Source organism: Helicobacter sp. WB40, assembly GCF_027859275.1.
Taxonomy (GTDB): Bacteria; Campylobacterota; Campylobacteria; order Campylobacterales; family Helicobacteraceae; genus Helicobacter_D; species Helicobacter_D ibis.
The window spans coordinates 114,304-171,974 of sequence record NZ_JAQHXS010000002.1 but is presented as its reverse complement, the minus strand read 5'-3'; the positions used below and the strand labels follow the sequence as shown (position 1 = coordinate 171,974).

Below are 57,671 nucleotides of genomic sequence, written 5' to 3'. Positions count from 1 at the left end.
ATGTATCCAAGTGTAATGCAATGGGTATTATCTCTTGTGTTGGGACTGGGTATTATAAAAATAGAGAATTTATACAAAAATCAATCAAGAATCGTCCATTTGATACTATGAATTTTTACTCTAAAGATTCTTTGTTTGAAATATTTAAAAATGCTAGAAAAATATGTGGTGATAAGCCACTTGGAGCAAATATTTTATATGCAATAAATGAATATGGTAGAGTAGTAAGAGATGCGTGTGAGGCTGGTGCAAATATGATAATAACTGGTGCTGGATTGCCTACTAATATGCCTGAATTTACAAGCAACTTTCCAAATGTAGCATTAATTCCCATAGTATCATCTGCAAAGGCATTGAGAATATTATGCAAAAGATGGGAGGGAAGATATAAGAAAATCCCTGATGCAGTCATTGTTGAAGGACCTCTAAGTGGAGGACATCAAGGTGTTAGTTATGAAGACTGCTTCAAAGCAGAACATCAGCTTGAATCTATATTACCACAAGTAGTAGAGGAGAGTAAGAATTGGGGGGAGATTCCAATTATTGCAGCAGGTGGCATTTGGGATAGGGGTGATATTGATAGAATGATTTCTCTTGGTGCTAGTGGTGTGCAAATGGGGACTAGATTCTTAGGTGCAAAAGAATGTGATGCAAAATATTACAATGAGCTTATGTTAAAAGTAAAAAAAGAAGATATAGAGCTCATAAAATCTCCTGTTGGATATCCTGCTAGAGCGATTGTTACTGGTATAATTAAGGCACTAAGGGAAGGAAAAGCACCAAAGATAGCTTGTATAAGTAATTGTGTCTCACCATGCAATAGAGGAGAAGAGGCAAAAAGGGTTGGATACTGCATTGCTGATGGATTAGGAGATGGGTATCGTGGAGATATAGAAAATGGTTTATTCTTTACTGGTGCTAATGGATATAGGATTGATAAGATTCAAAGTGTCCAAGAAATTATAGATGAACTAACCAAATGATTAGAATAATTTTTTGTATCTTTATTTATTGTGCTTTTATTAATGCTAGTGATTTAAAGATAACTTCTATTACACAAACAAATAATGGCGTATCTTTATCTTTTAATAAAGCTATAAAGGCTAGTGCTTTTAAAGCATTTACGCTAAAAAATAATGATGAGATTCGATATGTATATGATATAAGTGCAGACTTATTGGGTAATGCTAGGGTGTTTGAGTTTGAAGGTGATGTTATAGTTAAGATTGCACAAAATGCACCAAACAAGGTAAGGCTTGTGCTAAGCACAAAAAAAGAACTAAGAGCAAAATGGAAATATGCACAAAAAAAGGCAATCTTAGAAATACCAAATGCAAAAAGTGTAAATCAAGTTTCAATCGCTTCATTGTTTGACACTCACAAAAAAGAAAATAAAAGCACAATAAATACAAAAGCAGAATCTACAAAGCAAAAAATAATCGTAATAGATCCCGGTCATGGTGGCAAGGATTGTGGTGCTGTTGGGATTGATAAAGTATGCGAAAAAACAATTGTATTAAATATAGGAAAGTATCTAAGCGAAGAGCTAAAAAAGCGTGGATATAAAGTATATATGACTAGAAGCAAAGATGTGTTTATAAGCCTAAGAGATAGAACTAAATTTGCAAACAATAAAAATGCTGATTTGTTTATATCAATACACGCAAATGCGGTTTCTGAAAACAAAACAAAGCTTCAAGGAATTGAGAGTTATTTCTTGTCTACTGCTAGGAGTGAGAGGGCTAAGAAGGTTGCTGCATTAGAAAATAAAGACGATACTGAAGTTATGAATTATTTCTCTAAACAATCATTCTTAAATACTCTAAACACACAAAGAATCGTAGCTTCAAATAGGCTTGCCATTGATATTCAATATGGTATGTTGCAGTCTGTAAAGAAAAACTATAGCGTAGTAGATGGCGGTGTTAGGGAGGGACCATTTTGGGTGCTAGTTGGTGCTATTATGCCATCTGTATTAATTGAGAGTGGATATCTAACTCACCCAACAGAGGGTAAGAGATTGACTAAATCATCATTTCAAAAGGCATTAAGCATTGGTATTGCTAATGGTGTTGATGGATATTTCTTAAAAAATCCATAGGATAAGATATGAAAAAACTAACATTCCCTCAATTATTGTTTTCATCTATATTTTTTGTAATAGCAATTTTTAATATATTGTTATTGCTATTATCAGGTAGTGTTAGTGAATTATCACAGATGTTTAGACTTATGACAGAGCCACATGGAGTTTATTTTTTTGTAGAAATTACTTTTTTAGTATGTGGATTTATATTTAGTATCTTTAGTATGTTTAGGGTTTATAATCTTCCTAAATTATACATGTTGTTTATATTTTATATGGCTTGTTTATTTTTGTATCTTTTGTATTATGAGATTTTTGTAGTTGTTAGGAGTGATTTGGATTTATTTTCTTTAGAAGATACTTTAGCATTTAATAGAGATACTATGTTTGTCAAACCATATAGACAAATGTTTGTTGATTATATTATGTATATATTTTTTGTTATTTTGCCTAGCATTATTTATATTTTTTCTCTAAACTTTAGCAAACAAACAAAAATAGGCAGAATCTTACATCTAACAAAACCAAATTTAAATGTTGTAATAAGCACACTTTTTGCATTTTCTATTGCACCATTTTTTAGTGGTGATATATTTGGATATATTGATATGGTAATGTTGGTATTTGGTGTGTGTTTGGTGATATTTATATGGGTGAAGAAAAAGTTAATTTTAGATTCATATGAATATTTTAATTTATTTTTACTACTTATTATTTCTTGTGTTATGATTGTTTGTTCGCATAAGTTTGTGGATATTGAATCTTATTTTGAGATTCGCAAGTCCATTTATGCATTTGTATTATTTGGGTGGTGCAATATGTGGATGGTAAAGTTAAAGGCAAAATCGCTACAAAAGGATATAAAATGAAAAAACCATATCTAAAACAATTCCCAGATGAGAGTGGATTTTTTGGTAAGTTTGGCGGTAGCTTTGTTCCAGAGGAAGTAAAAAAAGCTATGCAAGAGATAAATGAGGCTTATGATTTAATAGCACAAAATTCTGATTTTATAGCAGAGTTACGCAAGATAAGAAAGCACTTTCAAGGTCGTCCAACTCCGATATATTTCGCACATAATCTAACAAAAAAATATGGTGGCGCTGGAATCTACCTTAAAAGAGAGGATTTAAATCATACAGGTGCTCATAAGCTAAATCACTGCATGGGCGAGGGATTACTAGCTAAGTTTATGGGCAAAAAGAAGCTAATAGCAGAAACTGGAGCAGGACAACATGGGGTTGCACTTGCTACTGCTGCGGCGTATTTTGGGCTTGAATGTGAAATACACATGGGTGAGATAGATATACAAAAAGAATATCCAAATGTAGTTAGAATGAAAATTCTAGGAGCTAAGGTTGTTCCAGTTAGCTTTGGTGCAAAGACATTAAAAGAGGCTGTGGATTCTGCATTTGAATCTTATATGAGCGATTTGGAAAATTCTATGTATGCAATAGGTTCTGTTGTAGGACCACATCCATTTCCAAGGATGGTTAGAGATTTTCAAGCTATTGTAGGTATCGAATCTAAAGAGCAGTTTTTAGAGATGACTGGGGAGTTGCCTGATATTGTTACTGCTTGTGTTGGTGGTGGAAGTAATGCACTTGGTATTTTTAGTGGATTTATAGATGATAGTGTTGAGCTAGTTGGGGTTGAGCCTCTTGGTCGGGGTAGTGAATATGGCAATCATGCTTCATCTCTTAGCTATGGAGAAGAGGGAATTATGCATGGGTTTAACTCTATTATGCTAAAAGATTCATCTGGCAATCCAGCTTCTGTATATAGTGTAGCAAGTGGTTTAGATTATCCAAGTGTTGGACCAGAACATGCATATTTGCATAGTATAGGTAGGACTAAGGTAGAGTGTATAAGTGATAATGAGGCTATCTCTGCGTTTTTTGAACTTAGCAAAGAAGAGGGGATAATACCAGCTATTGAATCAAGTCATGCAGTAGCATATGCACTAAAAATAGCAAAAGACTTGAAAGGCAAGAAGATTCTAGTAAATCTAAGTGGTAGGGGAGATAAGGATATAGATTTTATTGTAAATACCTATGGCTATTCTTTGTGAGCCATTTTTACTGCCATTTTTACTGCGTTGATATAGCTTTTTATATGTGCTTTATTTTTATAAGCTATATCAAATGCACAGCCATGATCTACTGAAGTGCGTATTATGGGTATATTTAGCGTTATATTTATACTTTCTTTAAAATATAGGGTTTTTAGCGGTATTAATCCTTGGTCATGATACATTGCTACATAGTATTTTAAATGTTTCCCGTTAAATGCTACATCAGGCACAAGTGGTCCTTGAAATACTTCTTTGTTTAGCTTGGTATTTGCTATTTTGATTGCTTTTATTATTTCTTCTTCTTCATTTCCTAGCACACCAAAATCACCAGCATGAGGGTTTAGCCCCAATACACCACATTTTTTATCCACAAAAGATGAAATATTTATTAAAAACTTACTTAGAGATTCAGAATTTATCGTGTTTGGAACATCTCTTAGAGGTATATGGTCGCTAAATAGGGCTACAAACATTCTAGGAGATCCTAGAATCATTATTGCCTCACTTTTAAAATAATCCCTTAAGGCATCTGTATGACCTTTGTATTTTATATTTGCTAATTCCCATGCTTTTTTGTGTATCGGCATTGTTATGATAGCTTTTACTTTTTTTGCCTTTGCTAATGCAACTGATTTTTTAAAGCTTTTATATGAATATAACCCACTATCTTTATCTATTGTAGAGGGAGATATTGTTGGGATATTTTTATCTATCTTTTGGCATTTTATATCTTTTGGCATTTTATATCTTATGAGTTTTGCAGCCTTTTTTAGAATCTCTTTATCGACACAATAAATTGGTGTGCATAGTTTGCTTATTTTTTTATGTGCTTTTAGGATTATTTCTGGTCCAATTCCATTTATATCGCCTATACTAATTGCTATTTTCAATAACACATTCCTTTACTCTCAAGTATATACTGCACTTGTGGGTTTGGAGATGGTATTACTGCTTTAAACTCTGTTGTTTGATTTTTCTCTAGTGGTGTTTTTAGGTGTTCATAGTGTATATAAGTTGGGAGTAATCTATACTTTATGTATCTGTATTTTTTTGTATTACTTGGTATGAAGTTTGTTGAAATCAAGCAACCTTTAAAATCAACATGGCTGATATTTGTGATGTTGCCTTCTACATAGTAGAATGAATCATATTGTAATTTTTCGTTTTTGCTTAAATTAAAGTCTATTTTTTTTATGTAGTTTTCCATTATATATTGATATGCAATTGGTGCAGAAAAGAACAAAACAACACTAATAAGGAGTAAAAAAAACGCAATAACCCTACTTAATCTAAAGACAACGCTAAGCAAGAAAAAAATCAAAATCACAAGAAAAATGCTAATTAATATCAAATAATCTGGTAGTGAGAAAAATTGCAACAATGTTGTTATTTTTGCAAAATATGCTTTTATTATAGAAGCATCCATGTTGTATCCTATTTTTTTCTAGAGTTTTTTTCGTCTATACCACTTGTGCCAACTCTTCTTAGTAGCTCTGTCCTTACTTCATCTAATGTTATATTGCTAAAACTTAATCCAACTAGAGCGTGATAGAACAAATCTGCTGCTTCATATATTATTTCTTTTTTGTCTTTATCTTTGATTGCAAAGGCTAGTTCTGAAGATTCTTCTACTATTTTTTTGCCTATTTGATTTTCGCCTTTAGCAAATAGTGATGCTGTATATGACTTTTCTGTGCTGTCAAACTTTTTATCTTGTATTGTATTAAATAGATTATCAAATATATCATAGATTTGTGTTGTATCTATGGAGTTAGATTGTGTTTTTACAATGCTATTTTGGTCTATTTTGTTAAAAAAACATGTAAGATTTCCGGTGTGGCATGCTATGCCATTTTGTTCTACTTTTAATAATAGACAATCATAATCGCAATCAAGCATTAATTCTACTATCTTTTGTGAATGTCCGCTACTTTCGCCCTTTTTCCATATTCTTTGTTTGTTTCTAGAAAAATAGTGTGCATATCCTGTTTGTATGGTTAGCTGTAGAGATTCTTTGTTCATAAAAGCACACATAAGAACTTCATTTGTTTTGCTATCTTGTGCTATTGCTGGGATTAGCCCATTTAGCTTATCCCATTGTATGCTACTTAGAATATCCATTTATTGACCTATTGAAGATGCCCTTTGATTATCTTTTGAATCTAGCCATATATTTGGAGTTGCTCCACCCGGTGTTAAGAAAATTTTAGCATCTTTGTTTGTTTTTAATGCTTCGTTAAATTGTCCTTGAACTTCAATTTGGCGAAGTTGCAATAGTGGGCTATTTAAGCTTTGACTTATTAGCTTGTTTGCTTTTGCTTGTGCGTCTGCTTCAATTATTGTTGCATCAGCTACACCCTTTGCAAGTGCTGCTTTTTTCTCTGCTTCCTGTTTTGCTCTTTCTACTTCATATCTGGCTCTCTCTGCTTCTTGTCTTGCTACTTGCACTCTTTCTATTTGTTCTTTTATTGCAACTGGTAAGACTATCTCTGTTAATTGTATTGATACAAGCTCAACAGGTCTATTTTCTAAGCTATTAATATTTTCTCTAAATTTTTGGTCAATTAGTGTTGCAATTTCATTTCTCTTTACAGGTAATTCTTCAGCTGGGAAGCTACCAACAACATTTCTTACTATTTCTCTAATTACTGGAGTTATTATTCTTTCTTCCCAGTTTTGTCCCCAAGTTGCTATTGTTTGTGGCACACTTAGTGGATCTAGTCTATATTGCACTGCTAATTCTACAAATACTGATAATCCCCTTGAATCTAGCACACTAATGGCTTGATTTTTCACACTACCTTCATCTCTAGAGCGGATATTTCCCTCTACGCTTGTAAATTCAGCGATTCTAACCTTTGTATTTACAGGGATTATTTTTTGAATCCCGGGGATAAAGAAGTGGATTCCCGGTTGTAGCGGAGTTTGGCTAAATTCACCAGTTGTGATTTTTACACCAACTTCACCACTATTTATTATTGTAAATGGTTTTAGTAAAAAAATAATTGCTATTAAAGCAACAATTAAGTAGATTACACCCATTTTCTTGCCGCTAGGCATATTAAAAGCTGGCATTTTTGGTTGGAATCCACCACCTCTATTACCTCCGCCAAATCCACCATTACCACGCTTATCATTATTTGTGTTGGCATTTTCTTCCGTGTTGTTTTGTCTGTTGTTTCTGTTTTTGTTCTTTAAATGTTCATTTAAGTCAATAGGCATAAAACCCCTTTTAGTTGATATAAGTTAGCCAATGGCTATATTTTGTATTTCTTCCATATACTACATCAAAGTACGCTTCTTGTAGTTTTGAAGTTATCTCTCCTCTTTTGCCATTTCCTATGATTCTATAGTCTAGCTCTTTTATTGGAGTGATTTCTGCTGCTGTGCCTGTAAAGAATGCTTCATCTGAAATATATACTTCATCTCTTGTAATATTTCGTCTAAGCACTTCTATACCCAAGTCTTTAGCAATTTGTATAACTGAATCTTGTGTGATAGATTCTAAAGATGAATCATTTGGAGGAGTGATTAACTTCCCATTTCTAACTATAAAAAAGCACTCTCCGCTTCCTTCTGCTACAACACCATTTTCATCAAGCAATAATGCTTCTTCAAAACCGCATTGAGTTGCTTCGTATTTTGCCATTTGAGAGTTTAGATAGTTTCCAACTGCTTTTGCTTTGCCAAATAGTGCTTTTGATGAGTTTCTAGTAAATGAAGAAGTTTTCACTCTAATTCCATTTTCTAATCCATCTTCTCCTAGATATGCACCCCACTGCCACGCTGCTATTGCTACATTTGTTGGAGAATTTCTATGATATACACCCATAGAGCCATATCCTAGATATATCAATGGGCGTATGTAAGCATTGCTGGTGAAGTTGTTTTCTTTTATTAATTCTATTTGTGCATTTTGTAATTCTTGTTGATTATAAGGTGAGTTTATAGCAACTATTTTTGCAGAATCAAGTAGTCTTTTTGTGTGAGATTCAAGTCTAAAGATAGCCATTCCCTTATCGGTTTTATAGGCTCTTGTGCCTTCAAATACGCCATTTCCATAATGTAGTGTGTGAGTTAAGATATGCACCTTAGCATCAGCCCAAGGCACTAGCTTACCATCCATCCATATTAATTTTGCTTCTACCATTACATAAACCTTAAAAATTTAGTGCAAAAATATATCAAAAAAATACTTAAAACAGAAAATTTATCGGTTCATCATCTATAAAGCTATATCCAAGTAGTTCTATTTTTTGTGCATGTAGCATGATTCTGCTTCCTTCTTGTCCGCCATAGAATGTATCGCCAATTATTGGGTGTTTTATGTGTGATAAATGAACTCTTATTTGATGTGTTCTACCTGTTGTTATTGTTACTTCTAGTTTTGTTTTTTTGCCTTGTATTTCTAATGGCTTAATGTGAGTATGTGCGTTAATTCCGCTTTTTGACACTGATACTTTTGCGAATCTATCTTTTTTAATTAATAATGGGAAGTTTAAGTCTTGTTCTTCATCTACTATTCCGCTTACTATTGCTAGATATTTTTTTGTTACTTTTTGTGCTTTAAATTCTTCTTTGGCTTTTTGGTGAAACTTACTATTTTCTTTAACCAAAAGCAAAATTCCGCTTGTCTCTTTATCAAGTCTATGTAAAAGAGACCATTCTTTATGCTTTTGTGCTATTTCTTCAGAGCTTAAAAAAGGTGGTTTAGATAGTGCTAAGATATTTTCATCTTTAAAGATTACTTTTATTTTTGGCTGTTTTTGTATTTTGAATTTCGTATTTATCGGTAGTTCGGCTCTTGCTATTTTAAGCCTTTTATTATTTATGCTAACTAGTCCTTTATCTATTAGGTTCTTTGCTTCATTGTTTGATATTTTTTCTTGTAATGCTAGTAGTTTATAGGCTTTTTGTAGATTTTTTGTATTTTCAATCATTATTGTCCTTGTATTTTTTGGGCTATTTTGTCTAGTTTAATTTTGTTTATTGTTTTAGAATCTTCTAATAAATTTCTATATTTTAACACTACGCTTAGGTCTTTTATATCACATATTACATAGTTTTGTAATAATGAAAATAGTGCTGTTTGGTTGAAAATATATGCTCCTGTTATTAGTTTGTTGTTAAAAAATGATGGTTCTATTGGGTTATGTCCTCCAACTTTATCAACAAAGCTACCACCTAGTATGACTAATGATGAAATAGCATATAGGTTATTTAATTCACCTAGGCAATCAATCAAGCCAAATTGTGCTTGTATCGTTTTTTGGATTCCTTCTTTTGATGCTATTTTTAATTCTAGGTTTTTTGCTTTTAGTATATTTTCTAAGGTTAGTTGAACTTTTGAAAACCTCTCTGGGTGTCGTGGGACAAATAGGATTCTAGGGCTAGAGTCTGATATTTCTAATATTTTTAGTATTTCTTGTAGGATTATTTCTTCTTCTAAGATTCCTTGTTTTTCGTGTGTGCTAGCTACTATCCATAACTCTTGTTTTGGTTTTTTGTAATCTTTAGTAATCTGTGGTTTTTGACTTGCTTTTATATTTCCACATATTTCGATATTTCTAGCACCAATGCTTTGTAATCTTTGTTTGTCTATATTTTGTTGTGCTAATACCAAATCTACATAGCTAAATAAAACTTTATAAAGAAATGAGAATTTTAAATATTTATCATAAGAGTTTGTTGAGATTCTAGCATTAAGGAGGATTGTTGTTGCTTGTTTTTGCTTGGCACATACAAGTGGCATGAGCCATAGTTCTGCTTCAAAGAGTGTTAGTGTTTTTATCTTTAAGTTTTTTGTAAATAATGGAATAAAAGATTCAAATGGAAGATAATAAACTTGTGCATTTTGAAAGATTTTATTTGCTTCGTTGTAGCCTGTTTGTGTTGTTGTGGTGATAATTATAGATTCATTATTGTTTAGATTTATTTTTTCTATTAGTGGTTTTATAGCTCTAATTTCACCAAATGAACAAGCATGAATCCAAATGATTTCATTTTGTGTTTTTGGGAAGCTTGGTAAAAGGAAGCGTTTTTTAAGGGATTGTCTATATTTTTGCTTGAAACTTAATAAAAATAGGAGCGGTAGTGCTATTATATTTAGCGCCACCATAATTACATAATAGAAGGCTACAAATAATCTCAAGCCTCTTTAGTCTCCTCGTTGTATAGGATTCTGCCACAATGTGGGCAAGTGATAATATCATCAGAGCGTATTACATCAGAATATGTCTTGTCATTAATTCTCATAAAGCAACCACCACATGCTTGTCTAGTTATTGATACTACGCCAGTGTTTTTAGCCCATTTTCTTATTTTTTCATAGAATGAAATTATTTTTTGGTCCATTTTGGCTACTAATTCTTCTTTTTGCTTGAAGATTTTTTCTTGCTCACCTTTTATTTCTTTTACTTCTTTTTCTACTTTTTGTTCGACTTCTTTTGCGTTTTTGTTTAGTTCGCTTATTTTATTTTTTAGTTCTTTTATATTGTCATTTTTTGAAGATATAAGTGTATTTAGTCTTGCTATTTCTTCATTTGCAAATGTGATTTGTTCTTTTGCTAATTCTTCTTCTAGGCTAAGAGCTTTGCTTTCTTTTTCTGTTTTTATTAGTTTAGTTTTCTTTGCTATGTCTTCTAGTTTGTTTGATAGCTCACTTAGGTGGTTTTCGTTTTTTTGTATTGCCAAAGATAGGTCTTTATTTGTTGCTTCTAGTTCATCTAGTTCTCTTTTTAGCACTTTTTCTTCATCTAGTATTACATCTAATTCTTTGTTTGCTTCTTTGATTCTAGGTTCAAAAGAATCGATTTCTTTATCTAGGTTTGATATATCAATTAGCTGTATTAGGTGTTTGTTCATGTTTGCTCCAAGATTTTATAGAAAATAAAAAGGATTTTTTGAATCAAAGATTATAGCTTTATAACCATAATTTGTCAAAATATCAGCTAGAATCTCCCCAAAATAGCACTCTAGCTCATAATGACCACAATCAATTAGATTTATATTTCTCTCCATAGCTTCCATTGCTTCATGATACTTTATATCGCCTGTAATTAGGCAATCTACATTGCTTAGGCTTCTTACAAAACTAGCTCCACTACCAGTAACAAGTGCAATGTTTTTGCAATTTTGACTACTTTTTGTTATTTTTAGAGTTTGTATTTTTAGGGATTCTTTAAGCTTATAACATAATGAATCTAAATTGCTATCCCATGAAAAATACACAACAAAACCATCTTGATTAAAAGAATCTATTTTTAGCAGTTTTCTAACTACATATTTTCCAAAATGTGTTTTATCAAAGTTTGTGTGCATTGCTATTAGTTTTATGTTTTTTTGTATGGCAATTTTTAATAATGATGAAGGATAGGATTCAAAGTCTATTTGTTTTAACGGGGAGAAGATAAGTGGGTGATGTGTTATAAGCACAGAATCTTTAGGAATGCTCTCTAAAATGTTTCTATCTACCTCTAATGATAGATAAATATTGCTAAATTCATCATTTCTGCTACCAAGTATAAGCCCAGAGTTATCCCATGATTCTTGCAAGTCAAATGGGCTTATAGTATTTAGAGTATCTAGTAAATTATTTATTTTTTGCATTTTGTAATCTTAGTTCCCTTTCTTCTTCTTGTTCTTTGTATAGCAATGCACAACTTTTTACTAACTCTCTTATTTTTAGTATGTAATTTTGTCTCTCTAATGCTGATATTGCCTTTCTTGCATCTAGAGTGTTAAAAAGATGAGAAGATAGCATAGCACAATCATATGCAGGTAGTGGAAGTCCTGCTTCAAGTGCTCTTTTGCCCTCATCTTGCATTTTGTGAAAAAACTCAAAAAGCATTGTAGTATCTGCTACTTCAAAGTTATATTTTGAAAATTCATACTCTCCTTGTAAATGCACATCAGCGTATTTGTAGTTTTCATTCCAAGCAATATCTAATATATTATCTACTCCTTGAAGATACATGGCTAATCTTTCTGTTCCATATGTTATCTCAACTGCCACAGGAGAGCAAGCAACCCCGCCTACTTGTTGAAAATAAGTAAATTGAGTAACCTCCATGCCATCTAGCCATACTTCCCAGCCAAGCCCCCATGCACCAAGCGTTGGAGATTCCCAGTTATCTTCTACGAATCTTACATCATGGTTTTTTAGGCCTAATCCTAGGTATTCTAGGCTTTTTAGGTATAGTTCTTGTATATTGCTAGGATTAGGCTTTATTAGCACTTGGAATTGATAATAGCTACCAAGTCTGTTTGGGTTTTCACCATAGCGTCCATCTGTCGGTCTTCTTGAGGGGGCTACATATGCTACGCTCCATGGTTTGCTATCTAGGCTTCTAAGCAGTGTTGCAGGGTGAAATGTCCCAGCCCCAGCAGGTATATCATAAGGCTGTATAATAAGGCAACCTTCTTTTTTCCAAAATTCTTGTAGTTTTAATAAAAGGTCAGAAAAATAAAGCATCTTAGCTCCTTATCCAAGATAAAATTTCATTCATAACTTCATTTGAATTTAGTGTTTTATTATTTACTTCTTCTTTTTGGAATAGCTCTACAATCTGTTTTGGGACATTTATGTTATAAGTTTTTGATATTTTTTCTAAAGATTCTTTATCATGTGTTGAATCTATATGTAATGCCTTTGCTAGTGTTGGGGCAAATTTCGTCCATTCTGCTGTTGAGCATAGTATGGTTGGGATTGCATTTGAATCTTGTTGTATTTTTTCATATGCTTTTATGCCACATGCTGTGTGTGGGTCTATTATAATTCCATTATCTGCGTATTTTTTGATTGTCTTAAGACAGAATTCATCATCACAAAAAGTTGCTTGAAAATACTTTTGAATCATCTTTAACTCATCGCTGTTTACTTGATACTTCTTATTTGTTTCTAGCTCTTGCATTAGCTCTTTTGTTCTTGTATCGCCAAATAGTGCAAATAGCATTCTCTCAACATTTGAGCTTTTTAATATATCCATAGCCGGAGAGAATGTTTTTTGTAGGCTTTTGTTGCTTATGTCGTAGATTCCTGTGTTTATGAATTCTGTTAGTATGTTGTTTTTATTTGATGCAATGTATATTGTATGTATAGGGAATCCCATAAGCTTTGCATAAAATGCTCCAAGTGCATTACCAAAATTACCACTAGGGACTATTATGTTTATTTGTTTATTGTATTTTTTATACATTTCTAAAGAAGAATAAGCATGATATATTATTTGAAATGCGATTCTGCCAAAATTAACAGAATTAGCAGCGCTTAAAGATATGCTATTTGCTTTTAATTCATTTTGAAAGTTAGAATCTTTTAATAGTGATTTTAAGAGACTTTGTGCATCATCGAAATTACCATTAATTCCTATGGTCTTTATATTTTTTGCAGCTATTGTTGTCATTTGTAATCTTTGCACATCGCTTGTGCCATTTTTGGGGTAAATACATACTACTTGTATATTTGACTTATTGGCAAATCCACTTAAAGTAGCAGGACCAGTATCGCCACTTGTTGCGACTAATATTAGGTATTTTTGGTTTGTGTTTTTTATAAAGCTACTAAACATTGTTGAAAATGGTTGCAATGCCATATCTTTAAATGCTCTAGTAGGTCCGCAGTATAATTTTTGTATATAAAAATTATTCTCTATTTTTTTAATGGGTGCTGGTATTTTTGTATCAAAACTATCGTATGTTAATAAAGATTCTTCTAAGATACTAGAATCTATATCTAAGCCTAGTTTGTCAAATATGCTCTTGCATAATTCTTTGTAATCCAAGTTGCTTAGTTTTGCGATGTCATCTTGTGTTAGCTTTGGTATGTGTGATAGTGTGTATAATCCACCATAAGGTGCATTTGGGTTTAAGATAGCATCTTTAAATGAAATTAAATCAATACCAGAATCTCTTGTAGAAGTAAATACCACGCAAATCCTTTGTGTTTAGATTTGCGTATTTTATCCTAAATAATCTTTAAAAAGGCCATACAGATTCGACAAGTTTCGTTCCCCAGCCTTTTTCTGTGCTTCTTTTTAACTCACCTTGAGTGTCATACATTATCTTTGCATCTGCTATGTATTGAGATTCGATGGTATTGTTTCTTGCTATATCATTTGGTCTTACTACGCCACTTATATGGATTATTTGTTTTTCACCATTTATTAGCACTTCTCTGCTACCTTCTATGAAGTAGTTTCCATTTTGCAATACTTTAATTATCCTTGCTGCTATTGTTGTTGAGAATGTTTCTTGTCTATTTTGTGAGCCAGCACCTGTGAATGTTGATGTGCTATTTCCCATATTTAGTCCTATGTTTGCTAGATTATTCCAGCTATTTATAATGCTTCCAACTCCCTCACTAGCACCACCATAATTTAGCGTTGGAGGCGTTAGAGTGCCATTTGAAGTTTTGTTTGTGTTTTTGTTTGCTGTTGAGCTTGTTTGTGCTGTTTGATTTATAATTACGGTTACTAAATCATTTAGCTGCATAGCTCTTCTATCTGAAAATAACAAATTATCCCCTCTACCAAATATGCTTCCCGGATTCCCAAAATTGTCTTCTTCTTCTCTTGGGGGTAATTCCTCTACATATGCTGGTGGTTTAAATGAAATTTTTGGCTCTGTATTTGCGCAACCACTTAGTAAAACAATGGCTAAACCAAGTAAAGCAGGCATTATTGCAAGTGTTGTAGAATTTCTTTTCATAATTGTCATTCCTTTGAACTTTGAGATATAATCCATATAAGCAAAGTGTATTCCATATTTGTAGATATTAGAAGTTTTGGTATTTAGGGGGTATTTAGTGGATATAAAAGATTTTTGGCATTACGAAAAGGCAATGCGTGTGAATAAAGACGATATACAAAGGTTTGGGGTTTTATTTGTATTTGTTTTGTTGATAATTACCATGGTTATATGGTATAGCAATGAAGTTAGCAATCCGATGCTACTTGGTTTTGCAGCTATTGTTGGTGGATATATGGCATTAAATATAGGTGCAAATGATGTAGCAAACAATGTAGGACCTGCAGTTGGCTCAAAAGCACTTAGCATGACAGGAGCAATAATCATAGCTGCTATATGTGAGATTGCAGGAGCGTTAATTGCAGGTGGCGAAGTGGTAGATACGGTTAGATCTGGGATAATATCAATAGAATCCATAGGAGATAGCAAGGTTTTTACTGGAATGATGTTAGCAGCCTTAATTTCTGGTGCTTTGTGGTTACATTTAGCAACCGCCATTGGCGCACCTGTATCTACAACTCATTCCATTGTTGGCGGAATCTTAGGCACAGGTATAGCAGCAGGTGGATTTGATGTGGTTAATTGGGAAGCACTAATTAGCATTGTTTCTAGTTGGGTTATTTCGCCAGTTGCAGGTGGAGTTATTGCTGCTTTGTTATTGTTTTTTATAAAAAATACAATTACTTATAAAGAAAATAAAAAAACCGCAGCACAAAAAAATGTCCCATACTTAATGTCCTTTATGGTATTTGCTTTTAGCTTGTATCTTATAAATAAGGGCTTAAAGAAGATTCTGCAATTAGAGCAAGTTACTGCCTTTGGAGTTAGTATTATATTGGGGATTGTTGCATTTTTTGTTGTAAGACCAATTATTGCTAAAGCATTGGAAAAACTAGAAAATAAAAAAGAACATATAAATAGCCTCTTTACCATACCGCTTATTTTTGCTGCTGCATTATTAAGCTTCGCACATGGTGCAAATGATGTAGCAAATGCAATAGGACCGCTAGCTGCTATAAATGATGCATTAAAAGAAGGCTTTGTAATTGGGAAGAGTGCAGGAGTGCCATTTTGGATCATGCTTATAGGTGGACTTGGAATCTCTATTGGACTTGCACTTTATGGTCCTAGATTAATAAGAACAGTTGGTAGTGAGATAACAGAATTAGATCAGATTCGTGCATTTTGTATTGCTATGAGTGCTGCTTTAACGGTGCTTGTAGCTTCAGAGCTTGGTATGCCGGTTAGTTCAACTCATATTGCAGTTGGTGCGGTTTTTGGTGTTGGATTTTTAAGGGAATACTTAAAAAAGCGTTATAAAGAAATGGAAAATAAGATATTAGAAGCACACAAAAATGATGATGCACAAGCATTAAGGGAGTTTTTAGACAAGTTTAGAAGGTCTTCTGTTAGAAAAAAGGCAGCAATGATAAAAATACTAGAAAGAAAAGAAGAAAAAGAATTTGGAATCCCAGAGATGAAGAAGAAGGGTAAAAAGCAACTAAAGAAGGTATATCAAGAAGAGCTAGTTAAGCGTTCAGCAATAAATAAAATAGTAGCAGCATGGCTAATTACCGTTCCGGTATCTGCTATTTTTGGTGCATTTTGTTTTTATGTGTTAAGGTTTTTTTATTAGGATATTTAGATGGTTTATATAATAGGAGATGTGCATGGTTGCTATGATACTTTATGTAGATTAATAGAGAGCCTTCCAGATTCTTATAATAGTGATATTATTTTTGTTGGAGATGTGATAGATAGGGGTGCGAAGTCTTGTGAGGTTATTGATTTAATAATAAAATATAATTATAGATGTCTGCTTGGAAATCATGAAGAGCTAATGCTTAGATATTATAAGAGACTTCAAGGTAGTGGAGTGCATTGGCTTGAGCATGGTGGATATGAGACTTTGCAAAGTTATGAAAGAAATGGTGGGTTTGAGAAAATAGTAGAGCATTTAAATTGGCTTATGGAGTTGCCTTATTACTTGGATTTGCCTATATATGATGAATCTAATAGGAGACTATTTGTTACTCATGGATTTGGACTGCAGTATTATTCTCTAAGAGATACAAGCAAAGATGAGATAATATGGAATAGACTGCATAAGAGTGATGAGGTTTGTAGTTTAGATTCGAGTGTTTTTAATGTGTTTGGTCATGATGTGCAAAAAGATGTGTATTTTGGCAAGAGTTTTGCTGCTATTGATACTGGCTGTGTATATTATGCAAAATTAGAGAGTGCATCTCTTAGTGCATTAGAGTATCCAAGCAAGAGAGTTTTTAAGGTTAGATATTGTGGATAGTCTTTAAGGATAGATTGTAAAGCTTGGTGATTTATTGCTTGAGTGATAAATTGTTGTGTTGTAGTTTTTTGAAAAATATTGCATAAGCAGTTTTTGTAGTGTAGGCTGTATGCTAGGGTAAAACCACGCATTATTGCTAATTGCAATTAGTAATTTTGGGTCATTTTTATAAAATTCATCTCTTGTTGCTTCATAACATATTGCTATATTAAAGTTTTTATTATTTATTGTTGTAGTATTGATTGTATTTGTGTTGTTTGAAGCAAAATCAACAGCACCATTAAAGAAATATTTATTAATCAAATCAACTAGAATCTTAGGTAGCGGTATTTGTTCTCCAAATGGCACTAGGATTATTTTGTTAAAAATTTTTACATCACCATTTTCAAATATATATGCACTATTATAGAAGTTATTATCTTCTTGGTTTATACCGCCACTTATAATTGTTATTTGTTTGCTTTTTTCTTTTAGTGTTTCAATTAGGTTTTCGTATCTATTTAGAGGCAGTGGAAATGCAGTCTCTGGGAGAATTACAATATTGTATTTTTCATTTATTGCTTGTGAGATTTCATTCATATTGCTAATTACTATTTGTTCTAGTTCATTTTTATCCCATCTTAAGTCTTGGTCTATGTTTGTTTGTATTGTTTTTATTTTTAATGTGTCATTTGTGTTTGTTTGTTTTTGTTGTGTGGTTAAAGATATTGATAGTAATGCTACAAAACACACTATTGCCATACTTTTGTAATATTTTTGCCTTAATGCATATATGCAAAATGAACTAAGAGTTAGAATTAAAAATAAAGTTAGTTTTGTTGGTGGAAAATAGCTATTTATTAGCATTGCTTCAGGTATAAACCAATTAAACGAAAATGGGTGAATAAATGATGCTAGTAGTAAAGTTGAGATTCTGTATATATGGCTATCAAAAAAGCATAAAGCTACAAATAAGATTCCATAAACAAATGCTACAAACAAAATAACAAATGGTATTAGATATGTAGCATCATAATATCTAAAGCTAAGAGAAATCCAATAAAACCATAAAATTCCAACCAATGCTCCGCATATAAATGCACTTTTTTTGGTTAGATTCAAGTATAAAAATAAAGCAACAAATGCACAAATGCTAGGAATAATTCTTTGGTGTATGTCAAAATGCTCTACATAAATAAAAGCACTAAAGCTTAAGGCACATAATATTGCATAAACTATATTTTTCATTAGTTAAAGTTACTAAAACTCACTGCAACTTCAAGCTCCATTCCTTTTATGTGGGCTATTATTTTTTGTAACTCATCTATACTCTTTGACTTTACTCGAATCTCGCTTCCTTGTATCTGTGTTGTAGCTTTGAAATTTTGTACTTTAATCTCTGCAGTTATTTTTTTAGCATTTTTATCATCTAAAACATCGTTGATTGTGTATGTTAGCTTGAGGTTACCGCCACTTGCGTTTTCTTTTGATTTTTCTTTTAGAACCTTTATTGATAGATTTCTTTTTATTAGTTTTGAATCTAAAATATCTTTAATTGTTTTTGCTTTATTTTCGCTTGTGGCAAGTATGTATATTGATTTTTCTTTTTCATTTAGAGATATTTCTTTTGCTTTATCATCTTTAAAATCAAATCTAGTAGAAATTTCCTTTTTTGCTTGTTCTAGTGCATTTTTAAATTCTTGCATGTCTATTTTTGCAGAAATATCAAAACTATGTTCTTTTGTTGCCATCAATTATCCTTGTAAAATTTTGCAATAATTTTATTATAATTTTTGGAAAATTAGGCTTTTTTTGGGTAGAATATTGTCTTTTATTGTGTTTTTATAATTATTTAAGGTTTTTTATATGTCTATGTCTAGTTTTTCTTACTTCGATATTATATTGTTCGTTTTAATATTACTTTTTGGATTCAAAGGTGTTATAAACGGATTTATAAGAGAGTTTTTTGGCTTGGTTGGGATAGTTGGTGGTGTATATATTGCGTCTTTATATTCTGATAGTTTTGGTGGTTGGATTAGTGATAATATTTATAGATTCGACAATCAGTCTGCAATTTCACTTGTAGGGTTTTTTGTTGCTTTGGTTGGTTTTTGGATTCTTTCAGTGTTATTATCTGGAATATTCCAAAAATTAGTTGCATTAAGTTATTTGGGCATTGCAAATAGAATCTTTGGTTTTTGTTTTGGTGCATTAAAGATTTTTATGATATTTGCTATTATTTTTTATGCTTTATCAGGGTTTCAACTCGCTCAATCATTTATAGATAAATATACAAATAATAGCCATTTATACCCAGTGTTAGTAAAGACAGGTGTGGCTATTGTTAAGCTAGATTCAGTTCAGGGGATTGCTGATACTGCTAGTAAAGCTATAGAAAATAATCCTACATTTTAATAAAGGTGCGATAGTTGTTTGAGGGTGATATTTATATACAACAAAGAATACAAAAGTCAGATAAGTTAAGAGAAATTGGTGTTAATCCATATACAAATGGGCTAACTAAGGATTTATCAAATAAAGAGTTTATCCAGAAGTTTGCCTATGTCTTAGACTATGAAGAAGATAATAAAAAAGATATAAGCAAAGTAGTAAAAGTAAGTGGTAGAATTAAATTTGTAAGACTTATGGGCAAGGCTGCATTTATAAAAATAGAGGATAATAGCGGAATCTTACAAGGGTATCTATCTAAAAATGACATAGATGAAGACTTTGAGCTATTTAAAAAATATATTGAAGTTGGAGATATAGTATTATTAAGTGGATATCCTTTTGTTACTAAAACAGGTGAGCTTAGCATACATACTTTAGAATTCAAGCTTCTTACAAAGTCAATAATCCCATTGCCAGAGAAGTATCATGGGTTGGTTGATATTGAAATGAGATATAGACAAAGATACTTAGATTTGATAATGAATAGCGAGGTTAGAGACACTTTTGTTTTGCGTTCAAAGATAATATCTTCAATTAGAAGCTTCTTTGAAGATAAAGGATTCTTAGAAGTAGAAACGCCAATGATGCACCCAATACCGGGTGGAGCCAATGCTAGACCATTTGTTACATTTCACAATGCATTAAATATAGAAAGATATTTAAGAATCGCACCAGAACTTTATTTAAAGAGACTGATTGTTGGTGGGTTTGAAGCTATTTTTGAGATTAATCGTAATTTTAGAAATGAGGGCATGGATCATTCTCATAACCCAGAATTTACAATGATAGAGTTTTATTGGGCGTATAAAGATTATAAGGATTTAATAGAGCTTACAAAGAAGCTATTTAGACATCTTTTTAACACACTTAATCTTCCAAATGTGCTAAAGGTTGGTGATAAAGAAATAGATTTTGGAATCTTTAGAGAGATTAGTTATATAGATTCGATTGTTGAGATAGGTAATGTTCCTAGAGATGTAGTTAATGATTATGATAAGTTATATGAATATCTAAAAAATAGCGGAGTAAAGCTTGAGGGAGATATGGATTTAGGCAAGTTGCAAAGTGAAGCATTTGATGTATTTGTTGAAGATAAGCTTATTAATCCGACCTTTATAACAGAGTTCCCAATATCAATAAGCCCTCTTGCGAGGAGAAATGATAATAACCCAGATATTGCTGATAGATTCGAGCTATTTATTGGTGGTAGTGAAATTGCAAATGGTTTTAGTGAATTAAATGATCCGCTTGATCAATATGAGAGATTCAAGGCTCAAGTTGCTGCAAAAGAGGCAGGAGATGAGGAAGCACAATATATGGACGAGGATTATATCACAGCACTTGGCTATGGTATGCCACCTACTGCAGGGGAGGGGATAGGTATAGATAGGCTTGTTATGCTTCTTAGCGGACATAGTATAATTAAAGATGTAATTTTGTTTCCCGCACTTAGACCACAAAAGCACAATATAGATAAAGGATAGAAAATGGGATATTTAGAGAGTTTGGATAAAGAGATTTTTGATTATATAAATAAAGAGCTAGATAGGCAAAATACGCATTTAGAAATGATTGCTAGTGAGAATTTTACATTTCCTAGTGTTATGGAGGCTATGGGAAGTGTTTTGACCAATAAATATGCAGAGGGCTATCCATACAAGCGATATTATGGTGGTTGTGAATTTGTAGATAAGATAGAAGAAATAGCCATAAATAGAGCAAAGCAACTCTTTGGTTGTGAGTTTGCAAATGTGCAACCACATGCGGGTTCTCAAGCAAATACTGCTGTTTATGCTGCACTGCTTAAGCCTTATGATAAGATCTTGGGTATGGATTTAAGTCATGGAGGGCATTTAACGCATGGTGCTAAGGTTAGTTTTACTGGGCAAATGTATCAAAGCTTTTTTTATGGGGTTGAACTAGATGGCTATATAAATTATGATAAAGTAGCCGAAATTGCACAAGCAACAAAGCCAAATTTGATAGTATGTGGATTTAGTGCATATTCAAGGGAGCTTGATTTTAAGAGATTTAGAGAAATTGCAGATAGTGTTGGGGCTATTTTAATGGCTGATATAGCACATGTAGCTGGACTTGTAGTTGCAGGTGAATATCCTAATCCTTTCCCTTATGCAGATGTGGTTACAACAACTACACACAAAACATTAAGAGGTCCAAGAGGAGGGCTTATACTAACAAACAACGAAGAATATGCTCTAAAGATTAATAAGGCTGTCTTTCCGGGTATGCAAGGAGGACCTCTTATGCATGTAATAGCTGGTAAGGCAGTTGGATTTGGTGAGAATCTAAAGCCATCATGGAAAGAGTATGCAAAGCAAGTAAAGTTAAATGCTAAAGAAATGTCTAAGGTATTACAAGAGAGAGGATATGATATTGTAAGTGGTGGGACAGATAATCATCTCATCTTGCTTTCTTTGTTAAGCAAAGATTTTAGTGGTAAAGATGCTGATTTAGCACTTGGTAATGCTGGTATAACTGTTAATAAAAACACAGTTCCGGGTGAAATTCGAAGTCCTTTTGTAACAAGTGGTGTAAGGATAGGCTCACCAGCACTTACAGCAAGAGGATTTAAAGAAAAGGAATTTAATATTGTTGCAAACAAAATAGCAGATGTCTTAGATGATATAAATAATACTAAAAAGCAAGAGCAAATAAAAAGAGAATTAAAGGATATTGCGTTACAATTTCCTGTATATAATCAGGCGATATTTTAAGGTAGAGGGATTTTATAATGATAACTGATATGGATTTGAAACTAATCAAGATAATAAGCGATCATTATTGGATAAAGGAGGCTGGTATTGGGCAGAAGATACATCACAATGGCAGAATCTTTTATGATAAATTTAAAAGAGTTAATGAACCGCTAAATAGGAATATAATCCAAAGTCATTTAAAAAAAGAAATATTAGTAGCGCATTCTTTGATTAATGATAGAGATAAGGTTGAGAATATCGTGTTTGATTACAATGGCTTTAATGCAGAGAGATTCTGGCATAAGGCACAATTAATGCTGCGAGATGAAGGGTTTATTAATTTTACAGCGTATGAGACTAAAACGCCCGGACATTTACATTTATATATACATAAAGGACATACTACTTTTCAAGAGGCTTGTCAGTTAGCAAAAATGCTAAGTATGAAATTATCACAAAAAATGGCTACTGAATGGAAAGTGTTCCCAAGTGTTGATATACCAAGAAATTTCAATATATTGACCATACCATATAAAGTTTATAAAAAAGAGCGTGGTGCATCTTGGTCAAAACATATGTAAAGGAGTGATTTATGAATGAATTAGATAAAGAGAAAGATTTAGAGCTTGATGATTTGCTAATTAGTAATTCAGATGAGGAAGAAACTAAGGGTTCTCAGGGCAAGAAAATAATTTTGCTTGGTGCTGTGGCTATTGTTTTATTTGCTATTATTATAGTTGTGTTTTATATGTTGCAAGATGATAAAAAGCCTGTGCACAACGCGGTATTGGAGACTGCAAAACCAATAGAAAAAGTAGAGGTAAATACACCTGTTAGCTCACTACCTAAAGAACCAAGCGATTTTGGTCAAATGCCAATTGATAATCAAAATCAAAGTTCTGATGAGCAGTTTCAAAAGATAATAGACCAAATAAAAGCACAACAAAAGGAACAAGCAAAAACTCCTGTTGCCTCTAATGAAACACAAAAACCAAAAGAGCCAGTAAGACAAGAGCAAACCATACAAACTCCAAAGCAAGATAAGCCTGTTCAGAATATACAAAAGCCTGCAACTCCTTCTGAAAGCTTCAAGGATATACAAACAAATGATCCTAAGATTCAAGGCAGTGAAGCTACAACAGGATTTTATGTTCAAGTTGGTTCTTTTTCTAAGTTTTCTCCAAATAAGCAATTATTAGAGACAATTACTCAATCAAACTTTAGTTATCGTATGCAAAAGGCTGGTGATAACAATAGATTATTAATAGGGCCATTTGCAACAAAAAAAGAAGCACAAGATAAGCTTAGTGAAATTAAAGATAGAATAAACAAAGATGCATTTATTAAAGAGATAAAATAACAGAGGTTTTTTAGCCTTTGTTATTAAAACTCTATTAAAAATCCTCTATCAAGTCCTGCCAAGTCTTTATAGAATTCTATTTTTTTATGTTTGTATCCTTTTATAAAATTACTTATTTGTTCTTTTTGATCATATCCCATCTCACATAGCAAGAATCTTGCTTGTTGCTTTATGCTCACTTTTATTATCTCTTTTAGTATTTCGTCTCCTATATTTCCACCAAATAATGCTTTTTGTGGCTCAAATGATAATTCCTTTGGTAGAATTTCGTCATTTTTTATATATGGTGGATTTGATATTATAAGATCAAATTTATACTCTTTATTGAAGTCTAAAAGATTACTTTTGTGAAGCGTTATATTGTGTGTTTTGAATCTTTGTATATTCACATATGCGTTAAATAGTGCTTCTGGCGATATATCACTTGCATGTATATTTAGCTGTTTATCTGATAGCTTTGATATCATTATGCTTAAAATCCCACTACCTATACCTATTTCAGCTATGTTTTTTATATCATGTTTTGATATTAAATCTATTGCAATATATACTAGAATCTCGCTTTCAGGACGCGGTATTAAAGCACCATTGCTGATATAAAAATCATATCCATAAAAGCTAACACTATTTGTTATATATTCTATTGGTTCATGATTTTTTCTTTTTTGTATAAAGCTTTTATATAGCTGTATGTAGAAATTTTCTAGTTTTTTATTATAGTTTGTGTGCAAGTAGATTCTATCTTTATTTAGTGCAAATGATAATAGAATCTCACTCTCTAATAGCGGTCTTTCAAATTGACCTAAGCTATCAAAGCCAAAATTTAGTGCATCTTTAATTGTCATTTTTGGCTAATTCTTTATATCCTAATGCTTCTAGTCTTGCTAATAGTGGCGGGTGAGTGAAGTAGAACTTTGCATAAAGTGGGTGTGATAGTGGAAATGATTTATTTTCTTTAACTAGCACTAATAGTGCGTCTGCTAAATCTTTTTTGCTTGTTAGAGAAGCACTAAATTCATCTGCTTTATACTCTTGTTTGCAACTAAAATAGCTAATAATTGGAGTAAATACAAAACCAACTAAATTACTAAGCAATATTAGGAAAATTATTGTAAAGTGCGGTGTTTGAGAGATGTTTGCTTGTGTAAATATTTCACTTGGCATATTTGCTATTACAAATAATAAAATAGCTATTAAGCATAGCACTAAAGACATCATTTTATATATGTCATTATGTCTGAAGTGTCCTAATTCATGTCCTAAAACTGCTAAAAGAGAATTTTTAGATATTTTTTCTAGTAGAGTGTCAAATAATATCACCCTTTTTGATTTTCCAAACCCTCCAAAATACGCATTTAATCTACCATCTCTCCTTGAAGCGTCCATTACAAATACGCCATTTGAGTTAAATCCAGCCCTTTGTAGTAGATTATTAATTGAATCTTGTAAATCATTATCTTTTAATGGCGTAAATTTATTAAACATTGGAGCAATGATTGTTGGATATAGTAAGTTTGTACCAACGATAAAAATAGCAGTTAGCAAAAACGCATATAAGCTCCAAAATTCTATGTTTATCAAAATCCATGAAAATGCAAGTATAAACAATCCGCCAATTATAATTAGTAACGCTAGAGACTTTAGTTTATCTACTATAAATAATGATAGCCCACTTTTTGTAAAGCCAAATTTTTTATCTACAACTAGCGATGAATAAGCTTCTAGTGGTATTGAAACTAGAGAGCTAATAATTAAAAATAAAAGAACGATTAAAACACTATTAATAAGCTCTCCAAAAGAAAATAGAGATTCTAAAAGTTTTAATCCAAGTGTTATCCAAAATGCAAACATAATAAAATCTATAATCGTGGATATTATTGATAGCTTTTCTTTGATAATTGCGTAGTTGCCTGCATTTTTGAATTCTTCTTTGTTTAGTATGTAAGATTCTTTGTTTTTTTTGTCTTTTAGAAAATTAATTTGAATTAGTGAAAGATAAACTTTTGGAATACTAAAAAGTAAAGCATATATAATTATAAGATACATGGATTCTCCTAATTTTTTGCAATTATACTAAAAGTTAATTATAATTTAATATTTATTTTTTATATATGGATTATTTATGATTTTTAGCAGAAATGATATAGCTATAGATTTAGGAACTGTAAATACAATAGTTCGCAATCAAGATGAAATTTTATTTAATGAACCAACTTGTATAGCCTTAGATAGCCGCAATAGAGAAAGAATTATATGTCTTGGAAGCAAAGCAAAACAAATGATAGGTAGAACACCGCTTGAAATAGAGGTTATAAATCCTTTGCTAAATGGTGCAATTAGTGATTTTGAAACTACAAAATTATTTATGCATGCACTAATAGAATCAGCAAAAACAAGCTCTCTATCTCCAAGAGTTGGTATAAGCATACCGCAGAATCTAACGCAAGTTGAGAGACATTCACTGCATGAAGCAACCATGTTTGCTGGGGCTAAGGAAGTATTTTTAATAGAAGACCCATTTAGTGCTAGTGTTGGTGCTGGGATTGATATTTCTAAAGCAAAGGCTAGAATGGTTATTGATGCTGGTGGAGGGCTTGTTGAAGTTAGTATTATATCGCTTGGAGGGCTTGTTGTTAGCACTTTTACAAAAGAGGCTGGAGATTTTATTGATTATGCCATTGTTGATTATTGTAAATATAATAAAAATATAGGCATAAGCAAAGAAATGGCAGAAAGTATCAAACGGAAGATAAATTTATTTGGCGAGAGTGAGATAATAAATGTTGGTGCTAAGAATCTAATAAATGGTATGCCAATCCACTTTGAACTAAATTTAAATGAATTAAAAAGCGTCTTAATTTCTGGGTTGTATAAGATTAAAGATTCAGTTCTTCTTGCGATAGATAAATCATCACCTGATATGGCAGCAGACTTGATAGAAGAAGGTGCTATTCTAACTGGTGGAATGGCGCTTATAGATGGCACTAGAGAGTTTTTAGAAGAAGAGTTGAATATGAAAATAACTCTATCGAATGATCCTTTGTTAGATATTTCAAAAGGTGCTAGTTTGATTATGCAAGATTATGAATCTTATAGCCTAGAGTGGGGCGGAGGGATTGATTAGTGGCATTGGATTATTGGTTGAGTGAAAGTGGGGTAAATGTAGCCTTCCATGCAGGTTTGGATACAGAATCTAAAGTTATACAAAATAGAAAAGATTCGTTAAAAAATTATCATATAGACAATCTTGCCTATTTAAATCAGATTCATAGCAATATCGTTCTTAAAGGCACTAGTGGTGGGTTAATAGGGAATGGAGATGGGATAATTTTGGATAAAAAGGGGATTGTGGGACTTATAATGACTGCTGATTGCAATCCTGTGCTTTTATATGACAAAAGAAATGATGTCTTAGCAATGCTTCATGTAGGGAGGCTTGGCGTTGAATCTAGAATTGTCTTTGAGGGATTTAAGATTCTATCTTTAGAGTATGGCACAAGAGCTAGTGATGTATTTGTGTATGTAGGACCTTCTATTAGAGCTTGTTGTTATGAAGTTAGAAGTGATGTTTTTTGCGGAGATTCATTAAGTCTAGGCAAAATAATGCGTAAGGATTCTATATATTTGGATTTAATTAAAGTCTTACAAGCACAATTTTTGGAGTTAGGTTTTAGTGATATTGTTATAGATAAAAATTGCACTTGTTGTTCTAGAGAGTATTTTTCTTATAGAAGAGATAAGGATTGTGGCAGGTTAGGATTATTTGCCACAATTATTTAAGATACTTAGTGTAGATTCTATTGTCTCTGTGTTTTGAGAACCATCAAGCATGTTTTTTAGTGTTAGAGTATTTGTTTTCTCTTCTTCTTCTCCTAATATAATTGCCCATTTATAATTTTTATTATTTGCATATTGGAGAGATTTTTTTGGTTTTACTACTTCTCCATATACTTCTATATTTAGTCCATTTTCGCGTAAATTTTTAGCAATTTTATATGCATATTTTAGGTTATTTAGCGGGATTATTATTGCATTTGCTGGATTGTTTGCTTTTATTAATTGTAGAGATTCTAGCCCTGCTAGAAGCCTATCTAGTCCTATACTTGCTCCAACCCCACTTATATTATCACTTGAGAAATTAGAAATTAAATTATCATATCTTCCGCCAGAACATACAGAGCCTAAATCTTGTAAATCATCTAGTGTTGTTTCATAAATTATACCTGTATAATATCCAAGTCCTCTAGCTATAGATAAGTTTATTTTGTAGTTTTTGCTAGGTATTATATTTTCTAATAAATTACATAGTTCCTCTAATTCAGCGATTCCTTCTTGTAGCTTTGAATCTAGAATTTTATATTTTTCTAATTTTGTAAAGATTCCATTTGTGCAACCTTCTTGCTTGATATTTAGAAAATCAATTAAAAATTCTATATCTTTGTCGTTTAGTTTGAGTTTTTCGCTTAGTTCTAGCTTTACAGAATCTAGTCCTATTTTGTCTATTTTGTCTATTATCCTTAGAATCTCAACTACTTGATTTTCTAAGCTTAAATAACTACATAGACCATTAAATATTTTTCTATTATTTATGTTTATTGTAAAGTTTTCTAAGCCAAGATTCTTTAATGAAGCATATATAACTTGTATGATTTCACAATCAGCACCAATGCTATTTGTGCCTAATATATCAAAATCACATTGTGTAAATTCCCTATATCTGCCTCTTTGAGCCCTCTCTCCTCTAAATACATTCCCTATGCAATATCGTTTAAAAGGTAATCCAAGCTCGTTTTTGTATTGTGCTAGGAATCTAGCTAGAGGGACGGTTAAGTCAAATCTCAATGCAACTTCCCTATCTCCGTGGTCTTTAAAGTGATACATTTCTTTTTGTATTTCATCGCTACCTTGTTTTTTGAGTATTTCTGCATATTCTAAGTGTGGTGTTTCAATCGGTGGGAATCCAAAACTCTCAAAGCTTTCTATTAGGCTTTTTATCATTTTTGATTTTGCATATGCTTCATGTGGTAATTTGTCTTTAAAACCGCTTAATGTTCGTGGAGTTATTGGCATTTTTATTCCTTGAAGTAATATAGTTTTTACAATTTTATTATATTTTATGTTTTGTTTTGGTAAAATGGCAACTTTTAATTTTAGAATTTTTGAGGTTTTAATTATGAAAAAGGGAATTCATCCAGAGTATGTTCCATGTAAGGTTACTTGCGTTACAAGCGGTAAGGAAATTGAAGTTATGAGCATTAAGCCAGAGCTAAGAATAGATATTTCTTCTTTTTGTCATCCATTTTACACAGGTTCTGATAAAGTTGTAGATACAGCAGGTAGAGTTGAGAAATTTAAGCAAAGATATAATCTAAATAAATGATCACATTTTTAGCGACACCTATTGGTAATTTAGAAGACATTACCATAAGGACGCTAAATGTGTTGAAAATTAGTGATATCATTCTTTGTGAAGACACGAGAATTGCTAAGAAATTAATACTTCTTCTTATTGATAAGGGGTTTTTGGATATCAAAGAGTATAAATATATCCCATATCACACTCACAATGAAACAGAGTTTCTAAAAAACATAGATAAAGAATTTTTTAATCAAAACATAGTCTTTTTAAGTGATGCAGGTATGCCATGCATTAGCGATCCGGGGGTTATGCTTATTAGGTATTTGCAAGAAAACAATATTAATTATGATGTTTTTGGTGGCATTAGTGCTTCTACTTTAGCAGTTGCATTTAGCGGAATAGTTGAGAAAGAATTTTTATTTTTAGGATTCTTGCCACACAAGCTTCAAGAAAAAACAATATTTTTAAGAAAGATAGTTAATTATTCCTATCCTATTGTTATTTACGAATCTCCGCATAGATTATTAGAGACTTTAGAGATTTTATGTGAGATTGATTCTTCTTTAGAAATATTTTTAGCAAAAGAATTAACTAAAAAATTCCAAGCAACCTATAAAGATAGTGTGCAAAATATATACAATATGTTACAGGATTCTATAATCAAAGGCGAGTGGGTCATGGTGATAAAACCATGCTTTAGAGAGCAAAACACAATAGGAGAGGGTGAGGTGCTATTAATGGATATTCCTCCAAAGATAAAGGCAAAAATACTTGCAAAAATAAATGGCAAGTCTGTAAAAGAAAATTATGATTTATTGTGTGATTAGGGATTTGTTATGATTGTGTATGGTAGGCGTATAGTCGAACTTGTGGTAAAAAGGCACAAAGAGTTAATAAAAACAATTTATCTATCCAAAGAAATTGATAAAAAATTTTTTCATTCCTTAAAGTTACTTAATAAACCAATTATAAAATTAGATTCCAAAAAAGCCCAAAGCCTTGCTAGAGGTGGGAATCATCAAGGATATCTATTAGAGATAGAATCTTTAAAGCAAACATCGCTAAAAGAAGTTTGTCAAATGGAATTTGTACTTGTATTGTGTGGTGTAAGTGATGTTGGTAATATTGGTTCTATTTTTAGAACCGCTTACGCACTTGGTGTATCTAGTATAGTTATTTGTGGTGTTAATAATTTTAAGCAAGAGGGTGCGATTCGTGCATCGGCTGGAGCTATGTTTGATATGCAGTTTTGCGTAGAGAAAAATGCATTAGATGTCATTAATGTTTTAAAGAATTCGCAATTTATTTTGTTCGGAACTAGCATTAATGGTGAAATTTTGGATAATATACCAAGACAAGAAAAGATAGCCTTATTTTTGGGTAATGAAGAAGTTGGGCTTACAAATAAGGTTATATCAAAAATGGATCATGTTCTGACAATCCCATTTAAGCGTGATTTTGACTCTCTTAATGTAGGTATTGCAGGTGGAATTTTAATAGATAGGATAAACTCATGGAAGAATTAGAAAGCTTAAAAAAAATAGGTGCAAAAGAAATATCAAAACATACTCACATGGCATTAAATAAAATTTCTTCTATATTAGAGTGTGATTATGCAGAATTAAAGGATAGGGCTACAACTATAGGGCTTATTAAAATTTTAGAACGAGAGTATGAGGTAAATTTAGAAAAATGGCTTAGTGAGTATGATGAATATTGGAATAGCCATGAAAAAGACGAAGAAGAGTTAGAGAAGTTAATAAATTTCAAAGTAACACATGAGGCAACACAGCAAAAAGATTCCACAGGCTTTGTGGTTATAGCTACTATATTGGCAGTTATTATTGGGGTTGGATTTTATGTTTATTTTAATTTTAGTAATGTTGCTACAAATTTGGACAATCAAATACAAGAACTAGAAGTAAAAACAATAGCTCCAAAAGAATCAAACAAAACAGGAGCATTAGATTCCAATGTAAGCTTAGAAGTTGAAAGACAAATTACAGATATAAACTCTACCATACCAGTTACTACCACTTTAGATTCGTCTGCTTCAACTCCGATAAATGAAGAACCAAAAACAGAAGAAAAAGCAGAAAATAAGCTTACGCTAAAACCACTAGAAAATGTATGGGTTGGAATTATATATCTAGACACCAAAGAAAAAACTTCACTAGTAACTAATGAGCCATTGGAGATAGATACTAAAAGAGAGCAGACGATAATAACAGGTCATGGAATGATTGAAATAGCTACAAAAAATAAAACACTAGGTAGCAAGATGGCTGATAGAATGCGATTTTATGTAGATTCTACTGGAGAGATAAAAGAAATCACTAGTGCAGAATACAACAAATATAATGGAGGAATAGGGTGGTAATAAAATCATTATTTCTCTTCTTTGTCATTTTTAGTCATATAATTTTTGCAAATGAAGTAAATAAAGCCATAGTGTCGTTTATAGGTGATGATAATTATAAAATCAATCAAAAGTTTATAGAGCGTATTTTTGCTAACGAACATGAGTTTTTATATCCTAATAGCAAGGCTAATTTACAAAAAATAGCACAAACCTTAAAACAAAATGGACTTTTGAATCTATCGTTTAACTCCCCAATGGAGCTTGAAGTAGCATTTTATGTATCGCATAATCCAAGTGCATTTATAGGTAGTCTTTATGATATTTTGCAAAGTATGGGATATTATTATTTTTTGGTAAAGCAAAGTGTATTAGAAGGAGATAGGTTTAGATTCGTCCTATCAATGAATACAGAATATGCAATAGACCCAGTATTGTTGCAAGGAAAGCTAAGAGATTATGGCTATGTGGTATCTGATATAGAAAGACGAAGCATAAGTCAATGGATATATAACATTAATGCTACTACTTTTGCAATGCCAAAGTCCATACCATTAATCCCAAATGTAAAATCAAGTGAAGCTAGTTTGCAGGGTGAATATTGGTATAACATAAATGTAGGTTCAAAAATATCTTTGAGTGCTAATTATGGAGTATTATGGTATCCAGAAGTTGTATTTTATGATAAAGACTTGAGGATTTTAGAGATTTTTACTTCACAAAAGCAAACAAGAGCTATAGATATAGATATACCAAAAGATACGAAATTTATCAAAATTAGCGATACATATTTACCAATTATAATTAAAAATGGTCTATCAGTAGTGCTTGAGTAATTTTGGGAGGTAGTTATGTTTAGTGAAATAGAGTTTGATAAGATTAAAAGGTTGCCAAAGTATGTTTTTGCTTCTATTAATGAAATAAAGTTGCAAATGAGACAAAATGGAGAAGATGTAATTGACTTTAGTATGGGGAATCCAGATGGTGCTACGCCTCAACATATAATAGACAAATTAACAGAATCAGCACAAAAACCAAAAAATCACGGATATTCTGCTAGTAAGGGAATCTACAAATTGCGTCTAGCAATAGCTGATATGTATAAGCGAAAATATAATGTAAGTTTAGACCCTGATTTAGAAGTATGTGTTAGTCTTGGTTCAAAAGAAGGCTATGCACATTTAATACAAGCTATCGCAAACTATGGAGATACCGCAATAGTTGCAGAACCAGCATATCCTATACATTACTACGCTTTTATTTTGGCAGGTGCAAATGTAGCTACATTTGGGCTAAAATGGAATGATAATTACGAATTAGATGTTGAATCTTATTTTAATTCACTACAAGAAGCATTAAATAATACAATGCCAAAGCCGAAGTTTGTCGTTACTAACTTCCCGCATAATCCAACAACAATAGTGGTGTATAAGGAATTTTATGAGCGTTTGGTAAAGCTTGCAAAAAAAGAGAGATTCTACATTATTAATGATATTGCATATGCTGATTTGAGCTTTGATGGATATGTAGCACCATCTATTTTAGAAGTAGAAGGCGCAAAAGATGTTGCAGTTGAAAGCTATACGCTATCTAAAAGCTATAATATGGCAGGTTGGAGAGTTGGGTGCATTGTGGGCAATCAAAGATTAGTAGGTGCATTGCAAAAAATAAAAAGTTGGCTTGATTATGGGATATATACTCCTATACAAATTGCATCAACGATAGCTTTAAACGAAGATCAAAGTTGCGTAAAAGAAATATCAGATAAATACGAAAAAAGAGCAGAAGTTTTAATTGATAGCTTTAAAGCTGCAGGTTGGGAAATGAAAAAACCAAGAGCTAGTATGTTTATATGGGCGAAGATTCCAAAATGTGTAGAACATTTGGGTAGTATGGAGTTTTCTACTAGATTATTAAAGGAAGCAAAAATCGCAGTAAGTCCCGGGGTTGGGTTTGGGAATCATGGGGATTTGTATGTGAGGATTGCATTAATTGAAAATGAAAATAGAATCCGTCAAGCTAGTAGGAATCTAAAGCAATTTTTAAAGCAATTTTCATAAGTTATAAATTATGAGAAAATGTGATCATTGTCATTTAGAGTTTGATGATGATTCTTTGCATATTGCAAATATAAATGGTAAAGATAAGTATTTTTGTTGCAATGGATGTGAGGGTGTGTATAGACTTTTAGATAGTGAGGATTTAGGTGGGTTTTATGATAAGCTTGGGAGTAATACGCTAAGTCCGGTATCTAAAAATACAAGCTCACTTAATCAATATGACACAGAAGCATTTATAGAAAAGTATGTTAGCAAAGATGGTGATAAATGTAGCATTTCGCTTGTTTTAGAGAAGATTCATTGTGTTGCTTGTATTTGGCTTAATGAGAGGATATTATTAAAGCAAAATGGAATCTTTAGCGTTAATATAAACTACACAAACAATAAAGCAAATATTGTATTTGATATAACAAAAATAAAACCATCACAAATAGTAAAAATAGTGCGACTAATAGGCTATGATGCACATGTTTATGACGCATCGTTGCAAGAAAATTATGCAAGAAAAGAAAAAAGAGATTATTACATAAAGTTAAGTGTTGGAATCTTTTGTGTAATGAATATTATGTGGATTGCCGTTGCACAATATGCAGGATATTTTAGTGGAATCTCAAATGATATGAGAGATATACTAAATGTAGCTGGGTTTGTGCTATCTACGCCTGTGTTGTTTTTTAGCGGGATTATTTTTTGGCGTGGTGCTATTGCAGCTTTTAGGCATAAAATGCCAAATATGGATTTGCTTGTCATTAGTGGTGCGACTTTGGCTTATGTTTATTCGATATATGCAAGTTTTACTGGTGGAGAGACTTATTTTGAATCTGTTGCTATGATTATTACTTTTGTTTTGTTTGGGAAATTTTTAGAAATAAGGGGTAAAAATAGTGCTGCTGATAGCCTTGATAGGCTGAATTCTCAAATGCCACTTGATGTTAATGTTATAAGAGATTCTAAGAGTGTTCGTGTGCCTGTTAGGGAAGTAGAAGTAGGTGAGATAGTATCTGTGTGTGCAGGTGAGAGGATAGCATTAGATGGTGAGTTAATATCTGAAGTTGCATTATGCGATGAAAGCTCTATAAGTGGTGAATCTGAATTAGTAGAGAAAGCAAAGGGAGATAGAATCTATTCTGGGACTATGGCTATTAATTTTGCTTTTAATTATAAAATAGGTAAACAATTTAAAAATTCTATTATGACTTCAATTGTAAATATGGTAGAAGATTCTCTAAACACTCGCCCAAAGATAGAAAATCTAGCTACAAATATTTCTAGGTATTTTTCTCTTGTGATGTTTGTCGTGGCTGGTATTGCATTTTGTGTTTGGTATTTTGCATTAGGTTCATCATTTGATAGAAGTTTAATGGTGGCTATATCTGTTATTATTATCGCATGTCCTTGTGCATTAGCACTTGCTACACCACTTGCATTGCTAGTTGGGATAGGTGAGGCGATAAATAAAAAAATACTCTTTAAAGAATCTAAAATGTTAGAGACTATATCTCATGCTACAACTCTAGTTTTAGATAAGACTGGAACAATTACTAAAGGTGCTTTATCTATTAAGTTTATGAAAAGTTTTATGAATCTTAAAGATTCTAACTATGAATTACAAGTCTTAATACAAATTATAAACCAAAATTCACACCCAATATCTTTGGCATTAAGAAATGAATTTAGTTGTCATTATGAGTTTTTAGAATTTACATCTATAGAAGAAATAAGCACAAAAGGAGTGGTGGCAAAAATAAATAATGATTTATTTTTAGCTGGGAATTTTGAGCTTTTATTAGAGTATGGAGTTATTATTGGTGATGAAATTTTAGATAATGATTATGAGGGCAGTATTTTTTGCTTTGCTAAAAATGACAAGTTGCTTTTGTTTTGTATATTAGAAGATGAAATAAAAGAAGAAGCATATGAATCTATAAGTAGGTTAAAGGGATTAGGCTTAAGAATCGTGCTTTTAAGCGGGGATAACAAAAGAGCCTGTGAAAAAGTAGCTAATAGCCTAAAAATAGATGAATATTATTATAAACAAACTCCGCTAGATAAGGCAAATTTTATAGATAGATTACATAAAGAAGGCGAAGTTGTTGTTATGGCTGGTGATGGAATAAATGATTCTGTTGCACTTAGCAAGAGTGATATTGCGATTGCTATGGGTGGTGGGATAGATTTAGCAATAAGTGTAAGTGATGTGGTTGTGCTAGATTCTAAGATGAGTGGAGTTTTAGATTCTTTTATAATAGGAAAAAATACATATAAGTTTATAAAGCAAAATTTAGCAATTTCTCTTATTTATAATGCTTTTACAATCCCTCTTGCGATGGCTGGATTTGTTATACCTCTTATTGCTGCATTATCTATGTCGCTTAGTTCTTTAGTGGTTGTTTTAAATAGTTTGAGGTTAAAAAATATATAAACTTTTTAAGTTGTTACAAAGACATTATAATTATAATAATGTTTCTTAATTTTATGACAAGGAATTTTAATGAAATTTAAAATGCTTTTGGTATCACTTTTTAGTGTTGGTTTTTTATTTTCACAAGAATTGACTATTTATTCTCATCGTCATTATGATACGGACAAGGGGATATTTAAGCTTTTTTCCGATGAGACTGGTATTAAGATTAATGTTGTTCAAGCAAAGGCAAATGAATTAGCAAAGAGATTAGAAGTTGAGGGTAAAAACTCAAAAGCAGATTTATTTATGACTGCTGATGCTGGTAATTTGGAGCAAGTTAGGGTGAATGATTTGTTTGTTCCTGTTACCTCTAAAACATTAGATGAGTTATCTCCTAAAGAATTAAGAGGTAAAGATAATACATGGTATGCTTTTACAACTAGAGCTAGAATCATAGTGGCCTCAAAAGATAGAGTAAAAGATGGTGCTATAAAAACTTATGAAGACTTAACTAAGCCAGAATGGAAAGGCAAAGTGCTAGTTAGAAGTTCGAACAATGTTTATAACATCTCTCTACTTAGCTCTATGATAGATTCTATAGGTGAAGAAAAGGCTAGAGAATGGGCAAGTGGTATAGTTAAGAATCTAGCTAGAACACCAAAAGGTGCAGATAGAGATCAAGTGCGTGCAATTTATGCTAAAGAAGGTGATGTTGCTATTTCTAATAGTTATTATTTAGGACATCTTGCTAATTCTAAGAATGAAAAAGATGTAGAGGCTTTTAATTCTGTTAAAGTTATTTTCCCAAATCAAGATGATAGGGGCACTCATATAAATGTAAGTGGAATTGGTGTGTTAAAAACCTCTAAAAACAAAGAAGCAGCAGTTAGATTCATAGAATTTATGCTAAGTCCTAAAGCACAAGAAATGCTAACTAACCAAAACTATGAATATCCTGTAAATAAAAGTGTAAAACCTAATAAACTTCTACAAAGCTGGGGCGAGTTTAAAATAGAAAAGCCAAACTTTGAAGCATATTATGGTAATGCTAAAGAATCTTTAAAGATATTTGATGAAGTTCAATGGAAATAGGAAATAGCATTTGAAATTTTTAACTAAAAAATGGTCTGTTGTTGCTATTTTTGTGTGCATTTTGGTGCTATTGCCAATATTTGCCATAATATTGCATGTGCCATTTATTGATATTAATACCTTAGTGCATTTATCCAAAAATGTGTTGCCTAGATATATTTTAGGTAGCACATTTATTTTGTTTGGGACATTATTGTTATGTCTTGTTTTTGGGCTTTTGAGTGCTTATTTGATTGCTTTTTATGATTTTTTTGCTTCTAGATTCTTTGAATGGTTGCTTATATTACCATTGGCTATTCCTTCTTATGTTATGGGATTTATTTGGGTTGATTTGTTTGAATTTGGTGGAGTTATACCAGAGTTATTTGGGGTTGATAAGCGTATTGATATAATGAATCCTTATGGTGCAATTATTATTTTATCTTTTGCATTATATCCATATGTTTATTTCTTTGCTAAAAATACATTTTCATATGGGCTTGGCAATATATTACTTAGTGCAAAATCTCTAAAAGTATCTAATTTAAAAATATTTTTTAAGATAGTTTTGCCTTTTTGTAGAGTTGGTATTGTAGGTGCATTATTACTTGTTGCTATGGAGACTTTGAGCGATTATGGTCTTGTGGCGTATTTTGGTGTGGATACATTTAGTGCCGGTATTTTTAGGACTTGGGGGAGTGGTGGAGATAGCACTAGTGCTGTTGCTTTAAGCGTTGGGTTATTGATATTTATCGCAGTTTTGATGTTGTTAGAGTATTACCAAAGAGGAAATAGGGCATATACGCAAAATACATTCATACAAACCCCAAGAGATAAATTAAAGGGAATAAAATCATTTTTAGCATTTTTATGGTGCTTTTCTATGGTGTTTGTTGCATTTATTGTGCCTATATGGTGGCTTTTGTATTGGGTTAAGTTTGATTTTTTGATAAATTTAGATAATGCAATGTTGCCTGCATTTTATAGCTTTTTTGTATCGATTGTTAGTGCTATTTTGATTGTGTGTGTATCTTATTATTTATGCTTTGTTGTGCGTATGAATGATAACAAACTATCTAAAATAATAATATGGATAACAACTCTTGGATATTCTCTGCCCGGTGCTGTTGTTGCTGTTGGAATCTTAGTTATACTTGGTGTTTTAAATTATGTGTTAGATTTTTTATCTTTTGAATATGCTGTTGGTGGTGGGTTTTTGGTTTTATTTTTTGGCTATTTTGTGAGATTTTTGGCTTCTGGTATTTTTTCTGTGCAAAGTGGATATGCAAGAATCTTAAAAAATATAGATTATGCTAGTTTATCACTCAAAGTCAAGCCATTTTGTATTTTTAAAAATATACACTTTCCTTTAATAAAAAATTATTTAGCATTATCAATCGTTATTATTTGCATAGACATACTAAAAGAATTGCCTATTTCAACTATATTATCTCCAAGTGGATTTCAAACTCTATCATCGTTGGTGTTTGCATATAGCGAAAACGAGCTAATTTATAATGTATCTTTACCATCGTTAATTATTGTTTTATTTGGAATCATTCCTGTACTTTTAATGAATTATTTGCAAAATAAGAATAATCAAAAGGAAATAAATGGCGATTTTAAAAATTAATAATATATATAAATCATTTGGTAAGACAGATGTCCTAAATGGTGTGAATCTATCTTTAGAGCATGGAGAGATAATTAGTATTTTAGGTGAGAGTGGATGTGGTAAGAGTTCGTTTCTTGGTGCTATTTCTGGATTTTTTAGCATTGATGGTGGTGAGATTTATATAAAAGATTGTCTAGTTTCAAGCAAAGATAGATGTATATCTCCACAAAATAGAAATGTTGGAATCTTATTTCAAGACTATGCTTTATTTCCACATTTAAGCGTTAGAGATAATATCTGCTTTGGTATCTTGCAACTAACCAAGCAAGAACAGAAAAAAAGACTAGATGAGGTTATAGATATTTTGCAGATAAGTTCTCTTTTGGATAGATATCCAAATGAGCTTAGCGGTGGTCAAGCACAAAGAGTAGCATTGGCTAGAACTATAGTGTTTAGACCAACAATTATTTTGTTTGATGAACCATTTTCGAATCTAAATCATACCTTAAGTGTTCAAATGAGAAGAGACATAAAAGCTATAATAAGGGATCATAACTTAAGTGCGATATTTGTTACACATGATAAAGATGATGCATTTTTCTTATCGGATAATATTGCACTTATGAAAAATGGCAAAATAATAGACACAGGTAGTCCTAATACCCTATACCACAACCCAAAGACAATGGAAGTAGCATTATTTTTAGGGAATGCTAGTTTTATACATAATTGTGAGAATATGCCATATGAACTTGTGAAATTTTTAGAGAAGAAGAATTTTATTGTTCGAACTTGTGATTTTTGTCTATCTACAAGTAAAACAGATATACCAGTAGAGGTTATTGAGAGCGTGTTTTATGGTGATTATTATGAGATTACTTTGAATCTTTTTGGAAACATAATTAGCATAAATAGCTCTAAAGATGTAAAAAGCGGAGAGATTTTATATTTGAAATTGGCTAACTAAATGGGGTGGGCGATGGGAATCGAACCCACGACCCTCAGGACCACAATCTGATGCTCTAACCGACTGAGCTACGCCCACCATTTGAAGTTGAAAATTAAGAAGTGGTCGGGGCGAAAGGATTCGAACCTTCGACCCCTTGGTCCCAAACCAAGTGCGCTAACCAGACTGCGCTACGCCCCGACAAGTAAAAAGATAAGTCGAAATTATATTTTATAAAACTTAAAAAGTCAAGAATCCTTTTATAAAAGGATTCTTAAAACTATAATGTATTTTCTATTATTTTGTTGATTCTAGCTACAAAAGAGTTTATATCCTTTATTTTTCCGCCTTCTAGTAGCTTTGCTTGTTCTAATAATAAATAAGCCATATCTTCATCATTGTTCTTGCTATCTATTAGCTTTTGTATTATGTTGTGATTTGGATTTAGCTCTAGTATTGGTTTTTCTTCTGGTAGATTATTATTCATACCCATTTGTTTCATCATTTTCATCATTGCAGCATTTGGATTATCACTATCCTCCATTAAGCAGCATGGATTATTTACAAGTCTGCTACTTAGTCTTACTTCTTTTACCTCATTTTGAAGTATTTTGCCAATTCTTTCTAATACATTTTTGTATTTTTCTTTTGTTTCATCATTTATTTCATCTGTGCCTACTTCTTCCATCGCTTCTTTGCTTGTAATGCTTCTAAGAGGAGTTTTATCAAACTCATGCACCATAGGCATTACGATTCCATCTATTTCATCACTAAAGAATAGCACTTCAATATCTTTTTGCTTATAACTCTCTAGTAGTGGAGAGTTTTTAAGAAGCTCTAAATCCTCACCTTGCAAGAAATAAATTGACTTTTGATTTTCTTTCATTCTTTCTTTATAGGTTTTAAAAGAAATTTCTTTGTCATCACTCTTGCTTGAGGTAAATCTTAAAAGCTCTAGTAGTTTTTCTTTGTTTTCAAAATCGCTGTAAACACCTTCTTTTAGGCATCTTCCAAATTCTTTATAGAACTTTGAATATTTTTCGTCATTTTTTTGCAAAGATTCAATTTCGCTTAATATTTTCTTTGTAGAAGCAGATTTAATAGTTGCTAAAATCTTGTTTTGCTGTAAGATTTCCCTACTTACATTAAGTGGTAAGTCTTCACTATCTATAATACCCCTTACAAAGCGTAAATATGGAGGTAAAAGCTCTTTGTCATCATCTGTGATAAACACTCTTTTTACATAAAGTTTTACACCAGATTTATAATCTACTCTATAAAGATCAAAAGGTGCATTTTGTGGGATATAAAAGAGTGTTGTATATTCTAAGCTACCTTCTACTTTTGTATGAATCCAAGCTAGTGGATCAGCACTATCATAGCTTAGAGATTTGTAGAACTCTTTATATTCTTCTTCTTTTAAATCCTTTTTGGCAACTCTCCAAAGGGCTGAAGCTTTGTTGATTTGCTCGTTTTTTTCTTCTATGATTTCCTTTTTAGAATCTCCCTCTCCTTCTGTTTTTGTTTCTGTGTAGTGCAAAAAAATAGGGAATGGAATGTGATCTGAATATTTTTTAACTATTTCTTCAATTCTCCAGCGACTTGTAAATTCTTTTTCGTCTTCTTTTAGATAGAGCTTTATTTCGCTTCCATGTGAATCTTTTGTGCATTTTTCAATCTCAAACTCACCGCTTCCATCACTAATCCAAGCATAAGCTTCTTCTTCCCCTGCTTTTTTTGTAGTAACAATAATCTTGTTAGCTACCATAAATGCTGAATAAAATCCAACACCAAATTGTCCAATAAGTGCAGAATCTTTTTTCTTGTCTCCACTTAGTTTTGATAAGAAGTTTTTTGTGCCACTTTTTGCGATTGTTCCTAGATTTTCTATTAAATCTTGTTCATTCATTCCTATACCACTATCACTTATTGTTAGAGTATTTTTCTCGCTATCAAAGCTAATATCAATTTTTGGGGTAAAAGAAAATGATTTTAATTTTTCATCTGTTAGTGTTAGATATTGTAGTTTATCAAGTGCGTCAGAAGCGTTGCTTACAAGTTCACGCAAGAAAATTTCTTTATTAGAATATAGAGAATGAATCATTAAGTCCAGTATTTGATTGACTTCTGTTTGAAAAGTATGTTTTGCCATATTTACTCCTTAATTTTTGACCAAAATTGTATCAAAGTGTGTAATAAAAATCAATAAAGTTTATATTAATGGACTAAAGTATATTTATATATTTACAATAAAGACATAGTAGCAATGTGATATTAACTATATAGTTTTAAAAATTGTTCAGCCAATATTAAATCTTCTATACTATCACAATCTAGACTATCTATATCATTCATAACAAAACATTTTGTATTAACAGGACATAGGTTATTTGTTTGTAAAAATGAATCTTTTTTGATTATATATATGGCACCATTACTTAAATATACTTTTGGCAATTTTTGTCTTGGTAGAAAAGGATATGTATTGTTACAAATTCCAGTTAAGCCGTTTTCGTTTATTATAAATGCTTTTAATATTTTATTGTCGTGTTGAGTGACGCTAATTAGTGCATTTGCGTTTGATTTTGTGAATATTTTAAATGCTTTATTTATATGTTTTGTGGTTCTTAGTGGGGATGTTGGTTGTAGAATCATAAAATTATCAAAATTATTATTGTTTTTTATGGCATGAAGTAATACAGACTCGGTTGAGCTATTATCTTGTGCTAGTTTTTTTGGTCTTTTTAATGTATCTATACCGCAGTCATTTCCAAACTTTAGTATTTTGTCATCATCGCTACTTAGGACTATCTTATCTATATACTTAGATTCTTTGGCTGCTTTAATAGTCCAAAAAATCAAAGGCTCATTATTTATAATATACATATTTTTATTTTTAACACCTTTTGAGCCGCCTCTAGCTGGTATCAGTGCCAAAGTCATATTATATCTTTAAATGTTTTTTGTTTTTCAATATCAAATATCGTTTTTCTAGTAAGTAGTTTTTTAAATCTCAAGGAGCTATTTACTGTAATTTTTGAATTTTTTTGTATAGTCTTATTTTTTATTTTTGCAATCGAATCTAATATACTATTGTATTTTATTTCTGTTTTGATTGTTAAGTTTTCCCCAACTCTACCTTGTTGTCTGCTTCCAAGCAATATGGCAGGAATTGATAGCATAGGAGCTTCTTTTAAAAGACAGCTTGAATTTCCTATTATAAATTGTGAATGTTTAAGTAACGTTATAAAATATTCAAATCTTAGCAATGGAAAGATTCGAAAATTATCTAACTTTTTTAATTTCTCATAATTTTCTAAAATAAATTCAAATCCTAAATCATTGTTTGGATATATTATTATATAATTTTTTCTATTAGCTTTTAAAGCTTTTACCAATACTTCACTTTGTCTTTTTATATCTAAAATTTCAGTGGTTACTGGATGAAAAAGAACTATTGAATATTCTTTGTATGGAATATTGTAATAAGATTTTGCCATTTCTATACTAATTTTATTGTTATATAGTATTTCTAGATCTGGTGATCCTATTATAAAAATGCTGTTACTATGCTCTCCCATTTGTATTAGACGCTTTCTGGCTATTTTGTCATTTACTAAATGTATATGTGCTAATTTTGATATAGAATGCCTTATGCTATTGTCTATTGTCCCAGATATTTCTCCTCCTTCAATATGTGCTACTAGTATATTATTGAAGCTACCTACGATAGCGGCTGCTAGAGATTCTAGTCTATCTCCATGGACTATTATTAGGTCTGGTTTTTCTTCTGCTACATACCTTGAAAAGCCAGCAATGGTAGATGAAATGGCTAAATCCATATTGTAATATTTGTCGTGATTTATAAATTCAAATACATTTTTAAAGCCTTCTTTGTATATTTCTTTAATGGTGTATCCAAATTTTTTACTTAGATGCATTCCGGTTGCAAAAATCATAGTTTTGTATGAATTTAGGCTGTTTGACACATGAATTAATGATTTTATTTTAGAAAAATCAGCCCTTGTGCCTGTTATAAAAACTATCTTTTTCATTGAAAATCTTCTAGATGTATTTGTGTATTTTTATTTATATCTTTAGTTGCCATTTTTCCTATTATTGTATCAAACCATTCTGCACCCAACCCACCTTTTAAAGGTCTTTTTACCCAGATATTATCACTACTAAATATTTCACCTTTTTAATATCTTTTATGATAACCACACTAGCAAATGCAAAATCAATAGTAGTTTGTTCCTCTTCAATGCCTCTTTTTTGCCACCCCTCATTTTGTATAAAATTTCACTTGAATATATTAGCTCTTTAAGTTGAAATTCGTCCATGGAACAACAAATATCTGGTCCAACTCTAGTGTATGTATCTGTAAAATGTCGTTCTATTATACATGCCCCAAGCGATATAGCTCCAAATGCTGCCAAGTTATTTATACTATGATCACTTAATCCAACTAAACAATCAAATTCTTTTTTAAGTTCTAGCATAGCATTAAGTCTAATTAAATGCGGAGGTGTCGGGTATAAATTTGTAGTGTGTAATAGCGCAAAGCTTATTTCATAGTCAAGCATAATTTTAACTGTCTTTTTTATGCTTTCTATATCATTCATGCCAGTGCTGACTATCATTGGTTTTTTGAAGCTTGCTATATGTTTAATTAATGGATAGTTACTCGCTTCACCAGATCCTATTTTATAAGCACATACCCCTATGTCTTCCAAGAAGTTTGCAGCTTCTTTTGAAAATGGGGTGCTAAGGTATGTAAGTCCTAATTTTTCAGCGTATTCTTTTAATTTTATCTCATCATTTTTACTAAGAGCACAATTTTTCATAATATCATAAATACTGATATCCGCATTTCCAGGAATTACTTGTTTTGCTAATGGTATCATTTCGCTATCTACTATATGTGTTTGATGTTTTATTATTTTTGCACCAGCTCTTTTTGCACTATCTACCATAATTTTTGCAATTTCTAGGCTACCATTGTGGTTTATTCCTATTTCTGGCACAATAAGTGGTGTATGTGAATCTGATATTACTAAATTATTAATTATTAGTTTTTTCATTGTTGTGTTATCGCTATTGTTTGTGTTTTTGACCAAATCCTTTTTTGATAGCTTTGTTGGTTTGGTATTAATATATCATTTGTATAGTTAGAAGGCTTATTCTCTATTTTTATTTTATTTTGTTTATTTTTTGGAGCTAATGGTATATATTTTGTTATTGGACTATCATCACATATGCTGAAAATCTTTATTCCATAATTATTTTGCAGTATCTGTAACATTTGTATATCAATTTCTTTTGTATGCAAAGAGCCATTGGCTTATTATTGTGACTAAATTCTGGCACTAGTTTGATTATATTTGGTTGTTGTTTATTAAATGCGTATTGATATCCATTTTGATATAAATCAATACCAGCTAAATATATTTCTTTATATCCTAATGCAGTTGCAATGGCACACATGTATGTTCCACTTGTTACTCTTTGTTGTTTGTATATTTCATTGAACTTCATAAATATATCAATTTCTTTTAAGTTTTGTTTTATGTATTTATATCCTAGTTGTGCAGCTGGAAAAAATTCGTTAAATGTATTAATAAAGTGTTTTTGTAAACTATCTATTCCTAAATTTGCACAAAATATATTTTGTATTTCGTATTCTTGGTTTGAATTTAACATTAACGCAGTATAGTATTGCTCAAAAAATATTTCTGATATAAAAAATGCTATTGATACTCTTTTTCCTAAGTAATATTTATCTTCAAAATAAAATTGATTACATCTAAATGTGTCAAAATCATCTGGCAGTCTATTGTAATTTATTTTTAGAATAGAGCCACCATTTCCAGCTATAACAACCTTATTGCTCATAGCAAACTTGCTCCATAATTTTTTTAGAATGATACTCAAAAAAAACAAAAGCAAGGGCTAAAATTTAGTTTTGATATAATTTTGTAATTTTAACTTTGGGGATTTACTGGTGAAAAAACAGCATTCGGCACTTGATTATATAATCATTACAAACGCAAAAGAAAATAATCTAAAAAATCTAAACTTAAACATACCAAAGAATAAATTGGTGGTATTAACTGGTCTTAGTGGCAGTGGGAAAAGCACATTAGCGTTTGATACTCTATATGCAGAAGGTCAAAGGCGATATATTGAGAGTTTATCTAGTTATGCTAGGCAGTTTTTGGACAAGATAGGAAAGCCAGATGTAGATAAGATAGAGGGTTTAACACCAGCTATTGCAATTGATCAAAAAACAACAAGCAAGAATCCTAGATCGACGGTTGGGACAATTACAGAGATTTATGATTATTTGAGATTGCTTTTTGCTAGAGTTGGCACTCAACATTGCCATTTGTGCGGTAAGACTATTTCTAAAATGAATGCAAGTGATATTATCTCTGAAGTGCAAAAAATAGAAGAAGGAAGCAAGATTTTAATCCTATCTCCATTAATAAGAGAAAAAAAAGGGACATTTACTGATAAGTTAGAATCTTTAAGACAAAAGGGATATGTAAGAGCCCAAATAGATGGGATTCTAACTAGGCTTGATGAGAATATAGAATTGTCTAAGACAAAAAAACACACAATAAAGGTTGTAATTGATAGGCTTGTGGTGAGTGTTGATAATAAAGATAGAATAGCACAAGCAATAGAAAAGGCACTAAAAGAATCTTATGGTGAGGTCGAAGTTGAGATTTTAGGTGATAGTAAAAGTGAAGTAGTACATTTTAGCGAACATTTAGCTTGCTTTGATTGCAAGGTGTCGTTTAATCCATTGGAACCCCTTAGTTTTTCGTTTAACTCACCAAAGGGTGCATGTCCAAAATGCGATGGACTTGGGATTAGATATAGCATAGATGTAAAAAAGATTCTAGATTCTAGTCTTCCTTTGTGTGAGGGTGGGATAAAGATTATTTATGGATTTAATAAAAGTTATTATAATGAGTTATTTTGCACAATGTGTAAGGTTTATGGAATAGATAAAAATGCACTATTTGAAGAGTTAGATTCAAGAGAGCAGAAAATTATCCTCTATGGTAGTGGTGAGGAAGTTGAATTTTTGTGGAAAGGCACAAAATTAAAGCGACCTTGGAGTGGGATAATATCCATTGCTTATGATATGTTTAAGGATAATAAAGAGCTAAGCGATTATATGAGTGAGAAGGTGTGTGAGGATTGTAATGGACATAGATTGCTTCCTCAAAGCCTATCTGTTAAGGTATCAAATAAAGGCATTGGAGATATTTTAGATATGCCAATTTCTGAATGCTATGGGTTTTTTGCAAATGCTAATAATTTTGAATATTTTTCTTCACAAGATTCCATGATAGCAGAGCCGATTTTAAAAGAAATTTGCGAGAGATTATACTTTTTATATGATGTTGGGCTTGGGTATTTATCACTAGGAAGAGATGCACGAAGTATAAGCGGTGGTGAATCACAAAGGATTCGTATTGCAAGTCAAATAGGAAGTGGATTAACTGGCGTTATGTATGTGCTAGATGAGCCAAGTATAGGTCTGCATGAGAGAGATACGCTAAAGCTTATTAAAACACTAAGGAGTTTGCAACAAAAGGGTAATTCTGTGATTGTTGTAGAGCATGATAAAGAAACAATAGAGCATGCTGATTTTATAGTTGATATTGGTCCGGGTGCTGGTAAATATGGTGGAGAGGTTGTATTTAGCGGGAATCTAACACAACTTCTAAAGAGTAATACTCAAACTGCACAATATTTGAGTGGAAAGAAGAAAATAGAATACTTTCATCGCAGAAACCAAGAAAAATGGATACAAATAAATAATGTAAATATAAATAATATACATAATCTAAGTGTGGAGATTCCGCTTGGGAATTTCGTATGTATCACTGGCGTTAGTGGGAGTGGTAAGAGTTCTTTAGTGTTGCAAACTCTACTACCAGTTGCACAAGAATTACTAAATAATAGAAAAAAAGTAAAAAAGGTAGATGGAGTTGAGATATTAGGATTAGAACAACTAGATAAGGTAATATATTTAGACCAAAGTCCAATAGGTAGAACGCCAAGATCAAATCCAGTAACATACACAGGTGCAATGGACGAGATAAGGCAGATATTTGCACAAACAAAAGAAGCACAAATAAGGAATTATTCTATAAGTCGCTTTAGTTTCAATGTAAAGGGTGGTAGATGTGAGAAGTGTCAAGGTGAGGGTGAGATAAAAATCGAAATGCACTTTTTGCCAGACATCATGGTGAAATGCGATTGTTGTCATGGCACTAGATATAATGCTCAAACGCTAGAAGTAGAATATAAAGGGAAAAATATCGCACAAATTTTAGAGATGAGTGTCGATGAAGCATGTGAATTTTTTTCTAAGATTCCAAAGATTTATCAAAAGTTAAGAACACTAAAAGATGTTGGGCTTGGTTATATAACTCTTGGACAAAATGCAATAACCCTAAGTGGTGGTGAGGCTCAAAGAATAAAATTAGCAAAAGAGTTAAGCAGAAAAGATACTGGAAATACATTATATATACTAGATGAGCCAACGACAGGGTTGCATTTTGCTGATGTAGATAGGCTTGTAAATGTATTGCATCATTTAACAGAGCTCGGTAATAGTGTGATTGTAATTGAACATAATTTAGATATGATAAAGAACGCTGATTTTATAATCGATATAGGACCTGAAGGTGGTAGTCAAGGTGGAAATATAGTGGATATGGGCTCACCAGAAAGAATTTCTAAAAGATATAAAAAAACAGGAAGTCATACTGGGAGATTCTTAGCAAAAGAGTTAGGGATTGACAAGTGATAATTTGCCTAAAAAATCTTCTAGTGTTTTTAAGGCTAAGTTTTCTTGTATCCCTACTAGGCATTTACTGATTTTAGAATCATTACAACCAGCTCTATGGCATGGGATACAAGATAGGGATTCTTGATATATTGTGTGCTTTCCTATTCTTTGAATCCCAAAATCATTGTCATATCCACTAGCTATATCATTATCCCACACTCCCCATTCTCTAACTGAGCTAGGACCAAAGAAAGCAAAAGAAGGTATGTTGTTTGCCCCACTTAAATGCATAATGGCAGTATCTACCCCTACAAATGCTAATGCTTTTTTGTTTAATAGTGATACTTCAGGTAGGCTTAGATTGTTAAAATATGTGATTTCTTTTTTGTATATTTTTTGTATATTTGCTAGCTTTTGTGCTTCTTTTTGTGCGTTTGATAGGGTTAGGATACATTTTGTTTTGTATTTTTCTTCTATTAATTTTATTATTGTGGCACAAAATTCATCGCTAAGACACTTAAAAAACCAATTGCTAAAAAAATGACAATGTATGAATCTTTGTGGTAGTTTGATTTCATTTTTAAAGCTATCTGCGGTATTTGAGATTACTTTTTTGCTTATTATTGGTATGTTTAGGATTCTTAGTGAATCTAAATTGCTCTCTATTGTGTGCTGATGTTTGTATGTTAAGTTATGAGTATAGAAGTATTTTGACCATAGATTCTTAGGTGTAAATCCAACTCTTATTTTAGCTTTACTAATAAAGCTTAAAAATGCAGTTCTATCACCATTTGTAAGCCCTAAGACAATGTCATATTTTGCATTTTTTATGTCTTTTAGCAGAGTTAATTCTCTCTTTAATCTCTCTAATTTACTTCCTTTTTTATCTAGTGTTAATATTTTGTTTATCGGCTCTCTTGGCAATATGTCTTTTGTGTTAGAATTCACTAAGCAGTCTATTTGGCAATTTGGAAAATGTGCTTTTAGATTCTCAAATAATGGAGTTATTAATAATACATCACCTATATTTCTTAGCTTAATTATTAGTATTTTCACACTTTACCTCATATAATTTTATATATTTCCAAAATGAACATTGTGAATTATAAACACTAATGATAAATCCCTCATATCCTTGCAAGAATCCTTTCTTTAAAAGATAGCTTTTTATAAATGCCCATATAGAGTGAGTTAGTGCTTTTGTGATACTGCTTTTTTTATGTTTGTTGCCATTTGCATATAGTGTAGAGTATTTTTGCATTTTGTCTAAAAAAGATTCTATGTTTTCATATGGATAGTGGGATATATGTCCTTTTAGTGCTATTGTTTTTTGTGTGTTTTTTAGTGGAATTATTCTCTCATGCACTTTTGCGTCATTAAATTCATAATATTCTTTATTATAAAGCCCTATACATCTATCATCACCCCAGCCACAACTATAAATATGCTTATCATTGAAGTAATTTTTTACATCATAGCTATAACAAGTATCGTTTTTTAGGTTTAGATTTAGTATTTCATCTATTAGTGTGCTTGATGCAATTTCATCGCTATCTATTGTTAGTATCCAGTCATTCTTAGCGAGTCGGCTTCCAAGTGCCTTTAGCTCACCAAATCCTATAAAGTCATTGTAATGTATGGAAGTATTTTGAAAACTTTTGGCTATATTTATAGTCTCATCATTTGAGCCATTATCTAAGATTACTACCTCATCTAGCTTGACTAGAGATTCTAATACTTCTTTTAATAGCCTTTGTGAGTTTTTAGTGAGAATTACAGCTGAAATTTTGTTCATCTATAAATCTCCTCATATTGATTTTTGAATTTTCTATGAAACCATAGCCATTCTTTTGGATTTTCTTTTATTATTTGTTCTAGTATTGTGCTTTGTATTTGTGTTAGATTTTGTATATCTTCTTCTGTGTTATTTGTTTTTTGGAATTCTATTGGAGGAAGAATCTTTATTTTTAATCTTTTGTAATCACTTGAATAGTAGGAGAAAAAATGCACAATTTTTGCATTATATTTTATAGCTAAGAGTGAGGCAATCGGCGTGTGTCGCACCTTTTTAGAGAAAAATTCTACCAATCTTCCTTCATTATCTGCAGTGTTTTGGTCTGTTACTATTCCTACTACTCTATCTTTCTTTAGTGCTTTTATAAGTGGTATTGCAGCACCTTTTTTATCTAATATTTCTATATTGAATCTTGACCTAACAAATTTTAGATATTTGTTTATTATTTGATATTTTGTCATTCTAGCAACTGCGGTTATTTTGTGGTTGAAATAGCAACTAAAAGCCGGTGTTGCATATTCCCAATTCCCATAATGTGCAGTTACAAAGACTATGTATTCATCATTGTCTAGTAGATTTTGTATTATTTGTGGATTTTCTATATCTATCATATTTAAGATTCTTTGCTTACTGTTTACTGCTAATACAAAAAATAATATTGTGTTATAGACTAAGTTTAGATAGTTTGTTTTTATTATCTCTTGCTTTGTGTGTTCATCTAGCGTGTTGTTATATGCAAAGTTTAGGTTTGCTATTAAATCCTTTTTGCGTCTTTTATCTAGTGTGCATAAAATAAAGGCAATAAGCTTTGCAATACCTAGCCTTAGAAAATGAGGCATGTATAAAAATAAATATCCAAGAGAGTTAAAAAATATAAAACATATTTTAGCTTTCATTGTTGCCTTTCATTTAGAATCTTTAGTGATAAATCAAAAATCTCTCTTGGCAGTATATCATTTATGCTAAAGTCATTTTTGTCATAGTTGGCATTTTTATTGGCTTGTATGTGGAGATTTTTAGGAGTTGTGAGTGAAAATCGACTAGATGGTGTAGCTCCAAAGAGAGTAATTGATGGGATATTTAATGCCCAAGCTAGATGCACAATACCCGTATCTCCACCTATTACTAGATTCATTTGGGATATTAGGGATTTTATACTTTCTAGCTTTGGTGCGTGTATGTTGTAGTAGTTGTCGCTTGAATCTATCTTGGTCTCATAGCTTAGTAGTATCGGTTTTATATTTATTTGGTTGAATAATTGCACTAGTTTTAAATAAGATTCTAAGTTGTATGTTTTGTTTTTTTTAGAAGTTTCTAATGCTAGCAGAATCTTTGTGTCTTCATTTATATTAAAGTTATGTTCTTTAAAGCCTAAAAATGGTTTTGTTTTAAGTAGCACTTCCAAGCTTGGTGGAGTTAGATTAAATGCTCTAAAGGCTAATGTGGCATTTCTTAATAGAATGTGTTTTTCATATGGTATATCTATTTTTTTGGTATAAAAAATTGATGCGATAGGCTCTTTTATGCTATTTTTGTTGAATCCTACAAATTCTTTGCTTTGCAATATTTTTCCTATTAGTGCTGATTTTATTAGTCCTTGAAAATCAAGCACGACATCGTATTTGTGTGATTTTAATTCTTTGTAGATTTTGTATAGTTCTTTTATATTTTTGTCTTTTATGCATTGTTTTAGCGGGATTTTTATTAGTGTATTTATATTAGGTGAATCTTCTAAAATATCACTAAAGGCAGAATCTACATACCATGAAATGTGTATTTGTTTATGTTGTTTGACTAAGCCTTCCAATAAATGAGGCAAGATACTTACACTATGTATTATATCTCCCATCGCACTTAAGCGGATTATCGCAATTCTTAGCATAGGTTAATTTTAAAAAATGGTGGTATGTTTAGTTTGTTTAGTTTTTCTTTTGTGATATATGAATCTTCCATTTGTATATTAATTGTAGTGCTTAGGCTATCTTCATTTGTTGTTATATTGATTAGTTTTGGGTTTTTTGCATAGCTTAAAACATCGCTAAGAGATAGCAAAAATACTAAAATATTTAAAATCTTAGATGATGGGAGTAATTCTTCATATTCTAATATGCTTGGTATTTTTTTGTTTATATACTTTATTAGTGTTGCAATTAGTAGTCTATCTTGGTGGCTTAGTGCGTAATTTAGGGCGTTAAATACAATATATCCACCATGATGATTTTTTTCATAGAAGTTTAGCGAGATTCCTATATCACTTAATTCACTTGCTATGAACAGATGTTTGTAGAATGGTTGTATTTCCGTGTTTTGCATTGTTTTTAGTAATTTTGTCATTATTAGTTTTGTGTGTTTTGATTTTTCTTTATTTTTTATGAATCTATCTTTTATATTTCGCACACTTGGGTTAAAGTTCTTTGGGAATCGTCCATCGCTATTGCGTAAAAGATCATTTAAAAATACCCCCTCTCTTATACCAACGCCGCTTGTTATGACTTCTATTGCTCCAAATTTATTTAATGCAAGATGAAATATCAAAGTTCCGCCTTGTATTGAATCTAGTCTATCTTCTTTAATTCCTAGCTTTGTTAAGTTTTTTTGTGAACTCGTGCATATGCTCTCAAAAAACAAATGATGCTCTAAAAATGGATATGAAAATCCATGTAGGCTATTTAGTGGATATTTTGTATGCTTTAAGATGGCTTTGCTTAGTGCCCTTGCAGTTCCACCTATGGCAAAGACTCTTTTGTGTTTAAAATGTTCTGGTAATTGCGATAAGGAATCTTTTACAAACTTATATGCTCCATTATAATCTAGCTTATCAAAAAACAATTCTTTTAATCTTATTGTACCTAGATTAAGAGAGATTTTGTCTATTATCTTGCCTTCTTTTATTAATGCGCATTCTGTGCTACCACCACCTATATCAATTGTGATACCATCGTTAAAATGCAATAAGTTTAATGCGGCTATCGCTCCAAAGTATGCTTCAGATTCACCATTTATGACTTTTATGTTTAGTCCTATTTTCCTTGCTTCTGCTAATAGTATATTTTTATTTGGTGCATCTCTTACAGCAGAGGTTGCAACGCAAAATATTTTTCTTGCTTTGTGATATTTGGCAATATTTAGGAAGTCTTGTAGTGCATCTATAGTCCTAGATATTGGTTCTTTTTGTAGGTAGCCATTGTTTTGATAGCTATTTTCAGAGATTCTAACTTTGCTTTTTGTTTCATAAATTAAATGGAAACCAAAATGACTGGTTTTCTCGAAAATAGCCATTCTAGCTGAATTGGAGCCTATATCAATTACGGCAGTAATTTTAGCCATTAATTGTCTTTGTTTAGTTGAGAATGTTTGAATTTTAATTCTTCTAGTGTTTCTACATTATCTGGGTCTGGTACAATTGAATCTACAGGACACACAGATAAACATGCCGGTTCATCGTAATATCCATAGCATTCTGTGCAACACTCTGGATCTATCATGTAATATGGATCTCCCTCCTCAATAGCATCATTTGGACATTCTTCTCTGCATGCATCACATGCGATACATTCTTCGTTTATCATTAACGACATAATATCTCCTAGTTTTCTAATAAAATAGAGTTTGTAGCCAAATATAATTTAAATAAAGCTTAAATTATATTTGTGTCAATGCTATTATCATTGATGGTTGATGATATGATTATTTTATTGTTTGGTATTAGTTCTATTAGATTTTCATTTTCTACTAGCAGTATATCACTTTTTGCAAAAATGGCTTTTGTTAAATCATTCTTTGAATTTATTTTGAATATTCTCTCTAATCCAAGTTTTAGTGCAAAATCACTTAAGTTTTTTAATTCTTTTTGGTTTAGTATATCAGCTCTCAATACTATTGCATCAGAACCATACACAAGAGATTCTAGTATTTGATATTCATCAATTATTATGAAGTCATAAATTAGAGGAATATTGGTATATCGTCTTATGTATGCTAGATTATCCAAGCTTTCTAACATAAATGCACTTACTACCTGTTCTTTGCTCTTTGCTATATTTAAAAAATCATCATCTAGTAGTTTTATAATTTGTTTTGGTGTAAAGGTTTGTGTTTTTTTAAAGGAATCTTTTAGCTCTCTTGGCTGATATGGAGTGTATGCTAGGCTTCTGCCTAGCCACTCCATTGGATAACTTTTCTTTTTTTTATCTATCCTGTTTTGCAGTGTTTTTAGATTCATTATAGAGTTATTTCTTTTATATCAGCAATGTTGAAAAACGCCATGTATATTTGTGCTATTAGATTCTTTCTATTTGTTTTTAATGTTTCATCTGGAGCATTTACCAATACCTTATCAAAGAATCTTGATAATACTTGATTTAGTGAGAGTAAATAATCAATTCTTCCTTTAAAGTCACTATTATCAAAAGTTTTATTCTTATACTTTACAAATTCGTTGTATAGCTCTATTTCTTCAGTTGCAATTAGTTTATCTTCTTGTATATTTAAGTTATCAAAATTGACATCTTTTATAATATTAGCAAGTCGTTTGAAAGTTTGCATTAGCATTGTTTTGTCTTGGCTTTGAAGCGATGATTCTAGTGCTTCTGCTTTTAAGTATATGTTTAACAAATCATCTTCATTTGAGGCAAGTATTGCACGAATTATTGATGGATTGTATGGCAGTGTGGATTCAAGTCTTTCTAAGATGAATTCTTCAAGCATTTTTAGCTCAAAGTTTTTATATAGATACCTTAGATTATTAAACACTTCTTTTAATTTGAAGTTTAAATTAAAGTGAATTATTATTTTTATAACTCCATTTGCTGCCCTTCTTAAAGCAAATGGATCTTTAGAGCCACTTGGAATTTTATTTATACTAAATAACCCAAAAAGATTGTCAAGTTTATGTGATAGGGCAATAATTGCAGAGATTAAATTGCTTGGCAACTCACTATCTTCAGAGTTTGGTAGATATTGTTCTTTTATTGCAAGTGCTACTCTATCATCATATCTTAACTCTTTTGCATAGTAATAGCCCATTATCCCTTGTAATTCTGTAAATTCATACACCATCTCACTTGTTAAATCTGTCTTTGATAATGTTGTGGCTTGTATTATTAGTTCTTGTATTAATCCAAAATCATTAGATTCTTTTAATAGCTCTTCTTTAAATATATCGCATAGTATCTTTGCGATTTCCACTTCTCTTTTTGTTTTATCTAGCATACTTCCTAGATTTTCGACAAAAGTTATGTTTACTAATTTATTCTCATCTAACCCAGCCTTTAAGTCATTATGATAGAAAAATAGGGCGTCTTCTAATCTTGCGTGTAATACTTTTAAGTTTCCTTCGATTATTGTTTTAGGATTCTCACTAAGGCTATTTTGCACCATGACAAACCCATTGTATAGCTTTAAATCTTTATAGGTTGCAAAATATCTTTGATTTACCTTCATAGAAGTAATAATGCAAGGTGCTGGAATCTCTAAAAAATGCTCACTAAAATTACCAAAAAGTGCTGTTGGATATTCTGTGATACTTACTATTTCATCTAGCAATTCTTTGTCTATTTCTACTTTTATGTTGTTTTCTTTTTCTATTATTGCAATTTCATTTAGGATTTTTTCTTCTCTTTTTTGTTGGTTTAGGATCACTTTGCCATTTTGTAGAGTTTGTAGGTATGAATCTATACTACTCACATGTTTAGATTCGTATGAAATATTTCTATGCACATAAGTTACTTGTGATGATTTTATGCCAAAGATTTCTAGAGGGACTAGTTTGTTATCAATCATACATAAAATCCATTTAATAGGTCTAATAAAGCTCTCCGTATTGCTTCCCCAACGCATTGCTTTACCAAAGTTTAATGAATCTAAAAATTCTTTTAATATTTCTTGTATTAATTCATTACTATTTTTGCTAATTGCCTCTTTTTTGCAATATAGGACTTCTTTATTATCCTTTGTTGTTATTTGTGTTTCATTTTCGCTAATTCCACATTTTTTAAAAAAACCCAGTGCTGCTTGTGTTGGGTTTCCATCTTTATAGGCTATATCAATAGGGGGACCAAAAAATTCTAAAATCTCTTCTTTTTGTGAAGTTGGGAAGTTATCTGAAATTAGCACTAACCTTCTTGGGGTATAAAAAAATTCAACTTCACAATCTAGTCTATGGCTTTTTAGTATTTGTTTAAACTTGTTTTTTATGTTTGGAAGTTCTTTAAGAAGCGGTATTGCTGGTAATTCTTCTGTTCCTATTTCCATTAAAAAAGAAGACATAATATTCCCTTTAGCTATCAAAATAAAAGCAAATATTCTAACAAAACTAACTGCAAATAAAGCTTTAAGACTAATTAAACTTATGTATCGTAAAATGATTTTAAAAACAAAAGAGTATATATGAGTGGTTTGGAGTTTATATTATTAGTGTTTTTGTTGATTTTGTTGTCATTATGTGTTTATGTTTTTATTTTGTATAGCAAGACATTAAAGGCATTAAAACAGCAATATGTTGTAAATTCTGATATATTACAAAAACAACAGAAACTGCAACATTTAAGCCAAGAGTTAGCAGAACAAATGGAACTTGAGATATCAAATAGGCTTGCAAGCGAGTTGGCTTATAATAATTTGTTTGACAATTCTTTGAATTCTGTTTTGGTTGTATCTATTGATGATTTGAGAATAGAGCGTTGCAATAGGGCTTCTAAAAAGATGTTTAATATGGAGTTGGAGGGCTATAATTTATTGGAATTATTTGATGATAAAGAGCCAAAAAAAATTCTATTTTCAAATATAAATGATATAAAGCAAGATAGGCAACGAAAATTTTTTAAATTAGAGTTATCAATTAATGGTAATCCAGTTTTTGTCCTAGTATCAATTCACATGTTCATGTTTGGTGATAATAGTGCCATGTATGTTTTATTTGTTGATATTTCTGAAATAATAAAATTGGAAAGAGAATTAGAATATAGCAGAATTATGTTAAACCAAAAGAGTAAAATGGAGAAAATGGGTGAGATGATGAGTAATATAACTCATCAATGGAAACAACCATTAAACTCATTGTATCTATTAAGTCAGAATCTAAAAGAAATGATTGATTTTGATGAACTAAATAAGGAAAATTTAGAAAAATATATACAAATAATGCAAGGGCAAATTTCCTTTATGTCAGGTACAATAGATGAGTTTAGGTCATTTTATAATCCAAATAAAAATAGTGAAATATTTGAAGCTGATAAAGTAGTTAGAAGAACTTTGGACTTATTCTATAAGCTTGTAGATAAAAGAATAGTTATTGAATGCGAAGTAGAAAAGAACAAACCATTGAGTATATATGCTAGTAAAAATGAATTTCAGCAAGTTTTAATTTCACTTTTAGATAATGCAATAGAGGCTGTTACAATTAGGCTTAAAGAGAAAAAAATAGAGTGTGGCAATATATCTATAAAATTGCATAATGAAAATAATATAGCAAATACTAATGTTTGTGTAATGACTATAGAAGATAATGGTGGTGGCATTGATTCTAGTATTAC

General features: G+C 31.3%; 55 protein-coding genes, 2 tRNA genes and 1 pseudogene (2 of these 58 only partly in view). 25 read left to right on the top strand and 33 right to left on the bottom strand.

Annotated elements, in window-relative coordinates; translation table 11 throughout:
• The 4 genes in view from PF022_RS02330 to trpB are tightly spaced (at most 8 nt apart) and all read left to right on the top strand, a layout consistent with a single transcriptional unit that may run on beyond the window.
• Positions 1 to 983, top strand: partial view of a nitronate monooxygenase gene (locus tag PF022_RS02330; protein WP_271022664.1) — the 3' portion only. Its footprint begins 100 nt before the window's first position; only the last 983 of its 1,083 coding nucleotides appear in the window; its start codon lies off the left edge, out of view; its stop codon occupies positions 981 to 983.
• Positions 980 to 2,101, top strand: a complete 1,122-nt coding sequence (locus PF022_RS02325; RefSeq protein ID WP_271022663.1) for an N-acetylmuramoyl-L-alanine amidase — start codon at positions 980 to 982, stop codon at positions 2,099 to 2,101. Before PF022_RS02330 ends, PF022_RS02325 begins: the two co-directional genes overlap by 4 nt.
• A gap of 8 nt (positions 2,102 to 2,109) precedes the next feature.
• Positions 2,110 to 2,955 carry a hypothetical protein gene (locus PF022_RS02320; protein ID WP_271022661.1) on the top strand — a complete coding sequence of 282 codons (846 nt, stop codon included), beginning with the start codon at positions 2,110 to 2,112 and terminating at the stop codon, positions 2,953 to 2,955.
• A complete protein-coding gene (trpB, locus tag PF022_RS02315) occupies positions 2,952 to 4,154 on the top strand; it encodes a tryptophan synthase subunit beta (RefSeq protein ID WP_271022660.1) in 1,203 nt (400 codons plus the stop codon). The genes PF022_RS02320 and trpB overlap by 4 nt, the downstream gene beginning before the upstream one ends.
• Here the strand turns inward: trpB and pdxA are convergent.
• From pdxA to flgH, 12 genes are read right to left on the bottom strand one after another with little or no spacing between them, the layout of a single operon-like run.
• Positions 4,142 to 5,047: a 4-hydroxythreonine-4-phosphate dehydrogenase gene (pdxA, locus tag PF022_RS02310; RefSeq protein ID WP_271022659.1), complete on the bottom strand. Its 906-nt coding sequence runs from the start codon at positions 5,045 to 5,047 to the stop codon at positions 4,142 to 4,144. The genes trpB and pdxA overlap by 13 nt on opposite strands.
• Positions 5,044 to 5,583, bottom strand: coding sequence for a DUF2393 family protein (locus PF022_RS02305; RefSeq protein ID WP_271020712.1), 540 nt, complete (start codon positions 5,581 to 5,583; stop codon positions 5,044 to 5,046). Before PF022_RS02305 ends, pdxA begins: the two co-directional genes overlap by 4 nt.
• 8 nt (positions 5,584 to 5,591) lie before the next feature.
• Complete coding sequence (gene hisIE, locus PF022_RS02300; RefSeq protein WP_271020713.1) at positions 5,592 to 6,278, bottom strand: bifunctional phosphoribosyl-AMP cyclohydrolase/phosphoribosyl-ATP diphosphatase HisIE; 687 nt, start codon at positions 6,276 to 6,278, stop codon at positions 5,592 to 5,594.
• On the bottom strand, positions 6,279 to 7,379 hold the full coding sequence (locus PF022_RS02295; RefSeq protein WP_271020714.1) for a prohibitin family protein: 1,101 nt from the start codon (positions 7,377 to 7,379) through the stop codon (positions 6,279 to 6,281).
• 10 nt (positions 7,380 to 7,389) lie between these two features.
• Positions 7,390 to 8,307 (bottom strand): branched-chain amino acid transaminase, encoded by a 918-nt coding sequence (locus PF022_RS02290; RefSeq protein WP_271020715.1) that lies wholly within the window; start codon positions 8,305 to 8,307, stop codon positions 7,390 to 7,392.
• A gap of 46 nt (positions 8,308 to 8,353) precedes the next feature.
• On the bottom strand, positions 8,354 to 9,097 hold the full coding sequence (locus PF022_RS02285) for a pseudouridine synthase family protein (protein WP_271020716.1): 744 nt from the start codon (positions 9,095 to 9,097) through the stop codon (positions 8,354 to 8,356).
• Positions 9,097 to 10,308, bottom strand: a complete 1,212-nt coding sequence (gene waaA, locus PF022_RS02280; RefSeq protein WP_271020717.1) for a lipid IV(A) 3-deoxy-D-manno-octulosonic acid transferase — start codon at positions 10,306 to 10,308, stop codon at positions 9,097 to 9,099. The genes PF022_RS02285 and waaA overlap by 1 nt, the downstream gene beginning before the upstream one ends.
• Entirely contained in the window at positions 10,305 to 11,021 is a 717-nt protein-coding gene (locus tag PF022_RS02275) for a zinc ribbon domain-containing protein (RefSeq protein ID WP_271020718.1), read from the bottom strand. The genes waaA and PF022_RS02275 overlap by 4 nt, the downstream gene beginning before the upstream one ends.
• Positions 11,022 to 11,036: 15 nt before the next feature.
• Complete coding sequence (locus PF022_RS02270; RefSeq protein ID WP_271022657.1) at positions 11,037 to 11,765, bottom strand: Nif3-like dinuclear metal center hexameric protein; 729 nt, start codon at positions 11,763 to 11,765, stop codon at positions 11,037 to 11,039.
• A complete protein-coding gene (gene glyQ / locus PF022_RS02265) occupies positions 11,749 to 12,630 on the bottom strand; it encodes a glycine--tRNA ligase subunit alpha (RefSeq protein ID WP_271020720.1) in 882 nt (293 codons plus the stop codon). The genes PF022_RS02270 and glyQ overlap by 17 nt, the downstream gene beginning before the upstream one ends.
• A gap of 1 nt (position 12,631) precedes the next feature.
• Positions 12,632 to 14,086 carry a threonine synthase gene (thrC, locus tag PF022_RS02260; protein ID WP_271022656.1) on the bottom strand — a complete coding sequence of 485 codons (1,455 nt, stop codon included), beginning with the start codon at positions 14,084 to 14,086 and terminating at the stop codon, positions 12,632 to 12,634.
• A gap of 46 nt (positions 14,087 to 14,132) precedes the next feature.
• Positions 14,133 to 14,834, bottom strand: a complete 702-nt coding sequence (gene flgH, locus PF022_RS02255) for a flagellar basal body L-ring protein FlgH (RefSeq protein WP_271020989.1) — start codon at positions 14,832 to 14,834, stop codon at positions 14,133 to 14,135.
• A 127-nt stretch (positions 14,835 to 14,961) separates the two neighbouring features.
• On the opposite strand from flgH, the gene PF022_RS02250 reads away from it, so the two are divergent.
• Both PF022_RS02250 and PF022_RS02245 read left to right on the top strand, forming a co-directional pair.
• The gene (locus tag PF022_RS02250) at positions 14,962 to 16,539 is read left to right on the top strand and encodes an inorganic phosphate transporter (RefSeq protein ID WP_407081399.1); all 1,578 of its coding nucleotides are present in this window, start codon (positions 14,962 to 14,964) and stop codon (positions 16,537 to 16,539) included.
• 9 nt (positions 16,540 to 16,548) lie between these two features.
• Positions 16,549 to 17,208 carry a metallophosphoesterase family protein gene (locus PF022_RS02245; protein WP_271020722.1) on the top strand — a complete coding sequence of 220 codons (660 nt, stop codon included), beginning with the start codon at positions 16,549 to 16,551 and terminating at the stop codon, positions 17,206 to 17,208.
• Between the two features lie 3 nt (positions 17,209 to 17,211).
• Here the strand turns inward: PF022_RS02245 and PF022_RS02240 are convergent, their stop codons facing one another.
• Entirely contained in the window at positions 17,212 to 18,435 is a 1,224-nt protein-coding gene (locus PF022_RS02240; RefSeq protein ID WP_271020723.1) for an apolipoprotein N-acyltransferase, read from the bottom strand.
• Positions 18,435 to 18,938: a YajQ family cyclic di-GMP-binding protein gene (locus tag PF022_RS02235; RefSeq protein WP_271020724.1), complete on the bottom strand. Its 504-nt coding sequence runs from the start codon at positions 18,936 to 18,938 to the stop codon at positions 18,435 to 18,437. The genes PF022_RS02240 and PF022_RS02235 overlap by 1 nt, the downstream gene beginning before the upstream one ends.
• A 115-nt stretch (positions 18,939 to 19,053) precedes the next feature.
• On the opposite strand from PF022_RS02235, the gene PF022_RS02230 reads away from it, so the two are divergent.
• From PF022_RS02230 to PF022_RS02210, 5 genes are read left to right on the top strand one after another with little or no spacing between them, the layout of a single operon-like run.
• Positions 19,054 to 19,602, top strand: a complete 549-nt coding sequence (locus PF022_RS02230) for a CvpA family protein (protein WP_271020725.1) — start codon at positions 19,054 to 19,056, stop codon at positions 19,600 to 19,602.
• Between the two features lie 14 nt (positions 19,603 to 19,616).
• Positions 19,617 to 21,122, top strand: a complete 1,506-nt coding sequence (lysS, locus tag PF022_RS02225; protein WP_271020726.1) for a lysine--tRNA ligase — start codon at positions 19,617 to 19,619, stop codon at positions 21,120 to 21,122.
• Positions 21,123 to 21,125: 3 nt separating this feature from the next.
• On the top strand, positions 21,126 to 22,373 hold the full coding sequence (locus PF022_RS02220) for a serine hydroxymethyltransferase (protein ID WP_271020727.1): 1,248 nt from the start codon (positions 21,126 to 21,128) through the stop codon (positions 22,371 to 22,373).
• Between the two features lie 17 nt (positions 22,374 to 22,390).
• A complete protein-coding gene (locus tag PF022_RS02215) occupies positions 22,391 to 22,936 on the top strand; it encodes a DUF1882 domain-containing protein (RefSeq protein WP_271020728.1) in 546 nt (181 codons plus the stop codon).
• 11 nt (positions 22,937 to 22,947) lie between these two features.
• The gene (locus tag PF022_RS02210; protein ID WP_271020729.1) at positions 22,948 to 23,715 is read left to right on the top strand and encodes an SPOR domain-containing protein; all 768 of its coding nucleotides are present in this window, start codon (positions 22,948 to 22,950) and stop codon (positions 23,713 to 23,715) included.
• A gap of 23 nt (positions 23,716 to 23,738) precedes the next feature.
• Here the strand turns inward: PF022_RS02210 and prmC are convergent, their stop codons facing one another.
• Positions 23,739 to 24,560, bottom strand: coding sequence for a peptide chain release factor N(5)-glutamine methyltransferase (prmC, locus tag PF022_RS02205; protein WP_271020730.1), 822 nt, complete (start codon positions 24,558 to 24,560; stop codon positions 23,739 to 23,741).
• A complete protein-coding gene (locus tag PF022_RS02200) occupies positions 24,550 to 25,761 on the bottom strand; it encodes a M48 family metallopeptidase (protein ID WP_271020731.1) in 1,212 nt (403 codons plus the stop codon). The genes prmC and PF022_RS02200 overlap by 11 nt, the downstream gene beginning before the upstream one ends.
• Positions 25,762 to 25,837: 76 nt before the next feature.
• Between PF022_RS02200 and PF022_RS02195 the strand changes: the two genes are divergently transcribed.
• Together PF022_RS02195 and PF022_RS02190 are read left to right on the top strand one after the other, a co-directional pair.
• Positions 25,838 to 26,839 carry a rod shape-determining protein gene (locus PF022_RS02195; RefSeq protein ID WP_271020732.1) on the top strand — a complete coding sequence of 334 codons (1,002 nt, stop codon included), beginning with the start codon at positions 25,838 to 25,840 and terminating at the stop codon, positions 26,837 to 26,839.
• A complete protein-coding gene (locus PF022_RS02190; protein ID WP_271020733.1) occupies positions 26,839 to 27,495 on the top strand; it encodes a polyphenol oxidase family protein in 657 nt (218 codons plus the stop codon). Before PF022_RS02195 ends, PF022_RS02190 begins: the two co-directional genes overlap by 1 nt.
• Here the strand turns inward: PF022_RS02190 and hisS are convergent.
• Entirely contained in the window at positions 27,475 to 28,785 is a 1,311-nt protein-coding gene (gene hisS, locus PF022_RS02185) for a histidine--tRNA ligase (protein ID WP_271020734.1), read from the bottom strand. The genes PF022_RS02190 and hisS overlap by 21 nt on opposite strands.
• A gap of 103 nt (positions 28,786 to 28,888) precedes the next feature.
• Between hisS and rpmE the strand changes: the two genes are divergently transcribed.
• The 10 genes from rpmE (at position 28,889) to PF022_RS02135 (ending at position 39,550) form a co-directional block, all read left to right on the top strand.
• The gene (gene rpmE / locus PF022_RS02180) at positions 28,889 to 29,095 is read left to right on the top strand and encodes a 50S ribosomal protein L31 (RefSeq protein ID WP_271020735.1); all 207 of its coding nucleotides are present in this window, start codon (positions 28,889 to 28,891) and stop codon (positions 29,093 to 29,095) included.
• The gene (gene rsmI, locus PF022_RS02175) at positions 29,092 to 29,901 is read left to right on the top strand and encodes a 16S rRNA (cytidine(1402)-2'-O)-methyltransferase (protein WP_271020736.1); all 810 of its coding nucleotides are present in this window, start codon (positions 29,092 to 29,094) and stop codon (positions 29,899 to 29,901) included. The genes rpmE and rsmI overlap by 4 nt, the downstream gene beginning before the upstream one ends.
• Before the next feature lie 9 nt (positions 29,902 to 29,910).
• Positions 29,911 to 30,600 (top strand): 23S rRNA (guanosine(2251)-2'-O)-methyltransferase RlmB, encoded by a 690-nt coding sequence (gene rlmB, locus PF022_RS02170; protein WP_271020737.1) that lies wholly within the window; start codon positions 29,911 to 29,913, stop codon positions 30,598 to 30,600.
• Positions 30,588 to 31,454 (top strand): hypothetical protein, encoded by an 867-nt coding sequence (locus tag PF022_RS02165; RefSeq protein ID WP_271020738.1) that lies wholly within the window; start codon positions 30,588 to 30,590, stop codon positions 31,452 to 31,454. The genes rlmB and PF022_RS02165 overlap by 13 nt, the downstream gene beginning before the upstream one ends.
• Positions 31,448 to 32,269 carry a hypothetical protein gene (locus PF022_RS02160; protein ID WP_271020739.1) on the top strand — a complete coding sequence of 274 codons (822 nt, stop codon included), beginning with the start codon at positions 31,448 to 31,450 and terminating at the stop codon, positions 32,267 to 32,269. Before PF022_RS02165 ends, PF022_RS02160 begins: the two co-directional genes overlap by 7 nt.
• Before the next feature lie 15 nt (positions 32,270 to 32,284).
• Complete coding sequence (locus tag PF022_RS02155; RefSeq protein ID WP_271020740.1) at positions 32,285 to 33,493, top strand: LL-diaminopimelate aminotransferase; 1,209 nt, start codon at positions 32,285 to 32,287, stop codon at positions 33,491 to 33,493.
• Between the two features lie 10 nt (positions 33,494 to 33,503).
• Positions 33,504 to 35,915, top strand: coding sequence for a heavy metal translocating P-type ATPase (locus tag PF022_RS02150; protein ID WP_271022654.1), 2,412 nt, complete (start codon positions 33,504 to 33,506; stop codon positions 35,913 to 35,915).
• Between the two features lie 69 nt (positions 35,916 to 35,984).
• On the top strand, positions 35,985 to 36,989 hold the full coding sequence (locus PF022_RS02145) for a Fe(3+) ABC transporter substrate-binding protein (protein WP_271022653.1): 1,005 nt from the start codon (positions 35,985 to 35,987) through the stop codon (positions 36,987 to 36,989).
• 10 nt (positions 36,990 to 36,999) lie between these two features.
• Positions 37,000 to 38,601, top strand: coding sequence for an ABC transporter permease (locus tag PF022_RS02140; protein ID WP_271020743.1), 1,602 nt, complete (start codon positions 37,000 to 37,002; stop codon positions 38,599 to 38,601).
• On the top strand, positions 38,582 to 39,550 hold the full coding sequence (locus PF022_RS02135) for an ABC transporter ATP-binding protein (RefSeq protein WP_271020744.1): 969 nt from the start codon (positions 38,582 to 38,584) through the stop codon (positions 39,548 to 39,550). The genes PF022_RS02140 and PF022_RS02135 overlap by 20 nt, the downstream gene beginning before the upstream one ends.
• Before the next feature lies 1 nt (position 39,551).
• Here the strand turns inward: PF022_RS02135 and PF022_RS02130 are convergent.
• The 8 genes and pseudogenes from PF022_RS02130 to PF022_RS02100 all read right to left on the bottom strand — a co-directional run bounded on the left by PF022_RS02130 (position 39,552) and on the right by PF022_RS02100 (position 45,424).
• Positions 39,552 to 39,628 (bottom strand) — tRNA-His (locus PF022_RS02130).
• Between the two features lie 24 nt (positions 39,629 to 39,652).
• A tRNA-Pro gene (locus tag PF022_RS02125) sits at positions 39,653 to 39,730 on the bottom strand.
• 79 nt (positions 39,731 to 39,809) lie between these two features.
• Positions 39,810 to 41,681 carry a molecular chaperone HtpG gene (gene htpG, locus PF022_RS02120; RefSeq protein ID WP_271022651.1) on the bottom strand — a complete coding sequence of 624 codons (1,872 nt, stop codon included), beginning with the start codon at positions 41,679 to 41,681 and terminating at the stop codon, positions 39,810 to 39,812.
• A 122-nt stretch (positions 41,682 to 41,803) separates the two neighbouring features.
• Entirely contained in the window at positions 41,804 to 42,472 is a 669-nt protein-coding gene (locus PF022_RS02115; RefSeq protein WP_271022649.1) for an acylneuraminate cytidylyltransferase family protein, read from the bottom strand.
• A complete protein-coding gene (gene neuC, locus PF022_RS02110; RefSeq protein WP_271022648.1) occupies positions 42,469 to 43,584 on the bottom strand; it encodes a UDP-N-acetylglucosamine 2-epimerase in 1,116 nt (371 codons plus the stop codon). The genes PF022_RS02115 and neuC overlap by 4 nt, the downstream gene beginning before the upstream one ends.
• Positions 43,581 to 44,613: pseudogene (locus PF022_RS02105) on the bottom strand (N-acetylneuraminate synthase family protein). Before PF022_RS02105 ends, neuC begins: the two are co-directional and overlap by 4 nt.
• Positions 44,610 to 44,834 (bottom strand): alpha-2,3-sialyltransferase, encoded by a 225-nt coding sequence (locus PF022_RS08890; RefSeq protein WP_442908570.1) that lies wholly within the window; start codon positions 44,832 to 44,834, stop codon positions 44,610 to 44,612. Before PF022_RS08890 ends, PF022_RS02105 begins: the two are co-directional and overlap by 4 nt.
• Positions 44,801 to 45,424: an alpha-2,3-sialyltransferase gene (locus tag PF022_RS02100; RefSeq protein ID WP_271022645.1), complete on the bottom strand. Its 624-nt coding sequence runs from the start codon at positions 45,422 to 45,424 to the stop codon at positions 44,801 to 44,803. The genes PF022_RS08890 and PF022_RS02100 overlap by 34 nt, the downstream gene beginning before the upstream one ends.
• A gap of 106 nt (positions 45,425 to 45,530) precedes the next feature.
• On the opposite strand from PF022_RS02100, the gene uvrA reads away from it, so the two are divergent.
• The gene (gene uvrA / locus PF022_RS02095; protein ID WP_407081403.1) at positions 45,531 to 48,362 is read left to right on the top strand and encodes an excinuclease ABC subunit UvrA; all 2,832 of its coding nucleotides are present in this window, start codon (positions 45,531 to 45,533) and stop codon (positions 48,360 to 48,362) included.
• Here uvrA and PF022_RS02090 read toward each other — a convergent pair.
• From PF022_RS02090 to glyS, 8 genes are read right to left on the bottom strand one after another with little or no spacing between them, the layout of a single operon-like run.
• Positions 48,345 to 49,400, bottom strand: a complete 1,056-nt coding sequence (locus PF022_RS02090) for a glycosyltransferase family 9 protein (RefSeq protein ID WP_271020750.1) — start codon at positions 49,398 to 49,400, stop codon at positions 48,345 to 48,347. The genes uvrA and PF022_RS02090 overlap by 18 nt on opposite strands.
• Complete coding sequence (locus tag PF022_RS02085) at positions 49,381 to 50,139, bottom strand: glycosyltransferase family 2 protein (RefSeq protein ID WP_271020751.1); 759 nt, start codon at positions 50,137 to 50,139, stop codon at positions 49,381 to 49,383. Before PF022_RS02085 ends, PF022_RS02090 begins: the two co-directional genes overlap by 20 nt.
• Positions 50,136 to 51,035, bottom strand: coding sequence for a lipid A biosynthesis lauroyl acyltransferase (locus PF022_RS02080; RefSeq protein ID WP_271020752.1), 900 nt, complete (start codon positions 51,033 to 51,035; stop codon positions 50,136 to 50,138). Before PF022_RS02080 ends, PF022_RS02085 begins: the two co-directional genes overlap by 4 nt.
• Entirely contained in the window at positions 51,032 to 52,021 is a 990-nt protein-coding gene (gene waaC, locus PF022_RS02075; protein ID WP_271020753.1) for a lipopolysaccharide heptosyltransferase I, read from the bottom strand. Before waaC ends, PF022_RS02080 begins: the two co-directional genes overlap by 4 nt.
• Positions 52,015 to 53,466 (bottom strand): Ppx/GppA phosphatase family protein, encoded by a 1,452-nt coding sequence (locus tag PF022_RS02070; protein ID WP_271020754.1) that lies wholly within the window; start codon positions 53,464 to 53,466, stop codon positions 52,015 to 52,017. The genes waaC and PF022_RS02070 overlap by 7 nt, the downstream gene beginning before the upstream one ends.
• Entirely contained in the window at positions 53,466 to 53,717 is a 252-nt protein-coding gene (locus tag PF022_RS02065) for a YfhL family 4Fe-4S dicluster ferredoxin (RefSeq protein WP_271020755.1), read from the bottom strand. Before PF022_RS02065 ends, PF022_RS02070 begins: the two co-directional genes overlap by 1 nt.
• Before the next feature lie 59 nt (positions 53,718 to 53,776).
• Entirely contained in the window at positions 53,777 to 54,361 is a 585-nt protein-coding gene (locus PF022_RS02060; protein WP_271020756.1) for a hypothetical protein, read from the bottom strand.
• The gene (gene glyS, locus PF022_RS02055) at positions 54,361 to 56,406 is read right to left on the bottom strand and encodes a glycine--tRNA ligase subunit beta (protein ID WP_271022643.1); all 2,046 of its coding nucleotides are present in this window, start codon (positions 56,404 to 56,406) and stop codon (positions 54,361 to 54,363) included. The genes PF022_RS02060 and glyS overlap by 1 nt, the downstream gene beginning before the upstream one ends.
• Positions 56,407 to 56,526: 120 nt before the next feature.
• Here glyS and PF022_RS02050 point away from each other — a divergent pair, with 120 nt between their 5' ends.
• Positions 56,527 to 57,671: the 5' portion of a two-component system sensor histidine kinase NtrB gene (locus PF022_RS02050; protein WP_271020758.1), read on the top strand. Its footprint extends 169 nt past the window's final position; only the first 1,145 of its 1,314 coding nucleotides appear in the window; the start codon lies at positions 56,527 to 56,529; the stop codon falls past the right edge of the window.

Bases quoted from the DNA above. Each gene is read 5' to 3' on its own strand.
- hisS (WP_271020734.1), bottom strand. From the start codon at position 28,785: ATGCCAATAACTCCACGAACATTAAGCGGTTTTAAAGACAAATTACCA.
- PF022_RS02070 (WP_271020754.1), bottom strand. From the start codon at position 53,466: ATGGCTAAAATTACTGCCGTAATTGATATAGGCTCCAATTCAGCTAGA.
- rsmI (WP_271020736.1), top strand. From the start codon at position 29,092: ATGATCACATTTTTAGCGACACCTATTGGTAATTTAGAAGACATTACC.
- htpG (WP_271022651.1), bottom strand. From the start codon at position 41,681: ATGGCAAAACATACTTTTCAAACAGAAGTCAATCAAATACTGGACTTA.
- PF022_RS02115 (WP_271022649.1), bottom strand. From the start codon at position 42,472: ATGACTTTGGCACTGATACCAGCTAGAGGCGGCTCAAAAGGTGTTAAA.
- PF022_RS02085 (WP_271020751.1), bottom strand. From the start codon at position 50,139: ATGAACAAAATTTCAGCTGTAATTCTCACTAAAAACTCACAAAGGCTA.
- PF022_RS02285 (WP_271020716.1), bottom strand. From the start codon at position 9,097: ATGATTGAAAATACAAAAAATCTACAAAAAGCCTATAAACTACTAGCA.
- PF022_RS02235 (WP_271020724.1), bottom strand. From the start codon at position 18,938: ATGGCAACAAAAGAACATAGTTTTGATATTTCTGCAAAAATAGACATG.
- PF022_RS02295 (WP_271020714.1), bottom strand. From the start codon at position 7,379: ATGCCTATTGACTTAAATGAACATTTAAAGAACAAAAACAGAAACAAC.
- PF022_RS02230 (WP_271020725.1), top strand. From the start codon at position 19,054: ATGTCTATGTCTAGTTTTTCTTACTTCGATATTATATTGTTCGTTTTA.
- waaC (WP_271020753.1), bottom strand. From the start codon at position 52,021: ATGCTAAGAATTGCGATAATCCGCTTAAGTGCGATGGGAGATATAATA.
- glyQ (WP_271020720.1), bottom strand. From the start codon at position 12,630: ATGCTTTATTTTTCTGACCTTTTATTAAAACTACAAGAATTTTGGAAA.
- PF022_RS02195 (WP_271020732.1), top strand. From the start codon at position 25,838: ATGATTTTTAGCAGAAATGATATAGCTATAGATTTAGGAACTGTAAAT.
- PF022_RS02100 (WP_271022645.1), bottom strand. From the start codon at position 45,424: ATGAGCAATAAGGTTGTTATAGCTGGAAATGGTGGCTCTATTCTAAAA.
- hisIE (WP_271020713.1), bottom strand. From the start codon at position 6,278: ATGGATATTCTAAGTAGCATACAATGGGATAAGCTAAATGGGCTAATC.
- PF022_RS02145 (WP_271022653.1), top strand. From the start codon at position 35,985: ATGAAATTTAAAATGCTTTTGGTATCACTTTTTAGTGTTGGTTTTTTA.
- PF022_RS02165 (WP_271020738.1), top strand. From the start codon at position 30,588: ATGGAAGAATTAGAAAGCTTAAAAAAAATAGGTGCAAAAGAAATATCA.
- PF022_RS02220 (WP_271020727.1), top strand. From the start codon at position 21,126: ATGGGATATTTAGAGAGTTTGGATAAAGAGATTTTTGATTATATAAAT.
- PF022_RS02325 (WP_271022663.1), top strand. From the start codon at position 980: ATGATTAGAATAATTTTTTGTATCTTTATTTATTGTGCTTTTATTAAT.
- rpmE (WP_271020735.1), top strand. From the start codon at position 28,889: ATGAAAAAGGGAATTCATCCAGAGTATGTTCCATGTAAGGTTACTTGC.
- rlmB (WP_271020737.1), top strand. From the start codon at position 29,911: ATGATTGTGTATGGTAGGCGTATAGTCGAACTTGTGGTAAAAAGGCAC.
- PF022_RS02275 (WP_271020718.1), bottom strand. From the start codon at position 11,021: ATGAACAAACACCTAATACAGCTAATTGATATATCAAACCTAGATAAA.
- glyS (WP_271022643.1), bottom strand. From the start codon at position 56,406: ATGTCTTCTTTTTTAATGGAAATAGGAACAGAAGAATTACCAGCAATA.
- prmC (WP_271020730.1), bottom strand. From the start codon at position 24,560: ATGACAATTAAAGATGCACTAAATTTTGGCTTTGATAGCTTAGGTCAA.
- PF022_RS02065 (WP_271020755.1), bottom strand. From the start codon at position 53,717: ATGTCGTTAATGATAAACGAAGAATGTATCGCATGTGATGCATGCAGA.
- PF022_RS02215 (WP_271020728.1), top strand. From the start codon at position 22,391: ATGATAACTGATATGGATTTGAAACTAATCAAGATAATAAGCGATCAT.
- flgH (WP_271020989.1), bottom strand. From the start codon at position 14,834: ATGCCTGCTTTACTTGGTTTAGCCATTGTTTTACTAAGTGGTTGCGCA.
- neuC (WP_271022648.1), bottom strand. From the start codon at position 43,584: ATGAAAAAGATAGTTTTTATAACAGGCACAAGGGCTGATTTTTCTAAA.
- PF022_RS02200 (WP_271020731.1), bottom strand. From the start codon at position 25,761: ATGTATCTTATAATTATATATGCTTTACTTTTTAGTATTCCAAAAGTT.
- PF022_RS02135 (WP_271020744.1), top strand. From the start codon at position 38,582: ATGGCGATTTTAAAAATTAATAATATATATAAATCATTTGGTAAGACA.
- PF022_RS02150 (WP_271022654.1), top strand. From the start codon at position 33,504: ATGAGAAAATGTGATCATTGTCATTTAGAGTTTGATGATGATTCTTTG.
- PF022_RS02210 (WP_271020729.1), top strand. From the start codon at position 22,948: ATGAATGAATTAGATAAAGAGAAAGATTTAGAGCTTGATGATTTGCTA.
- PF022_RS02060 (WP_271020756.1), bottom strand. From the start codon at position 54,361: ATGAATCTAAAAACACTGCAAAACAGGATAGATAAAAAAAAGAAAAGT.
- PF022_RS08890 (WP_442908570.1), bottom strand. From the start codon at position 44,834: ATGTTACAGATACTGCAAAATAATTATGGAATAAAGATTTTCAGCATA.
- PF022_RS02320 (WP_271022661.1), top strand. From the start codon at position 2,110: ATGAAAAAACTAACATTCCCTCAATTATTGTTTTCATCTATATTTTTT.
- PF022_RS02270 (WP_271022657.1), bottom strand. From the start codon at position 11,765: ATGCAAAAAATAAATAATTTACTAGATACTCTAAATACTATAAGCCCA.
- PF022_RS02240 (WP_271020723.1), bottom strand. From the start codon at position 18,435: ATGAAAAATATAGTTTATGCAATATTATGTGCCTTAAGCTTTAGTGCT.
- PF022_RS02080 (WP_271020752.1), bottom strand. From the start codon at position 51,035: ATGAAAGCTAAAATATGTTTTATATTTTTTAACTCTCTTGGATATTTA.
- trpB (WP_271022660.1), top strand. From the start codon at position 2,952: ATGAAAAAACCATATCTAAAACAATTCCCAGATGAGAGTGGATTTTTT.
- PF022_RS02155 (WP_271020740.1), top strand. From the start codon at position 32,285: ATGTTTAGTGAAATAGAGTTTGATAAGATTAAAAGGTTGCCAAAGTAT.
- PF022_RS02290 (WP_271020715.1), bottom strand. From the start codon at position 8,307: ATGGTAGAAGCAAAATTAATATGGATGGATGGTAAGCTAGTGCCTTGG.
- PF022_RS02305 (WP_271020712.1), bottom strand. From the start codon at position 5,583: ATGGATGCTTCTATAATAAAAGCATATTTTGCAAAAATAACAACATTG.
- PF022_RS02245 (WP_271020722.1), top strand. From the start codon at position 16,549: ATGGTTTATATAATAGGAGATGTGCATGGTTGCTATGATACTTTATGT.